Source organism: Zoogloea dura, from assembly GCF_012927165.1.
In the GTDB taxonomy this organism is placed as follows: Bacteria; Pseudomonadota; Gammaproteobacteria; order Burkholderiales; family Rhodocyclaceae; genus Zoogloea; species Zoogloea dura.
This window is the reverse complement of record NZ_JABBGA010000013.1, coordinates 57672-112659: the sequence shown is the minus strand read 5'-3', so window position 1 is coordinate 112659 and position 54988 is coordinate 57672. Positions and strand designations below refer to the sequence as shown.

Genomic DNA, 54988 nt, shown 5'->3' with positions numbered 1-54988 from the left:
GTCCATACGCGGCCGGCCTTGATGTTGCGGCCCATGCGGAAGGCACGGCTGCCGTCGCGGCTCCACACGCCGGCGCCGAGGCCATAGACGGTGTCGTTGGCGATGGCCAGGGCTTCGGCTTCGTCCTTGAAGGTGGTCACGGCCAGCACCGGTCCGAAGATCTCTTCCTGGAAGATGCGCATCTTGTTGTGGCCCTTGAACAGGGTCGGCTGGACGTAGTAGCCGCCGGCCAGGTCGCCGTCGAGGTGGGCTTGTTCGCCACCGACGAGCACCTGGGCGCCTTCGCCCTTGCCGATTTCCAGGTAAGCCTTGATCTTGCTGAGCTGGTCGGCGGAAGCCTGGGCACCGATCATGGTGTCGGTGTCGAGCGGGCTGCCTTGCTTGATCAGCTTGACGCGGGCCACGGCACGTTCGATGAACTTGTCGTAGATGGATTCCTGGATCAGGGCGCGGGACGGGCAGGTGCACACTTCGCCCTGGTTGAAGGCGAACAGCACCAGGCCTTCCACGGCCTTGTCGAAGAACTCGTCGTCAGCGGCGGCGATGTCTTCGAAGAACACGTTGGGGGACTTGCCGCCCAGTTCCAGGGTGGCGGGGATCAGGCTGGTGGCGGCGGCCTGGGCGATCACGCGGCCGGTGGCGGTGGAGCCGGTGAAGGCGATCTTGGCGATGCGCTTGCTGGTGGCCAGCGGCATGCCGGCTTCACGGCCAAAGCCGTTGATGATGTTCAGCACGCCCGGGGGCAGCAGGTCGGCGATCAGTTCGGCCAGCACCAGGATGGAGATCGGGGTGGACTCGGCGGGCTTCAGGACCACGCAGTTGCCGGCACCGATGGCGGGGGCCAGCTTCCAGGCGGCCATCAGGATCGGGAAGTTCCAGGGGATGATCTGGCCGACCACGCCGAGGGGCTCGTGGAAGTGGTAGGCGACGGTGTTCTCGTCGATCTCGGACAGGGAGCCTTCCTGGGAGCGCAGGCAGCCGGCGAAGTAGCGGAAGTGGTCAACAGCCAGGGGGATGTCGGCGTTCAGGGTTTCGCGGATCGGCTTGCCGTTATCCACGGTCTCGGCGTAGGCCAGCAGCTCGAGGTTGGCTTCCAGGCGGTCGGCGATCTTCAGCAGCAGGCCGGAGCGTTCGCCGGCGGAGGTACGGCCCCACTTGTCAGCGATGGCGTGAGCGGCGTCCAGCGCCAGCTCGACGTCTTCAGCGGTGGAGCGGGCAGCCTTGGTGTAGGGCTTGCCGGTGATCGGAGTGATGACGTCGAAGTACTCGCCCTTGACCGGAGCGACCCACTTGCCGCCGATGAAGTTGTCGTACTTGGACTTGTATTGGACCTTGGCGTCGGCAGAGCCGGGCAATGCGTAGAGCATGGTATCTCCTCCTGAATTTGGTTTCGGAACGCTCGGTACAGCGTTGCCGTGTATTCAGCAGGGGACGTGCCAAGATTCGATCAGGATTGCTGATGAGTTGAAAGGCCTTATTTATCAGCGTATTGGGGGTGGTGCGCCAGAATGTTGCAGTGCATGGTGTATCGCTTGTTCGTGTTCAATTGTGGAGCAGGTGCTCCATGGCGCCTGTGCCATGGCGCACCAGGCCCGCCCGGGTCAGGCGATGCGGAAGCGGGAGGACAGGGTTTCCAGGGTGCGGGCCAGTTCTTCGAGTTGCTCGGCCGACTGGGTGATACGGGCCGCGCTGGCCGCGTTGGATTCCGAGGCACCGGCGATCTGTTCGACCCGCTGGGCGATGTCCCGGGCGGCGGCCGATTGCTCGGTCAGCCCCAGCGTGATGCCTTCCACCGATCCGAGCACCTGGCTGCTGCTTTCCTGGATGCTGCCGATGGTGCCGCCGGCCTCGTCGGCCAGGGTCACGCCCCGCGCCGCGCCCTTGACGCCTTCGTCCATGTCGTCGGCGGCGTGGCGGGTGGCGCTCTGGATGCGCTCGATCATGGTGGTGATCTCGGCGGTGGAGTTGGCGGTACGCTCGGCCAGCTTGCGCACTTCGTCCGCCACCACCGCGAAGCCGCGGCCCGATTCGCCGGCCCGCGCCGCTTCGATGGCGGCGTTGAGCGCCAGCAGGTTGGTCTGGTCGGCAATCTCGCGGATGACCCCGACGATCATCGAGATCTCGCCGGAAAGGGATTCCAGGTTGCGCACCGATCCGGCGGTGAGGTTGACCGAGTCGGCAATCGCCCGCATCTCGCTCACCGCATGGCTGATCACCCGGGAGCCGGTGGCAGCCCGCTCGCCGGAGGTTTCCGACAGCTCCCGGGATTCCCGGGCGTGTTCACTGATGTGGTCGATGGACACCGACAACTGCTCGATGGCGGCAGCCATGCCCGAGGCGGATTCGGCCTGCGCGTCGGCCAGCACCCGGGTGTCGGAGGCGGTGCTGCTCAGCTCGCGGGCGTTGCCGAGCAGGGCGTTGACCTGGTTGCGGATGGAGGCGACCAGTTCATGCAGGTTGTTGCGCATGACCGCCAGGTGGATGATCAGCGCCCCGAGTTCATCATTGGAGGCGGGCGGCAGGGGCTCCAGCATGTTGCCCTTGGCGATGGCTTCCGCCACGCGCTTGCCGGCATCGACGGAATGGCCGAGGCGCCGGATCAGCTGGACGGTGGCGATGGCCGCCAGCAACAGCCCGGACAGGCCGAGGCCGATGAGCCATTGGCGGGTGCTGGCATCTTCCGCCTCGATGCGTTGCAGTGCTCCCTGGCTGGCCTCCGCATGGCGCTGCAGGCTGGCACGGACGGGGTCGTCGGGGGGGAGGGCAAGCTGCTGGATGAGGCGGCTTTCGTCCCTGACCGCGTTGCTGTAGGCGTTGCGGGAATGGTCTGTGGCGTTGAGGCCGACCGCGGCGACGATCACGTTGAGGGCGGTCAGCCCGCCGCTGATCAGGTAGATGCGGGCTTTCAGGCTCGGGTGGGGGAGGAATCTGCCGAGGGCTGCCAGTACGCCTGTCGGGGCAAGCTGGCCCTGCTCGAGCCGGATGCCCGGGTCGGTCCGCATGCGACCGTACAGTGCGTCGGCGGCGGCGATCTCGCTGCGTCCGGCCTTGACGCGGACCGACATGTAGCCGGACTGGTCGGCCAGCGGGGTGGCGGTGGCCTTGACCCAGTAGAAGTCCCCGTTCTTGCGCCGGTTCTTGACGATGCCACTCCACGGCAGGCCCCGTTCGAGGGTGGACCACATGTCCCGATAGGCCTCCGGCGGCATGTCGGGGTGGCGCAGGATGTTGTGGGGCTGGCCGATGACTTCGGATCGGGAGAAGCCGCTGGCGGCGATGAACTCGTCGTTGCAGTAGGTGATGTGCCCCTTCAGATCCGTGTGGCTGATGATGGCCGAGCCATCCGGGATGGGGTACTCATTTTGGGTGATGGGCAGATTCTGGCGCATGACGGGTTCCTGGGCATGACTTCCAGACGTATTACGGCGTTTTCTCCATACGCTTTAGCATCTTGAGGGAGTAGAAAGTCACTTCCGGCGCGGCATTCAGCCCCTTGGCTGGACCGTGCGGCTGGTGCTGCCGACACGCCCGTCATCACTGAAGTGGATGTTGAAGAAGACGTCTGCGCTGAATTCCGGAGGCATCCGCCAATCCCACACCTCTTCCTTCTTGAGGGTGAATTGCTGGACCGAACGCGGCTTGCCGAGCAGGCGGCGGACCTGGTCCTTGGTCCACCCTGGCTGGACCCGGGCGAAGTTGGCCGGTGTGAGCACGTTTTCGAGGCTGCGCAGGATGTTGTCCGGCCCGATGGTGGCCATGAAGCACTCGGTGCCTTCCGGCTGCCGGGTGTATTCCCAGGTCACGCTGCCGTCGTCGTTGCGCCATTCGATGCCCGGTTTGCCGAGGCGGTCGCGCACGTCGAAGCCGGTGGATACCCCGGGTTTCAAATCCTTCATGGTGACCGCGTCGCAGCCCGCCAGGCCGAGGGCGGCCAGAAGGCCCAGAAACAGGTAAAACAGCCTGCGCATGGTGATTCCTTGTTGTGGATGCCGGTGCCGCCAAAGCAGGCCGGCGTGGGTACAATCCGCCCTGTTGTGGGCATGAGGCTGTGCCCATTCTGGCATGAACCCGAAACGCAGGAGGACAGACCCGTGAAACACAGTGTGAGACGACTGGCCGTGGCGGCCTGCCTGCTGGCGGGAAGCCAGGCCCTGTACGCCGACGTGGTGGTGAAGATCGGGTTTGCCGGCCCGTTGACCGGGCCGATCGCCCATGTCGGAAAGGATGAGCAGTTCGGCACCCAGCTGGCCCTGGACGACGCTAACGCCAGGGGTGTGACGCTGGGGGGCCAGAAGGTCCGGTTCGAGCTGCTGGCCGAGGATGACCAGGCCGATCCGCGCACCGCCACCACCGTGGCCCAGCGCCTTGCCGACGCCGGCGTGAAGGGGGTGGTGGGGCATGTGACCTCCGGCGCCTCCATTCCCGCCTCGCGCATCTACGAACAGTCGGGGATTCCGGCTATCACACCGTCCTCCACCAGCCCCAAGCTGACCCAGCAGAAGTTCAAGACCACCTACCGGGTCATCGCCAACGACCTGCAGCAGGGCGCTGCGATGGCCCGCTTCGCCACCGAGGTGCTCAAGGCGAAGCGCATTGCCGTGATCGATGACCGCACCGCCTACGGCCAGGGGCTGGCCGATGCTCTGGTGGACAGCCTCAAGAAGCTCGGCACGCCGCCGGTCGGGCGCGAGTTCACCAACGACAAGGCGACCGATTTCGCCGCCATCCTCACCAAGCTCAAGGCCGCCCAGCCGGACGCCATCTTCTACGGCGGCATGGACGCTCAGGGCGCGCCGCTGCTCAAGCAGATGAAGCAGCTCGGCATCACTGCCAGATACCTGGGCGGCGACGGGGCGTGCACCGCCGAGATGATCAAGATCGCCGGTGCCGCCATGAGCAGCGACGTGTACTGCACCCAGGCCGGCATCCCGATGGACAAGATGCCCGGCGGCAAGGACTTCAACGAGCGCTTCAAGAAGCGCTTCGGCGTTCCCGTGCAGCTCTATGCCCCCTACAGCTACGACGCTGCCACGGCCCTGATCGAGGCCATGAAGGCCGCCAATTCGGCCGAACCGGCCAAATACCTGCCGCAGCTGCAGAAGGTGTCCTTCAAGGGCGTCACCGGCAATGTCGCCTTCGATGCCAGCGGCGACAGCCGCGAGGGGGGCGTCACGCTCTACCAGTTTGCCAATGGCAAGTGGGAAGCCCGGCCCTGAAGTTGCTTGATTGTGTAATACCGTACAAACCAGAGGAGAAACCCGCATGAAACGCAGCCTTGTCGCCCTTGCCGTGCTCGGTCTTGGTGCATCCCTTGCCCAGGCCCAGGAAGTCATCAAGCTGGGCGTTGCCGCCCCCCTCACCGGCACCCAGGCCCATCTGGGCAAGGACATCGAGAACGGGGTCCGCCTGGCCCTCGACGAGTACAACGCCAAGGGTGTCACCCTGGGTGGCAAGAAGGTGAAGTTCGAGCTGCAGGCCGAGGATGACCAGGCCGACCCGAAGACTGCAACCACCGTGGCCCAGCGCCTCGCCGACAGCGGCGTGAAGGGGGTTGTCGGCCATCTCAATTCGGGGGCCTCCATTCCGGCCTCGCGAATTTACAACGAGGCCGGCCTGCCCCAGGTCTCGCCCGCCTCGACCAACCCCAAGCTGACCCAGCAGGGCTTCAAGGCCACCTTCCGCACCATTGCCAACGACGTGCAGCAGGGCCTGGCCATCGGCAAGTACGCAGCCACCAAGCTGGGCAAGAAGGTCGCCCTGATCGACGACCGCACGGCCTACGGCCAGGGCCTCGCCGACGAGGTGGAGAAGGCCGTCAAGGCCAATGGTGGCAGCCTCACCGGGCGCGAGTTCACCAGCGACAAGGCCACCGACTTCCTGGCCATCCTGACCCGCATCAAGGCCCAGAACCCGGACGTGATCGTCTATAGCGGCATGGACACCCAGGCCGGTCCGATGCTCAAGCAGATCAAGCAGCTCGGCATCAACGCCAAGTTCATCACCGGCGACGGCGGCTGCACCGGCGAGGTGATCAAGCTGGCCGGCGATGCCATCGGCGGCAGCGCCTACTGCACCCAGCCGGGCCTGCCCCTCGACAAGATGCCGGGCGGCAAGAACTTCAACGAGCGCTTCAAGAAGCGCTTCAATGCCGATGTGCAGATCTACGCGCCGTACTCCTACGACGCGGCCTCGGCCATCATCGAGGCGATGAAGGCGGCCAACTCCGCCGATCCGGCCAAGTACGCGCCGGCCATCGGCAAGGTGAACTTCCCCGGCGTGATCGGCACCGTGGCCTTCGACGCCAAGGGCGACATCAAGGATGGCGCGGTGACCGTGTATCAGTTCAAGTCCGGCAAGTGGGAAGCCGTGCAGTAATTGTTTCCTGATGGTGCTGTAGGCGCGGCTTCAGCCGCCCCTACAGCACCCTGCAGGGGCCGCCGCAGTTCATTCACCTCTTCCGGTCGTTTCCATGGAAACCCTTCTTCAGCAAACCGTGAACGGCCTCGTGGTGGGCAGCGTCTATGCGCTGGTTGCCCTCGGCTATACCATGGTTTACGGCATTCTCGGGCTGATCAACTTCGCCCACGGCGACATCCTGATGGTGGGCGCCCTGGTGGCCCTCGAGGCGATCCGCCTGATCCAGCTGCATGCCCCCGACCTCGGCCTGATCCCCACCCTGCTGGCCGGCCTCTCGGTGTCGGTGCTGGTGTGCATGCTGCTTGGCTACACCATCGAACGCACCGCCTACCGCCGCCTGCGCAATGCGCCGCGGCTGGCGCCGCTGATCACCGCCATCGGCGTGTCCTTCCTGCTCCAGACCATCGCCATGATCATCTGGGGCCGCAACTACCACACCTTCCCGCAACTCGTCTCCACCACGCCGCTGGAGCCGGTGGCCGGTGTCTTCATCACGCCGGTGCAGGTCGCCATCCTGGTGGTGTCGGCGCTGCTGATGGTGGCCCTGGTGCTGCTGGTCAACAAGACCCGCCTCGGCCGCGCGATGCGCGCCACGGCGGAGAACCACAAGGTGGCCAGCCTGATGGGGGTGGATACCAACAAGATCATCGCCGCCACCTTCGTGATCGGCTCAGGCCTGGCGGCGGTGGCGGGGGTGATGTTCTCGTCGAATTACGGCATCGCCCACTACGCCATGGGCTTCATGCCCGGCCTCAAGGCCTTCACGGCGGCGGTGCTGGGCGGTATCGGCAACCTGGGCGGGGCCATGCTGGGGGGGCTGGTGCTGGGGTTGGTGGAGTCCATCGGCGCCGGCTACATCGAGGACCTGAGCTTCGGCTTCCTCAACTCCAGCTACCAGGACATCTTCGCCTTCCTGATCCTCGGCATCGTGCTCATCTTCCGGCCCACCGGCCTGCTGGGCGAACGTGTCGCCGACCGTGCCTGAGGACATCGCCCCATGAATGAACTCGCCCTCGCCATCCCCTGGCTCGGCAAGCGCCACCCGGCGGCGGCCCGCTGGGTCGTCGTCGCCATCGCCCTTGGCGCGCCGCTCATCGCCATCCTGTTCGGCAAGACCTGGGTGCGCATCCTCGACTTCGCCATGCTCTACGTGATGCTGGCGATCGGGCTCAACCTGGTGGTGGGCTTTGCCGGCCTGCTCGACCTGGGCTACATCGCCTTCTACGCGGTGGGGGCTTACACCTTCGCCTTCCTGGCCTCGCCGCATTTTGACATTCACCTGCCGTTCTGGATCGTGCTGCCGATGGGGGCGGGCTTCGCGGCGCTGGCCGGCATCATCCTCGGCCTGCCCACCCTGCGTCTGCGGGGCGACTACCTGGCCATCGTGACCCTGGGCTTCGGTGAGATCGTGCGGATCTTCCTGAACAACCTGAACCACCCGATCAACATCACCAACGGGCCCCAGGGGATCAACATGATCGACCCCCTGGTGCTCTTCGGCTGGGACATTTCCAGGCCGGTGAAGATCGGCGAGGACATCACCATCAACTCGCTGTTCCTCTACTACTACGTGTTCCTGGCCTTCGTGGTGCTGTCCATCATCCTTGTCCAGCGCCTGCAGATCTCCCGGGTCGGCCGGGCCTGGGCGGCGATCCGCGACGACGAACTGGCGGCCAAGGCGATCGGCATCAATACCCGCAACATGAAGCTGCTGGCCTTCTCCCTCGGGGCCACCTTCGGCGGCGTGGCTGGCGGGCTTTTTGCGGCTTTCCAGGGCTTCGTGTCGCCGGAGAGCTTCTCGCTGATGGAGTCCATCGCGGTGCTCACCATGATCGTCTTCGGCGGCATGGGCAACCTGGCTGGGGTGATCGTCGGGGCGCTGGCCCTCACGGCGCTGCCCGAGGTGCTGCGCCATGTGGCCGTGCCAGTGCAGCAGGCGGTGTTCGACCGGGTGATCCTGGATCCGGAAGTGCTGCGCATGCTGCTGCTGTCCCTGGCCATGATCCTGATGATGCTGCTCCGGCCGTCCGGCATGATCCCGGCCTACAGCCGCTACTCCCGCCCCGAACTGGTGGTGGGCAAGGCGGCCGGGGAGGCGCGCAAGTGATCACGCTGCTTGACGCGAGAAACGTCACCAAGCGCTTCGGCGGCCTCACCGCCTTGTCCGATGTGTCGCTGACCATCCGCAAGGGCGAGGTGTACGGCCTGATCGGCCCCAACGGCGCCGGCAAGACCACCTTCTTCAACGTGTTGACCGGCGCCTATGTGCCCGACGGCGGCGAGCTGGTCTTCAACGGCACCGAACTGCCCAGCGGCAAGCCCGAGCAGGTGGTGGCCGCCGGCATCGCCCGCACCTTCCAGAACATCCGCCTGTTCCGCGACATGACCGCCCTCGAGAACGTGATGGCGGGCCACCACATCCGCTCGCGGGCCAACCCGCTCTCCATCCTGCTGCAGACGCGGAAGGCCAAGGAGGAGGAACGCCTGATCACCGAGCGGGCCTTCGAGCTGTTGCGCTACGTGGGCATCGAGCGTTTTGCCGACACGGTGTCGAAGAACCTCTCCTACGGCGACCAGCGGCGCCTGGAGATTGCCCGGGCGCTGGCCACCGAGCCACAGCTGCTGGCCCTCGACGAACCGGCCGCCGGCATGAACGCCACCGAGACCGCCCGCCTGCGCGAGCTGGTGCAGACCATCCGCCACGACGGCGTCACCGTGCTCCTCATCGAACACGACGTGAAGCTGGTGATGGGCCTGTGCGACCGTCTCGCGGTGCTCGATTTCGGCCGCAAGATCGCCGAGGACGTGCCTGCCGTGGTGCAGAAGAACGACGCCGTGATCTCCGCCTACCTGGGTGGCCACGGTACTGCGGGAGCTGCCGCATGAGCGCCACCCCCATCCTGCAACTGCGTGACACCCGGGTGGCCTACGGCGCCATCGAGGCGGTGAAGGGCATCAGCCTGGCGCTGGCGCCCGGCGAGCTGGTGTCCCTGATCGGCGCCAACGGCGCCGGCAAGACCACCACCCTCAATGCCATTGCCGGCACCCTCAACACCAGCGGCGGCGAGATCCTCTACGACGGCAAGTCCATCGACAAGCTGCCGGCCCACAAGCGCCTGCGCCAGGGCCTGGCCCTGGTGCCGGAGGGGCGCGGCATCTTCACCCGCCTGACCGTCGAGGAAAACCTGCGCATGGGGGCCTACTGCCGGCGCGACCAGGATGCGGTGGATGCCGACATGGAGCGCATTTTCAGCATGTTGCCGCGGGTCAAGGAGCGCCTGCAGCAGGTGGCGGGCACCCTCTCCGGCGGCGAGCAACAGATGGTGGCGATCGGCCGGGCGCTGCTGTCGCGGCCGCGCCTGCTGCTGCTGGACGAGCCCTCGATGGGGTTGGCGCCCCTGGTGGTGGAGAAGATCTTCGAGGTGATCCGTTCGGTGGCTGCTGACGGGGTGACCATCCTGCTGGTGGAGCAGAACGCCAACCTGGCCCTGGAGTTTTCCAGCCGCGCCTACGTGATGGAGTCGGGCTGCATCACCCTGAGCGGCTCCGGTGCCGATTTGTTGGCCGACCCCAAGGTGCGGGCCGCTTATCTGGGTGAGTGAGCCCGGCGGATGAGGGGTATCGGCCCCTCCTCGCGGGGTGGCGAACCGGCGGCCGCTGGCTAAGCTGAAAGTGCTGCGCAGCAGGTACTTCCCAACATCATGGCCATTTCATCCGTCAGCTCCGCCTCATCCGCCAGCGCCTGGTCGGCTGCCAGCCGAGCCAGTGGCAGCGGCTTGAGTGCTGAAGAGCAGCGCATCGTCGACAAGCTGGCACAGCGCGACAAGGAAGTCCGGGCCCACGAGCAGGCCCATCTGTCGGCAGCCGGCGGCTTGGCCACCAGCGGCGCCAGCTACACCTACGAGACCGGCCCGGACGGGCGCCGCTATGCGGTGGGTGGCGAGGTCGGCATCGACGTATCCCCTGGCCGGACACCGGAGGACACCCTGGCCCGGGCCCAGCAGATCCAGGCCGCTGCGCTGGCGCCGGCCGACCCTTCCGGGGCCGACCGGCAGATCGCCGCCCAGGCGGCGCGCATGGCGGCCACAGCACGCATCGAGCTGGCCCGCCAGGACTCCGGCAGCGCGACCGTTGCGGCACCTGCTGCTGCAGATGCTGACAGCGCCGAGTCGGCGGCATCGACCTCCGCCGCGGCGTCCTCCCGGGCCGATGCCTACCAGCGCATTGGCAGCATGCAGAGCCCGGCCGGCGGTGGCATCGACACCTACGCCTGAATTTCCGGCTGCGGCTGTCAGGCCCTGCACGTCCATTCCACCAGTTGCCAGCGTCCCGGGACGATCTGCCACGGCACGTAGCTGAACGGGCCCTGTCCGCCCAACTGGAAGGTCTCGTGGTCACTCACCGTCAAGCTGCCGCCGTGCCAGAAGCGGGCCAGGGTCGCGTCCAGATCGTCCCTGCCGTCCAGCGCCATGGCCTCCATGCATTGCGGTTCGCGCTCCGTGGACACCACGTCGTGGTAGCTTGCCCAGGGCTGCATCTCCAGATGGCGGCGCAGCAGCTCGGACCAGTTGCCTGCGGGGGCGGGGATCTGTCCGAGCACGTTGGAAAAGAGGATGGCCGAATCCGGGAAGGCTGCCGCAAGCCGGGCGAGGCCCTCGGGGCCGGCCAGGCAGTCCAGCGCCATGAAGCGCAGCCGGCCGGCATCCGGCCGCCTGCCCAGCCACCAGCGGGCGAGCGGGTCGGGCTCCAGCGCCACCACCTCGTCGAAGCGCGCCAGGAAGCCGGCCGGCAGTGCGTGGCCGGCATTCGGCCCGACCAGCACCAGCTGGCGGCGGCCGGGCTGCCAGTTGTTCAACCAGCCCGCCACCACGCGATGGAAGCCGGCCCACAGCCCGTGCCGATGGCGGAGGGCACGCAAGTGGTAGACCAGCCCGCCGCTCGGGTGCAGCAGCTGATCGCGCAGGGGTGGCAGGGAAGGTGTCACGACGCATCCGCGAAGGTGTGAGGCCGGGATTATGCGGGATGGGGCTGGTCAGGCGCCTCCAGGCAATGCGATCCTCCGGCCCTGGCATTGATATTGGCGAACGGGAGATCGGAATGAAGGACCCTCTGCACGAGGAACAGTTGTCGACGCAAGCGGTATTCGAGGGACGCCTGTTGAAGGTCTATCGGGATGAGGTCCGGCTGCCGGACGGCAGCATCGGTGGCCGCGAGTACGTGAAGCATCCCGGGGCGGTGGTGGTCATCCCGGTGCTGGCCGATGGCCGCCTGGTCTTCGAGCGGCAGTTCCGCTACCCGGTGGGGCGGGCCTTCCTGGAACTGCCCGCGGGCAAGATCGATCCGGACGAGGACATCCTGGCCTGCGCCCGGAGGGAACTGCAGGAAGAGACCGGTTACGTCACCGAAGACTGGCGTTACCTGGGAGTGATGCACCCCTGCATCGGCTACTCCGATGAGAGCATCGAGATCTTCCTGGCCCGTGGCCTGGAGCATGTCGGCCACGCCTGGGATGAAGGGGAGTTCCTGGAGATCCTGACCCTCAGCGTGGAGGAGGCCCGCGCTGCAGTGTTTGACGGGCGGATCACCGACGCCAAGACAATCACCGCCTTGTACTGGGCGGAGCGGGAGCTCTCGTGATCTGATCGCCGGCCGGGGCAGGGGCTTCAAGCAAGCGGGGCGCGCAGGCGCCCCGCTTGCTTTTGAGCGTTCATAAGAAAATGATTAAATTCACTTGAAATGTGCAAAATGCACATTTAGAATGCGAGCAATCATGTTGCACAGAGTTTCGCCATGAGTACCGGGCCGACCGATCTGCCTGGAGATTCCGCGATGTCGGGCGATCAGGCGCTGGCGGACGCCTTGCGCGCCGTGCTTGGACCCGTGGCACGTCTGGCGCTGGCAAAGGGGGTGCCGTTCGCGGCACTGGAAGAAATGTTGAAGGAGGCCGTCGTGGATGAAGCGTTGAATGCCCAGTCGGCGCAGGCAAATGCACGTCTGGTCAGCCGCATCAGCGTGGCCACCGGCCTCAACCGGCGTGAAGTGACCCGCCTGACCCGCCGCCAGCGCACCGCGCGTGCGGTACGCCAGTCACCGGTGGCGGAAGTCTTTGCCCGATGGCAGACAGACCCGCGTTACCTGGATGCGGGAGGCCTGCCGCGATCGCTGCCCCGCGTGGCAGGTGACGCCGCGACGCCGAGCTTCGAGGGCCTGGCCCAGTCCGTGACCCGTGATGTGCATCCGCGCAGCCTCCTGGACGAGTTGTGCCGCCTGGGCGTGGCGCGGATGGCCGAGGGTTCGGATGAGGTCATGCTGGTACGCAACGCCTTTGTGCCGAGCGATGCGCAGGCTGCCATGCTGGGCTTTCTCGGCGACAACGTGGGAGACCACCTGGCGGCGGCGGTCGCCAACGTGCTCGCGACAGAGCCCCCCCATTTCGAGCAGGCGGTATTTGCCGATGACTTGTCGGCCGAGTCCATCGAGGTCGTCCGGGATTTCGTCCTGACCCAGTGGAACGCCCTGATGAAGTCTGCCGTGCCTCTGCTCGAAGGTCTCATCGAGCAGGACCAACAGGCCGGCCGCAAGCAGGACCAGCGCCTGCGCATCGGCCTCTACAGCTACGCCGACGTGGCGGCCCCCCTTCCTCCCCCTGATTCCGTGGAGTCTGAACGTGACTGAAAGCCGCCAGCCTGCTGCCTTCAACATCCTTTTCCGCTGGGCTGCCCGCCTCGCCGCTGCCGGTGTGCTGGCGGCCTGTGGTGGGGGCGGAGGCGGAAGTGACCTCGCCGGCGTCGGCACGGGAGGCACCGGAACAGTGTCCAGTGCCGTGACGGTGGGCTCCATCGCCGGCTTCGGCTCGGTCATCGTTGCTGGCGTCCGCTTTGACGACAGCACGGCCCGCGTGGCGGACGAAGACGGCAACACCCGCAGCCGCAGCGACCTGCGCCTGGGCATGGTGACAACCATCACCGGCACGGCGGATTACGTCGCCGGCACCGGCAAGGCCAGCCAGATCGTGTATGGCAGCGAGATCCTCGGCCCCATCGACAGCGTCGATCTGGCCGGCGGCCACTTCAAGGTGCTCGGGGCCACGGTCAGCATCAAGCCCGCCACGGTCTTCGATGAAGGGCTGGCCGGCTTGCCGGCGCTGCATCCCGGCGCTGTCGTCGAGGTGTACGGCGCCTACAACGCCGCCACCGGGTCTTACACGGCGACCCGCATCGAGTCCCGCCTCAGCGCGAGCCGTTACCGCCTGCGCGGGCCGGTGAGCGGGCTGGACATCAGTCAGCGCCGCTTTGTACTGGCCGGCGTGGCAATCGACTACCGCTCCGTACCCGATGCCCAGATTGCGGGCCTGGCCGACGGGCAGATCCTGCGGGTTTCGGCCGCCACCGGGCCTGCCGCTGGCGTCTGGCGCATCGACGCCATCGAAGGCGCCCGCCGCGCGCCGCTGGCGGATGGCGAGGCCAAGATCGAGGGCAGCATTGCCACTCTCCTGTCAGCCGGGCGGTTCGTGGTGGATGGCGTGACGGTGGATGCCTCCGGCGCCCGTATCGAGGGTGTCCTCGCGGTCGGACTGCGGGTCGAGGCCGAAGGCGTGGTGCGCAGCGGGGTGCTGATGGCCAAGGAAGTGGAAGTGGGGGATGAAGGTGAGTCGAACGACGAGGCCTTCGAACTGACCGCCCTGATCGAGGCCTTCGAGCCGGCGACCCAGCGTTTCGTGCTGCGCGGACAGGCTGTCGATGCAAGCGGGGCGGTGCGCTTCGAGGGCGGCAGCCGGGCCGCTCTGGCCAACGGCCGCAAGGTCGAACTGAAAGGCTGGTTCGACGCAAGCCGTGGCGTGATCGTCGCCACCCTCATCCACTTCGAAGACTAGTTTGGGTGCGTTCGCCACCGCGGGCGCCGCAATGGAGGAAGCGACATGAAGACTTATCGCAAGACCCTGACCGGCGCACTCGCGCTGGCCCTGCTGGGGGCGGCCAGTGCGTACGCGGCCCCGCCGGCCGGACGGCTGCTGGCCGCCCAGTGCGCCCAGTGCCATGGCACCAACGGCCAGGCGGTCTCCGGCATGGAGAAGCTGGCCGGTGAGAGCGAGCGGGAAATCTACAACGAGTTGATCGAGATGAAGGCCAAGCTCAAGCCCGACGAGATCATGCACCGCCAGGCCGCAGGCTACACCGACGCGCAGATCCGCCTGATCGCCCGCTATTACGCATCCCTCGGCAAGACCGGCAGCACCGGCTCGAGAGGGAGCTCCTCCACCAGCCGCAAGTCGCGGGACGACTGAGCCCACCGCACAGAAAGGGAGAAATGATGTTCTCGCATAATCGTCGCAAGCTTCTGCAGGCTTCCGGAGCCCTGGTGGCCACAGGCGCCCTGTCCGCCACCACCCCTGCCCAGGCTGCCGCCCCGCGGGTCGTCGTGATCGGTGGCGGCTTTGCCGGTGCCACCGTGGCCAAGTACGTCCGGATGTGGAATCCGGCCATCCAGGTGAGCCTGGTGGAGCCCAACCCCGGCCATGTCTCGTGCATCCTCAGCAACCTGGTGATGACCGGCGCGGTGGGCATGAGCACCATCACCCTGCGCTATGACAACCTGCGCAGCAAGTACGGTGTCAACATCGTGGCCGATCGGGCCGTCAGCATCGATCCGGTCAGCCGGGTGGTCCTCACCGCCAACGGATCCAGGCTGCCCTACGACAAGCTGGTGTTGGCGCCGGGCATCGATTTCGACAGCATCCCCGGGCTCGACAGCGCCGTGCTTCCCCACGCCTGGCAGGCCGGCCCGCAGACTCTGGCGCTCAAGGCCCAGCTGGATTCCGTGCCGGCGGGTGGCACCTTCGTGATGTCCATCCCCAAGGCGCCTTACCGCTGCCCGCCGGGGCCCTACGAGCGCGCCTGCCTGCTCGCCGACAGCCTGCTGCGTCGCCGCCGTGCCGGCAGGGTCATCGTGCTGGACGCCAACTCCGACGTGGTGGCCGAGCCCCACACCTTCCACACGGCCTTCCAGACCACCTACGCAGGGGTGATCGACTATCGGCCGAACTCCGAGGTCCTGTCGGTGGATTGGGCGGGCAAGAAGGTCGTCACCAACTGGGAGTCCGTGCCCTTCGATGCGGCCAACATCATCCCGCCCCAGCGTGCGGGCAAGCTGGTGGCCGCCGCCGGACTTCTCGGCAGCGACCCGGCCACCCGCTGGGCGCCGGTCAACCCCCTCAGCTACGAATCCAGGGTGGTTCCCAATGTGCACGTGATCGGCGATTCCCAGGGGACCGGCCAGCCCAAGTCCGGCCACATGGCCAACGCTCAGGCCAAGGTCTGCGCCGATGCGCTGGTGCGTTACTTCGCCGGCGAGCAGCCCGACCCCGCGCCGATGACGAGCTCGGCCTGTTACAGCCCGATCACCGCCACCACCGCCTCGTGGCTGACCGTGGTGTTTGGCTACGATGCCGCCAGTGGCCTGATGAAGCCGGTGGCCAACACCCTGGCGGAGGCGCCGGCGCCCACTGCCGGCCACTACAAGGACATGTTCGGCTGGGCGAAGAACTTGTTTGCCGACAGCTTCAGCTGAAGCGTCGGGGGCGCTGCCGGCGGCGGAGCGACCTGGCTGGCGCGGGGGGCCTCCGTGGCGGCTCAGGCCCGCGGCGTCCGGCCCGCCGCCTGTGCCCGCGGCGCCGGCAGGCCTGCCAGCAGGGCCTGCATGCAGCAATACAGCACCGCGGCATTGAGCAGGTGCCAGCCCACATGGGTGCCGGCGGGCCACAGGCCGCACAGCAGCGTGTCGCTGGCCCGGCAGGCCAGGCTGAGGACGAACAGCCCGGCCGCCTTGGCCAGCCAGCGGGCCGCGGCCGGCTGGGCCTGGCGGGTTGCCACCGCACACCACAGCAGCAGCACGAACGGCGGCAGGTAGATCTCCGAGCCGTTCAGAGGGAGCGGCGGCAGGGCCCGTGTCGCCCCGACGAAGACGGCCGCCAGCGCCACGAAGACAGCCGTTCCCGCGCCGGCCCTGGCGTTGCCCGCGCCCTGCAGGCGAACCTGCAAGCGCTGATGGAAGACCAGCACGAACAGCGCGATGAAGGCGATGTCCAGCAGTGCCGCCCAGCGCGTGGCCAGCGTATGGAAGACCAGGCTGCCCGCGCCGATGGCGAAGATCAGCCCGCTGAGCCCTTGCAGATCCCGTCCCCGGCCACGGCTGCGCTGCCACAGCAAGGCCGCGACCAGCAGGAAGCCCAGGTTGCTGACCGCGTTGAGGGGCTCCGACCACAGGCTGGCGTCGGTGCGCTCGCAGTACAGATCAATGGGCTCCGCCCAGTTCATGCCGCTTCGGCACCGCTGCGGCGGCAATGGAACTGCCGCCACCAGGTTGCGAAGCAGCACAGCCCCAGCACCAGATAGGTGGCCATGCTGCCGGCCAGGCCGCCGGGGGTGTCCCACAGGGCCGGCGCCACCACGCCGGCGGTGAGCGCGCCCACCAGCATCTGCAGGAAGCTCTGGCAGCTGGCGGCAAGGCCGCGGTGGGTGGGGAAGTGATCGAGGGCCAGCAAGGTCAGGCTGGGCATTGCGACGGCCATGCCGAAGTTGTACAGCACGATGGGCAGCACCGACTGGGGCAGGCCCGGCTGCATCAGGAAGCTGACCGCCAGGTTGGCGACGGCGGCCAGCAGCATCAGGGCAAAGCCCAGGGCGATGGTGCGCGGCGGCGGCAGGCGGCCGGCCAGGCGGGCCGACAGGGCCGAGCCGCACATCATGCCCATCACCCCGGGGATGAACATCCAGCCGAACTCAGTCTCGCCCAGCCCCAGGTGGCGCATCAGGAACACCGGGGCCGACAGCACATAGATGAAGAAGCCGTTGAAGTTGAGCCCCACCGCGAAGGTCAGCAGCAGGAAGCCCGGCGTCGTGAACACCTGGCCGTAGCGCCGCGCCAGGGGCCCCGGGTGCAGCGGCTGGCGTGCTGCCGGCGAATGGGTCTCGGGCAGCTTCCAGGCGGTGAGGGCGGCCAGGGCGAGGCCGAGCAGGGCCAGGAAGACAAAGATGGCGCGCCAGCCGAAGGCGGTGTGGATCCACCCGCCCAGCACCGGAGCAATCGCCGGCCCGATGGCGAAGGCCATGCTCACGTGGCTCATCAGGCGCTGGGCGCGGGGGCCCTCCATCAGGTCGCGGACGATGGCCCGTCCCACCACCATGCCGGCGCCCGCGCTGATGCCTTGCAGGGCGCGGCCGACCAGCAGGGCCTCGATGCTGGTGGCCAGCACGCAGACCACCGAGGCCAGCATGAACAGCAGCATCGACACCAGGATCACCGGTTTGCGGCCCCAGGCGTCGGAAAAGGCGCCGTGCCACAACACCATGATGCCCATTGGCAGCATGTACGCGGTGAGGGTCTGCTGGACCTGTACCGGGTCGGCCTGCAAGTCGCTGCCGATGGCGTGCAGCGCCGGCAGGTAGGTGTCGATCGAAAAGGGACCGACGGTGGCGAGCGCCGCGAGGAGCATCGCCAGTTGGGCGTAAGGCATCGGGGAATTCCGGAAAGGGGGCGGGGCACCCGGGGCAGGCTGGATCACCTTCAGCCCGGCGGGTCGTGCGGCAAGTGCCGTCGGGCGGCCGGGAGGCGCTTACTCGACGGAGTGGATACTGTCGACGTAGTAGCCGGTTTCACCAAAGCAGGTGGACGGTACGCCCACGTGCTGGTCGTAGGACAAGGCCACACGCTTGCCCATCAAGGTGTTGATGCTGGCCGCCACCTTGTCGTCGCGCACCGTGAACTTGAATATCTCCGGCAGGCTGCCGGGGATCGCGACGATCGCCAGCTCGCCCTCCCAGGTCTTGCACAGCCAGCCCTTCTGGGAAAACTTCTGCACGTAGCCGGCCCGCTCGCCGGATGAGTAGCTCCAGCTGAGGACCAGCCAGGTGTAGCCGGCGAACAGGCCGGCCAGCACGATCACGCAGCCGATGAGCCAGAGCAGCCACTTCGACGAGCGCGGTGCGGTGGCGGGGAAGGACGATGGCACTGAAGTACTCCTGAGGGATTTAGGGGGTGGTGCCCGGGCCGCGCCGGCTCTGCACCGCCTCGGCCACATGGGGGGCGCAGACAGTATCGACGCCGTTCATGTCTGCAATTGTACGCGCGACCTTCAGGATCCGATGGTAGCCGCGGGCCGACAGGCCGAGCCGGTCGATGGCGCTGGCCAGCAGCCGCGCGCCGCCGGCGTCGGGCATGCACCAGCGGTCGATCTCGGCACCGGCCAGCAGCGCGTTGGGTTTGCCCTGGCGGGCCTGCTGCAGAGCCCGGGCCGCGGCGATCCGCTCGCGGACGGTGGCCGAGGCCTCGCCCGGGGCTGCCGACTGCAGTTCGCTGGCCGGCAGGGCTGGCACCTCCAGCATCAGGTCGATGCGGTCGAGCAGCGGGCCGGAGAGTTTGTGGTGGTAGCGGGCGATCTGCTCCGGCGTGCACCGGCAGCGTCCGTCCGGGTGCCCGTGGTAGCCACAGGGGCAGGGGTTCATCGCCGCCACGAGCTGGAAGCGGGCCGGAAACTCGGCCCGCCGGGCCGCCCGCGAGATGGTGATGTGGCCACTCTCGAGGGGCTCGCGCAGGGCCTCCAGCACGCGCTTCTCGAACTCGGGCAGTTCATCCAGGAACAGCACCCCGTTGTGGGCCAGGCTGATCTCGCCGGGGCGCGGCGTGCTGCCGCCGCCCACCAGGGCCGCGGTGGACGCGGAGTGGTGCGGCGCGCGCAGCGGCCGGAGGCTCCACAGCCCGGGATGGAAGCTGCCCTCCACCGACAGGATGGCGGCGCTCTCCAGCGCTTCGTCGTCGCTCATCGGCGGCAGGAGGCCGGCCAGGCGCTGGGCCAGCATCGACTTGCCGGTGCCGGGCGGGCCGAAGAGCAAGAGTGAATGCTGGCCGCTGGCGGCCACCTCGAGGGCCCGGCGGGCCTGCAGCTGGCCCTTCACGTCGGCCAGGTCGGGGTAGGCCGGCGGAGCCGCCAGCGGCTCGCCGGCATAGGCGGGCAGCGGGGTGTGGCCGCACAGGTGGGCGGCAACGGCGAGCAGGCTGGCGGCGGGCAGCAGGCGCACGCCGTGCACCAGGGCCGCCTCGGGGGCGTTGGCGGCGGGCAGGATCAGGGTGCGCCCGCTGCTGCAGGCCTGGCGCGCCAGGGCCAGGGCGCCGCGCACCGGGCGGAGCTCGCCGGTGAGGGACAGCTCGCCGGCAAATTCATAGCGGGCCAGCCCGTCGGCAGGGATCTGCCCGGAGGCGGCGAGGATGCCGAGGGCGATCGGAAGGTCGAAGCAGCCGCCCTCCTTGGGCAGGTCGGCGGGCGCCAGGTTCACGGTGATGCGCCGCTGCGGGAATTCAAAGCAGGCGGTCTGCAGCGCGGCGCGGACCCGGTCGCGGGCTTCGCGCACCTCCACGTCGGGCAGGCCGACCAGGGTGAAGGCCGGCAGGCCGTTGGCCAGGTGCACTTCGACGGTGACCTCCGGGGCGAGGAGGCCGACCAGGGCACGGCTTGTCAGGAGAGCCAGGCTCACGGCATGTCCCAGAATGGGTAAAGCCGGGAGTGTAGCCGGGACCGGCGCCCGGCGGTATCAGCCTGTCATGCCTCAGGGGGCATCGCGGAAGGCTTCGACGGCGATCAGCAGGCGGACTTCGTCGCTCACCGACGGAATGTTCTTGCTCATGCCGAACTCCGAACGCTTGATCCGGGCGGTGATGTCGGCGCCGCAGGTCTCGCGCTTGTTGAGGGGGTGCGGGGCACAGTGGAAGCGCGCCAGGGTGAGGGTGACCGGGCGGCTCACGCCGAGCAGGGTCAGCGTGCCTTCGGCGGCCACCGGCTTGTCGCCCTCGAAGCGCAGCTGCTCGGACTTGAAGCTGATCACCGGGAACTCGGCGGTGTTGAAGAATCCCTCGCCACGCATGTTTTCGTTCCATTTGGCGAAGCCCATGTCAATGGACGCCGCGTCGATGCTGACCTCCACCGATCCCTTGCGGGCGGCGCTGTCGAGGATGATCTTGCCGCTGGTCTTGTTGAAGCGGCCGCGCTGGGTGGAGAAACCCAGGTGGTCCGTCTCGAAGAGCGGGAAGGTGTGGTTGCTGTCGATGGTGTAGTTGACGGGTGCTGCCAGGGCCGGGGCGGCGCAGAGGGCCAGCAGGGCGAGGATGGGTTTCAAGCGGGGCTCCTTGGGGCGAGGGGAAGGCCGGGGTGAAGGACAGGCGGGCTCGGCGAGGCCGCAGCTGCAAAGACAAGGGGCGCCGGAGCGCCCCTGGGTCGACCGCCGGGCGGCGGGGTGGTTCAGACCCCCGCTGCAGGCGGGCGCGAAGCCAGCTCGGCTTCCAGGCGGGCAACCCGGTGCTCAAGCTCGGTGAGCTTCTCGCGGGTGCGGATGAGGACTTCCTTCTGCACTTCGAATTCTTCGCGGGTGACCAGGTCGAGCTTGGAGAAGCCGCTGGCGAGCAGGGCCTTGGCGTTCTTCTCGATGTCTTTCGCGGGGCTGCTGGCGAGCAGTTCGGACACCTTTGCGCCGAGTTCGTCGAGGATCCTGGGATTGGCCATGGCTGCGTACCTCCTGAAAATGGGGAATCCGGGGTGGGCCGCAGGGGGCGGCCCGGTTTGAATGAAAGTTTAGCACCGGCCTGGAGGATGGGCGGCCGGCGTGCGCGCACCAAATCGGCGCCCGTTATTGGTGCATGATGCCAACTTGGTGCGCGCATCAATTTTCCTGCAACGCAGCAGATGCCCGGATTCTCGCGCATCTGCTTGAAAGCATATGTTTTTTACAAACTGGCACATCGATTGCTAAATGTGATTCGCCAACTTTGATTACCAGGAGAATCTCCATCATGCGCAAGACCGTCATCGCCTCCGCCCTGATCGCTGCTGCCAGCATCGTTCTCCCGACCCTGGCTCATGCCCAAGCGGCTGCGCCGGCTCCCGAGCACACCTTCACCAGCAACATCGGCTTCGCCTCCGAGTATGTCTACCGTGGCATCGGTCAGACCAACCGCAAGCCGGCTGTGCAGGGTGGTTTTGATTACGCGCATTCCAGCGGCCTGTATGTGGGCACCTGGGCGTCCAACGTGTCCTGGCTGACCGACGGCAACTCCACCGTCAGCAACAGCCTCGAGATGGACTTCTACGGTGGCTTCAAGAACACCGTCGGCGACTTCGGCTACGACGTGGGTCTGCTGCAGTACTTCTACCCGGGCACCGGCTACGGCAACAACCCGAACACCCTGGAAGGCTACGTGGCCGGGACTTACAGCATCCTGACCCTGAAGTACTCCCACTCCTTCAGCGACCTGTTCGGCTGGGTTGGTTCGCGCAACTCCGGCTACCTGGACCTGACCGCCAACTACGAGCTGGTCCCCAGCGTGAACCTGGTCGCCCACGTGGGCCGCCAGAAGGTGAACGGCAATTCGTCCGACGGCGCCTCCTACACCGACTACAAGCTCGGCGTGACCAAGGACTTCAGCGGCACCGTGGTCGGCCTCAGCTACGTCACCACCAATGCCTCCAGTGTCTGGTACACCAACCTGCTGGGCAAGGATCTGGGCAAGGACCGCGTGGTTCTGTCCATCACCCGTACTTTCTAATTCCCGCAACCGCACGGCGGCCGCCCGTCGGCCGTCGGTCTGAGGATCCAAGCCATGAAACTCGTTACTGCCATCATCAAGCCCTTCAAACTCGACGAAGTGCGTGAAGCCCTCTCCGCCATTGGCGTGCAGGGCATCACCGTGACCGAAGTCAAGGGCTTCGGCCGCCAGAAGGGTCATACGGAGCTGTATCGCGGCGCCGAATACGTGGTCGATTTTCTGCCCAAGGTGAAGATCGAGGCCGCCGTGAAGACCGAAATCCTCGATCAGGTCATTGAAGCCATCGAAAAATCCGCCAGCACCGGCAAGATCGGCGACGGCAAGATCTTCGTGTTCGACCTGGAGCAAGCCATTCGTATCCGTACCGGCGAATCCGGTGCCGAAGCGCTATAAAAGGGAGCCTTCAATCATGAGAAAAATCGTCACAGCCCTGCTGACCACCCTGGCGGTCAGCTTCGCGGGCAGTGCGTTGGCCGACGACAAGGAAGCCCCTGTCGCGCCGGCCGCCGCGCCTGCCGTCGCCGCCCCGGCTGCCGCCGCGGCGGAAGCCAAGCCGGCTGAAGCGCCGGTTGCCGCTCCGGCAGCCGAAGCCAAGGTAGAGGCCGCTGCTGCGCCCGCCGAGGCTGCCGCTCCGGCCCCCGTTCCCAACAAGGGTGACAACGCCTGGATCATCGTCGCCTCGGCGATCGTGATCATGATGTCCATCCCCGGCCTGGCCCTGTTCTACGGTGGCCTGGTGCGTGCCAAGAACATGCTGTCGGTGCTCCTGCAGGTGTTCACGGTGTTCTCGCTGATCACCTTCCTGTGGGTCCTGTACGGCTACTCCGTGGCCTTCACCGAGGGCAATGCCTTCTTTGGTGGCCTGGACAAGGTCCTGCTCAAGGGCATCACGCCGGACTCCGTCGCCGCCACCTGGACCAAGGGCGTGGTGATCTCCGAGTTCATCTACGTGATCTTCCAGGGTGCCTTTGCCGCCATCACCGTGGCCCTGATCCTCGGCGCCTTCGCCGAGCGCATCAAGTTCTCCGCCGTGCTGCTGTTCTCGGTGCTGTGGTTCACCTTCAGCTACCTGCCGATGGCGCACATGGTGTGGTACTGGGCGGGCCCGGATGCCTACACCTCTGCCGAAGCTGCCGAGGCCGCCAACGCGACCGCAGGCTTCCTGTTCCAGAAGGGCGCCCTCGACTTCGCCGGCGGCACCGTGGTGCACATCAACGCCGCCGTTGCCGGCCTGGTGGGTGCCTTCATGGTGGGCAAGCGCATCGGTTACGGCCGTGAGTCCTTCGCCCCGCACAGCCTGACCCTGACCATCGTCGGCGCCTCGCTGCTGTGGGTGGGCTGGTTCGGCTTCAACGCCGGTTCTGCCCTGGAAGCCAACGGCGTTGCCGCCCTGGCCATGGTCAACACCTGGGTGGCCACCGCTGCTGCGGCCCTCTCCTGGCTGTTTGCCGAATGGATCATCAAGGGCAAGCCGTCCGGCCTGGGCGCTGCATCCGGTGCCGTTGCCGGCCTGGTGGCGATCACCCCGGCGGCTGGCGTGGTCGGCGTGGTCGGTGCGATCGTGATCGGCCTGCTGGCTGGCGTGGTCTGCCTGTGGGGTGTGAATGGCCTGAAGCGTCTGCTCGGCGCCGACGACTCCCTCGACGTGTTCGGCGTGCATGGCGTCGGCGGCATCATGGGTGCCATCCTGACCGGCGTGTTCGCCTCCCCGTCCCTGGGTGGTGCCGGCGTGTGGGACTACGTGGCCAACAAGGTTGCCGACGGCTACTCCATCAGCGACCAGGTCATCATCCAGGCCACCGCGGTCGGCGTGACCATCGTCTGGTCTGCCGTGGTTGCCTTCATCGCCTACAAGCTGGTGGACATGTTCATCGGTCTGCGGGTGCCGGAAGACGAAGAGCGGGAAGGTCTCGACATCACCTCCCACGGCGAAACCGCCTACCACCAGTAAGATCGGTAGTCCTTCGCAGTATGGCAACGGGCGCTTCGGCGCCCGTTGTCGTTTCAGGCGGCGTCGGGCTTGCTGCCGCGATGGGGCGCCTTGCGATCGGATTTCTTCTTCAGGCCAAGGGCGGCCAGCTCGTCGGAGTCTTCACCGTAGAGCGCCTTGATCTGGTTCTTGGCACCGAGGATGGCCTCGTGGAATTCCCACTGGGTGGCCACCGCCGCGTCGCGGGCGGCAGCCAGGGTGTTCTGGGCCACGATCTCGGCGTCCTGGGCGGCGCGGTAGCGGGTATGGACGGCGCTGATGACCTCGAGGGCGAAGGCCGGGTTGGCGGGCTGGTAGACCGGGATGTTGCGCAGGCCGACCAGGGCTTCTTCGTCGGCCTGCAGGATGTCGGCGGAGAGGCGCTTGCGTGCGGGGCTGGACATGGTGGTTTTCCGGGAGTGGTGGTGGGAGGGCTTATGCTATTTGATTCTTGTGTGGTTGCGTTGGTGCTTGCTTGATAAATTGTATGTCATGGTGTGGGGCGGGTTGCCTGTGTCATGGGAATGGGTGCCCGTCCTGAGGGTTCTCCTTTTTTTCGCGTTGGATTGGCCGGGATTTCGCCCCGGCGGGCGACTCACTTCTTTGCTTCGCCAAAGAAGTAAGCAAGAAAGGCGACCCGCCTCCCCGGTCATTCGCTGCGCGAATGACTCCCCTGCGCTGCTCACGGCAGGCGGCCGGCGCGGAACTCGCCCTGCGGGCTCAGACAGCCGCGCCGGACTACCCCGCCTGCCGTTCCGCTGCTCGGCGGGTCGGAACGGGCCTTTTTCCAAGCACCGAGCCTCTACGGAAAATCCGGCGGATGCGAGGCGCTGGGTTTTGCTTTTCTCGTTGGAAGCCAGCCTCGGCTTCAGCAAACGCGCGGTGTTTGCGAAAAGCCCGTTCTGACCCGCCGAGCAGCGGAGTATCGGGCGGGGCCTTCCGGCGCGGCTGTCTGAGGAGGCGCAGCCGACGAGTTCCGCGCCGGCCGCCCGATGCGAGCAGCGCAGGGGAGTCGTCCGCAACGCGGACGACCGGGGAAGCCGGGTCGCCTTTCTTTGCCCCTTTCTTTGGCGACGCAAAGAAAGGGGTCGCCCGCCGGGGCGAAATCCCGGCCAATTCAACGTAAAACAACGGAACGCCGCCCAGCAAAGAAGCCTGACCACAAGAGCACCGACAGCCTCTCCCACGCCATCGGCACGCGCTCCCATGGCATCAGCACGCCCTCCCGTGGCATCAGCACGCCCTCCCATTGCATCGGCACACGCTCCCATGGCATCAGCACGCGCTCCCATGGCATCAGCACGCGCTCCCATGGCATCGGCACGCCCTCCCATGGCATCAGCACGCGCTCCCATGGCATCGGCACGCCCTCCCATGGCATCAGCACGCGCTCCCATGGCATCAGCACGCGCTCCCATGGCATCGGCACGCCTTCCCGTGGCATCAGCGCGCCATCCCGTGGCATCGGCACGCCATCCCGTGGCATCGGCGCGCCATCCCACGCCATCGGCAGCCCCTCCCACGCCATCCGCGCAATAAAAAGCCGGCCTCGCGGGCCGGCTGATAGTGCGGGGAGGGCCTGCCCTCAGCGGAACACCACCGTCTTGTTGCCATGCACCAGCACCCGGTCTTCCAGGTGGTAGCGCAGGCCGCGGGCGAGCACCGCCTTCTCGATGTCCTTGCCGTAGCGGACCATGTCCTCGACCGAGTCGGAGTGGTCGATGCGGATCACGTCCTGTTCGACGATGGGGCCCTGGTCCAGCTCTTCGGTGACGTAGTGGCAGGTGGCGCCGATCAGCTTGACGCCGCGCTCGTAGGCCTGGTGGTAGGGCCGGGCGCCGACGAAGCTGGGCAGGAAGCTGTGGTGGATGTTGATGATCTTGCCCGGGTGGGCGGCGCACAAGTCCGGCGACAGGATCTGCATGTAGCGGGCCAGCACCATGGTGTCGCCGTGGGACTCCTCGAACAGACGCTGCACCTCGGCGTAGGCCTGGGGCTTGTTGTCGGCGGTCACCGGGACGTGGTGGAAGGGGATGCCGTGCCACTCGACGAAGCCGCGGAAGGTCTCGTGGTTGGAGATCACGCAGGGGATCTCGATGTCGAGCTCCTTCGACTGCCAGCGGGCGAGCAGGTCGTAGAGGCAGTGCTCCTGCTTGGAGACCAGGATGACCACGCGCTTCTTGACCGCCGAGTCGGTGATCTTCCAGTCCATGTTGAGTTCTTCGGCGATGGGCCGGAAGCGCTCGCGGAACTCGGTGAGCATGAAGGGCAGCGAGTCCGCCCGGATCTCGATGCGCATGAAATAGCGCCCGCGGCTGTCGGCATCCACGGCCGGTTCGGCGTGCAGGGCGGTTTCGAGGATCCAGCCTTTGTGCTCGGCGATGAAGCCGGAGACCTTGGCGACGATGCCGGTGCGGTCGGGGCAGGAGGCGGAGAGGGTGTAGAAGCGTTCGCGGTGCATGGCGGCGGGGGGCTGCCGGCCGCGCGGGCGGCCGGCGCGGGAAGGGTCAGATGCGGGCGGAGGCGGCGCGGATCTGGGCCATCAGGCCGCTGTACTCGCGCTCGACGGGGAACTGCGGGAACTCGGCGATGACGTTGTCCGGGGCGCGGAACAGGATGCCGGCGTGGGCTTCCTGGAGCATCGCGGTGTCGTTGTAGGAGTCGCCGGCGGCGATGACCTTGAAGTTGATTTCCTTGAAGCGCTGGACGGCTTCCTTCTTCTGGTTGGCCATGCGCAGGTGGTAGTTCACCAGGAAGCCTTCGGCATTGGCCTCGAGCTTGTGACAGAAGAGGGTGGGCATGCCCAGCTGCTGCATCAGCGGCATGGCGAATTCGTAGAAGGTGTCGGACAGGATGATGACCTGGAAGTCCTGGCGCAGGGCGTCGAGGAAGTCCTTGGCGCCGGGCTCGGGGCCCATCTCGGAGATCACCTTCTGGATGTCGGGCAAGCCCAGCTTGTGCTGCTTGAGCAGGTCCAGGCGGTACTTCATGAGCGTGTCGTAGTTCGGCTCCTCGCGGGTGGTGCGGCGGAGTTCGGGGATGCCGGTGCGCTCCGCGAATTCGATCCAGATTTCGGGGACGAGAACACCTTCGAGGTCGAGACAGACGAGTTGCACGGCGGGAAGCTCCAGGTTACGACGGTTGATTTGGGGGAATCCGCGATTCTAGCAAAGAGACCGTGACGGCTTGAGGGAATTGCGTTCAGGAAGGCACGGACCTGCAGGGGCGGATTCATCCGTCCATGAACTTCGATTCCGCACTTGCGGGCGGCTGGAGAGGGGGGTGTAAAACGCTGGGGTCCTGCCGAGGCTCGTGTTGTCCAGGGCGTGTTGGTTATTCTGGTTCTGTGCCTTTGTCTGGGCGGCTTTCCGTTGTTTTGCGTTGGATTGGCCGGGATTTCGCCCCGGCGGGCGACCTTCTTTCTTGCTTCGCCAAGAAAGAAGGCAAAGAAGGCGACCCGCCTCGCCGGTCATTCGCTACGCGAATGACTCCCCTGCGCTGCTCACGGCAGGCGGCCGGCGCGGAACTCGCCCTTCGGGCTCAGACAGCCGCGCCGGACTACCCCGCCTGCCGTTCCGCTGCTCGGCGGGTCGGAACGGGCTTTGGCCAAGCACCGAGCCTTTACGGAAAAGCCGGTGGGTGCGAGACGCTGGGTTTTGCTTTTCTCGTTGGAAGCCAGCCTCGGCTTCAGCAAACGCGCGGTGTTTGCGAAAAGCCCGTTCTGACCCGCCGAGCAGCACAGCATCGGGCGGGGCTTTCCGGCGTGGCTGTCTGAGGAGGCGCAGCCGACGAGTTCCGCGCCGGCCGCCCGATGCGAGCAGCGCAGGGGAGTCGTTCGCAACGCGAACGACCGGGGAAGCCGGGTCGCCTTTCTTTCCCCCTTTCTTTGGCGACGCAAAGAAAGGGGTCGCCCGCCGGGGCGAAATCCCGGCCAACTCAACGCGGAAAACAGGAAAACCGTCCAGTAAAGGCGCTGACGCAGAATAACCAACACTCCCCGCAGCCTCAGTCGGCCGGGATGGCCTCCAGGGCTTCGTGCAGTTCGAGCCAGCGCAGCTCGGCTTCGTCGATCTTCTCGGTCAGCTCGGCCTGGCGCTTGAGGAGCTTGGGCACCTCGCCGGCGTCGGGGCCGGTGTAGAGGTCCGGGTCGGCCAGGCGCTCGTCGAGCTTGGCCTTTTCGGTGTTCCAGGGGCCGAGTTTCTTGTCGAGCTGCTCAAGCTCCTTGACCAGGGGCCGGCGGGCGGCGAGGCGGGCCTGGCGGTCGGCGGCGGCGGCTTCCCGGTCGGCCTTGCGGCTGGCCTTGTCGGCGGCTTTGTCGGGGCACTGGCCGGCGGCGGCGTCGGCGGCGCGCTGCTGGGCCAGCCAGCTCTTGTAGTCGTCGAGGTCGCCGTCGAAGGGGGTCAGGCGGCCGCTGTCGACCAGCAGGAAGCGGTCGCAGGTGGCGCGCAGCAGGGCCCGGTCGTGGGACACGATGACCATGCCGCCCTCGTAGTCCTGCAGCGCCAGGGTGAGGGCGTGGCGCATTTCGAGGTCGAGGTGGTTGGTGGGCTCGTCGAGCAGCAGCAGGTTGGGCTGGTTCCAGATCAGGATGGCCAGCGCCAGGCGGGACTTTTCGCCGCCGGAGAAGGGGCCGCAGGGGGTGGTGGCCATATCTCCATTGAAGTCGAAGCCGCCCAGGTAGTTGCGCAGATCCTGCTCGCGGGTCTGCGGCGCGATGCGCAGCATGTGCTGCAGGGCCGATTCGTCGGGGCGCAGGCTCTCCAGGGCGTGCTGCGCGAAGTAGCCGAGCTGCAGGCCCTTGCCCTCGCGGCGCTCCCCGGCGCTGGGCTGGAGGCCACCGGAGAGCAGCTTGATGAGCGTGGACTTGCCGGCCCCGTTGCGGCCGAGCAGGCCGATGCGCTCGCCGGGGCGGATGGTCAGCTTCATGCCCGACAGGATGGGCTTGTCCACGTAGCCGGCGGCGGCGTCCTCGATCTGCAGCAGCGGGTCGGGGGCGGCGGTGCATTCCCGGAAGCTGAAGCTGAAGGGGTTGTCGATGTGGGCGGCGGCGATCAGTTCCATCCGCTCCAGGGCCTTGATGCGGCTCTGCGCCTGGCGGGCCTTGGTGGCCTGGGCGCGGAAGCGGTCGACGTATTTCTGCAGGTGGGCGCGCTCGCGCTGCTGCTTCTCGAACAAGGCCTGCTGTTGCGACAGGCGCTCGGCACGCTGGCGCTCGAAGTTGGAGTAGCCGCCGGTGTACAGGGTGAGCTGCTGCTGTTCGATGTGGGCGATCTGGTTGACCACCGCGTCGAGGAAGTCCCGGTCGTGGGAGATCAGCACCAGGGTGCCGCGGTAGTCGGTGAGCCACTGCTCCAGCCAGATGACGGCGTCCAGGTCGAGGTGGTTGGTGGGCTCGTCGAGCAGCAGCAGGTCGGAGCGGCACATCAGCGCCTGGGCGAGATTGAGGCGCATGCGCCAGCCGCCCGAGAAGTCGGACACCGGGCGCTCCAGGTCGGCGGCGCTGAAGCCCAGGCCGCTCAGCAGGGCGGCGGCGCGGGCACGCGCGGCGTAGCCATCGATCTCCTGCAGGCGTCCGTGGAGATGGCCGATCTCCTCGCCCTTGTGGGCGGCTTCGGCGGCTTCGAGGGCAGCCTCGATGCGGCGCAGCTCGGCGTCGCCGTCGAGGGCGTATTCGATGGCCGGGCGGGACAGGGCCGGCGTTTCCTGGGCGACGTGGGCGATCACCCAGGCGGCGGGGATCTCCAGGTCACCGGAGTCCTGGTGCAGCTCACCGCGCAGCAGGCCGAACAGGCTGGACTTGCCGCAGCCGTTGGCACCGGTGAGGCCGACCTTCCAGCCGGGGTGGATCTGCAGGCTGGCGCCTTCGATGAGAGTCTTGACGCCCCGGGCGAGGCGGAGATTGCGAAACTGGATCACGGCAGAGGAAGCGCGGGTAAGCGGGCTGGAAATCCGGTATTGTAAGCGGTCCCGAAGTCCATCGCCCTGCCGTCCATGCGTCTGCGCCAACTGACCCTCGCCGCCTGCCTGTCTTCCCTGTGTCTTGCCGCCCTGCCGGTTGTTGCCGAGGAGGCCCCGGTGCTTGATCCGGCCGCCGAAATGGCCCGCGCCAAGGGGCTGAAGGATGAGGCGTCCACCCTGCGCAAGGCCGCCGAGGCCCGCTTCTCCGAGGAGGAGATCGCCTGCTATCAGCGTTTCCTGGTCAACCGCTGCATCGATCAGGCGCGGGCCAGGCGGGTGGCCGATGTGCGCAAGGCCCGCGAGATGGATGTCGAGGCCGGCCGCATCGAGCTGGCCGAGAAGAACCGCCGTTATGCCGAGCGCCAGGCCGAGTCCGTCGAGCTGGCCCCACAGAAGGCCGTGGAGCGCTCGGAGCAGGAGGCGCGGGCGCGGGCCGGCAACGAATCCCGTCTGCGCCAGCTGTCCGACAAGGAAACCAGCCGCGTGCAGCGCGAGCAGGAAGGCAAGGCCCGCGCGGCGCAGGAGGTGGCTGAGCGCAAGCGCAAGGACGCTTCCGACGCGAGCCGTCGTGCCGCCGAGGCGAGGGCGGCCGGTGTGCGCGCCGAACAGACCCGTGAGGGCAAGGCCGATTACGAGGAGCGGGCCCGCAAGGCCGCCGAGAAGAAGGCCGAGAAAGCCGAGAAGGCGCGTCAGGCCGAGCAGGACAAGAGCAGCGGCAAGGCTGCCGGCAAGCCCGCCGGCGAGGCGGGCCTGCTGCCCGGCAAGTAAGTCTCCGCCGGCCGGCGCTCAGGCCGGCCGCGCCACGACCCAGGCGAGGGCGTCCTCGAGGCGGTCGTTGCCCCAGAACAGTTCGCCATCCGGGGTGATGAAGCTGGGCGCGCCGAACAGGCCGATCTCGCCGGCCCTCTCGGTCTGCCGGCGCAGGGTCTCCTTGATTTCCGGGCTGTGGGCGCGCTCGAGGATGGCATCGGCGTCGAGCCGCAGGCCTTCCAGGATGCTGCGGATCACCGCCGGGTCGGAGATCTCCCGGTCTTCGGCAAAGTTGGCCGTCATCACGGCCCGCGAGAATTCACCGATCCAGCCTTCCTCCACCCCCGTCAGAGCCACCCGGGCGGCCAGCAGGCCGTTGCGCGGGAAGCGCGACGGCACCTGCAGCGGCAGGCCGTAGCGCGCCGCCAGCCGCGCCAGATCCCGCCACATGTAGCGCCCCTTGGGCGGATAGATGTTGAAGGGCGAATCGTTCCACCCCAGAGACAGGAACACCGGCCCGAGCAGGAATGGGCGCCACTGCAGCGTCACCCCGGCCTCGCGGGCCAGGGCTTCGATACGCATCACGCTGAGGTAGGAGTACGAACTGGCGAACTCGAACCAGAACTCCAGGGTCTGTACATGCATGGGACATCTCCGGGGTGGTCAGATCCAGTCTAGCACTCATGCATGGAACCGCCCGCCAGGCGTCGCGCCGCACTCTGCCAGCGCGGCCGGAAGGGCTTGCGCAGCAGGCCGCGGAGGAAGCCGGCCAGGCCGCCCGACGTGCCGGGGCGGGGCTGCCCGCAGGGATGGATGTGCAGGCGGGCGCCGTGGTGGGCGGTCATCACGACGGTGCCCGGGCCATCCACCTCGAAGCTGCTTCCTGCGTGGAGGATCACATCCCGCGGGTCGCCGTAGCGGGTCACCCAGACACAGCCGGAGATGCAGGTGATCAGGGTGCCGGCGGCCTCGCCGAGGATGGTGGAGGCATGGCCCTCGAGGCTCACGCAACGGGTCGGGGTCAGGCTGCTCATCGATGTTCTCCCGGGCCTGCTTCGCGATGCGTGGATTGCATTTACGCGGTGGCCGTGAGTGCAGTATTGAGCCTTGTCAGGCCGGTCACAAACGGATAATTGGAATCTTTATGATGAGTAAAACGCATGGATGATCCGCTCCTCAGGCTGCCCCCGCTGGACCCTTTGCGGGGCTTCGTCGCCACCGCCCGGCTGCTCAGCTTCACTCAGGCGGCGAAGGCCTTGTGCCTGACCCAGTCGGCGATCAGCCGGCAGATCCAGTCGCTGGAGGAAGCGCTGGGGGTCAGCCTGTTCGTGCGCGGTACGCGGACCTTGAGCCTGACGCCCGAAGGTGAGCGCCTGTATCGGCTGGCCTCGCCGTGGTTGCGTGATTACGGCGAGCTGGCGGCGGGCTTCAAGGCGAGCAGCCAGCGCCCGCCGGTGACGGTGACGGCCAGTCTGGGCATCACCGCCCTGTGGCTGCTGCCCAGACTGCGCGACTTCCAGGCCCTGCATCCGGACATCGATGTGCGCCTGGCCAGCTTCAACCGGGTGGTCGAGCTGCGCCGGGAGGGAATAGACCTGGCCCTGCGCTTCAGCCCGGAGGCGGATGTGCCGCCCGGCAGCGAGCGCCTCTTCGGCGAGACGGTGTTTCCGGTGGCCAGCCCGGCACTGGGAATCGACGCGCTGAGCGCGGACAACCTGCCCACCGTCACCCTGATGAACTACGACGACCCGGGCTTTCCGTGGCTGGGCTGGGAGTCATGGCTGGCCGGGTATGGCCTGGCCGAGCGCCGGCCGCGGGCGGTGCTGCATTTCAATCACTACGACCAGCTGATCCAGGCGGCGGTGGCGGGGCAGGGGGTGGCCATCGGCCGCGCCGAGCTGGTGTCGGACCTGATCGCCGACGGTCGCCTGCGCCCGTTGGGCGAGACCCGCCGCTTCATCCGCGAGCGGGGCTACTGGCTGGTCTCCGCCACCTCCCAGCCGCGGGAGGATGTGGCCTGCTTTGCCGACTGGGTACGGGAGGCTGCCCGGCAGACCCGCGAGGCGGCGGCGGGCCTGACCGAAGGTGGCTGAACCCGTCGGGCTTACTTGCTGCCCAGCCGGGCGGCGACGAAGAGCAGGATCACCGCCCCCACCACTGAGCCGATGAAGCCGGCGCCCTGGCCCGCACGATAGAGGCCGAGGGCCTGGCCTCCATAAGTGGCCAGCAGCGAACCGCCGATGCCGAACAAGATGGTCTTGATCCAGCCCATGCTGTCGTCGCCGGGTTTGACGAAGCGGGCGATCAGCCCGACCAGCAGGCCGATGACGACGGTGGAGATGATGTCCATGATGAACTCCGTATTTGGGGAGGCCCGACTGTACGCTGCCCGACCCGGGCTCCTGGTTAAATCATGAAAACCTCAATGGCATTGCTGTGTCGCATTAATTTACACATATGTCTTATCATGCTTTTTGGCGGTAAGGCTTTGCAAGCGTAATCAGTGGTTTGCCGGAGCGGGTTCGGGACTTGCTAAGCAAGTAGTCCGAAAAAATCATGCTGGCAAAGGAAGCCATTGAAATGCACAACAAAATGAAGATCCTGGTCGCCTCCCTCCTGGCCTTCGGCGCATTTGCCGCCACCTCGGCCCAGGCCGACGTCCTCATCTCGAGCGGTTCGGCCACCGCGGGCTCGACCAGCGCGTTCGGGCCGACCACCGGAACCAGCTACGTCAGTGACGGCCGCTATGTGAACGATGCCGCCGGCAACAGCGCGTCGGCCTACGCCTGGGGCAACGACCACGGCACCTACCGGGCCGACTCTTCGGGGCAGGGGACCTTCGACAGTACCGCCGTCTTCCATCGCACCCTCCAGGTGATCAACGGCAACGCGGCGGCCACCCAGTATTCCCTCAACTTCTTCATCTACTACGGCTACCTCTCCATCGAGAACTGGGCCGGCGTGAGCGGCAGCGGCGCCACGGGCTACGACCTGAGCATCAAGCGCAACGGCAGCACCTCGCTCTTCGGCAGTTCGGCCCACCTGGACTCCAGCGGCAACCTGACGGTCAACAACGCGCTCAACGGCGCCCAGCTCTATTCCTCGGGCAGCGGCTATTCCTACAACTGGAACGGCACCTACGTGACCCTCGACCTGGGCGTGCTCGGCGCCGGCGAGAGCATGAACATCGATTTCGACCTGGTCACCACGGCCAGCGGCAGCTACGCGGTGCAGGGCTACTCCTGTGGCTATTATGGTGAGTACGGTGGTGAAGTGCCGAGCGTGATGAGCGACGCCTATGGCGACTACGGCGGTACCTGCTACCAGACCGGGCAGGTGACCGGCGCCCTGGGCGATCCCGCTGATCTGAGCTCCACGCTGCCGCCGGGGGGTGTGAACTTCGTGGTGAGCAGCACCCCGCTCAATCAGGTGCCGGCGCCCGGAAGCCTCTCCCTGCTGGGGGTCGGCCTGGGGGCCATGGCGCTGGCGCGCCGTCGCCGACGCTGAACCGTCTGCTGATATCCTCCACCGCGACGCAGGCGGCCGCCGTTCCCGGCGGCCGCCTGCGTCGCGCCCATTTCCTCTCTGCCGCACGACATGGCCACCATCGCCCTGATCTGGGAACTCGGTTCCGACTACGGCCACATCGGCCGCTATCTGCCCATCGCCCAGGCCCTCAAGGCCCGCGGGCACCGCCCGGTGATGATCCTGCGGGACATCTCGCGGGCCGACGAGATGCTCGGCCCCTACGGCCTCGAATACCTGCAGGCGCCCCTGTGGCTGCCGCCGGTGTCGGGGTTGCCCCAGGCTCTCAACCTCACCGAGTCCCTCTTCCTGTTCGGCTTCCTGCAGCCGGCCGGGCTGCTGTCCATCCTGCGTGCCTGGCGCAAGCTCTTCGAACTGCTGCGGCCGGATCTGCTGGTCTTCGACCATGCGCCGACGGCCCTGCTGGCCAGCCGCGGCCTCGGTCTGCCCCGGCTGATCACCGGCAACAGCTTCGCGGTGCCGCGCCGGGCCACGCCGATGCCTCTCTATCAGTGGTGGGACCCGAAGGCCGGGGCGCCGGCCCGGGAGCAGGACTGCGAGGACAAGCTGGTGCGCAACGCCAACCACGCCCTTGATGCGCTGCAGGCGCCACGCCTGGCGTGCGTCGCCGATCTGTACGAGGCCGAGGCCACCCTGATCACCGGCGTGGCGGAGCTCGACGTGTATGGGCCGCGGGCCCCCGAGCTGTATGCGGGAGCAATCAACAGCATTGATCATGGCGCCGAGCCGCGCTGGCCGACGGGGCGGGAGCGCCGGGTGTTCGCCTATCTCAAACCCCACTATGCCCAACTCGAGCCGGTGGTGAGCGCCTTGTCACGGCTCGATGCCAGCGTGCTGGTGTTTGCACCGGGGCTGGCCAGGGCCACCGTGCAGCGCCTCCAGACCGCCAACCTGGCCTTCAGCTCTGAGCCCCTGCGCATGCGCAGCGTGCGCGAGCAGGTCGACATGGCGGTGTGCCACGCCGGCGGCACCGTGGATGTCATGCTGGCGGCGGGCAAGCCGCTCTTCGTGTTGCCCCTGCAGATGGAGCAGATGATGACCAGCCGGCGCCTCGAGCAGACCGGCTGCGGGCTGTATTACTGGCACCAGCAACCCCCGCGGGAGATCGAAAAGGGCTTGCGCAAGGTGTTCGGGACACCGGAGTTCAGCGCCAGCGCCCGGGCCTGGCAGGCCCGTAACGCGGCGCTCACCCAGGAAGCCTCGCTGGCCCGTCTGCTGTCCAGCTGCGAGGCGCTGTTGGCTATGCGGCCCTGAGGCGGTTTAGCGCCGCGCCTCCAAGGTGGCTCAGCGTCCCGCCAGCCAGGCCGCGATGCCCTCGCCGGCCCGCCGTCCGGCAGCCAGGCAGGCGGTGAGCAGGTAGCCGCCGGTCGGGGCGTCCCAGTCCAGCATCTCGCCGCTGCAGAACACGCCGGGCAGGGATTTGAGCATCAGGGCCTCGTCCAGATCTTCAAAGCACACTCCGCCGGCGCTGCTGATGGCTTCGTCAAGGGGGCGGGCGGCCACCAGCTCCAGCGGCAGGGCCTTGATGCGCTCGGCCAGGCAGGCCGGATCGGCCAGCTCCGCGGCCGACAGGCATTCCCGCAGCAGGGCCATGCGCACCCCCGTGATGCCCACCCGGCTCTGCAGATGGCTGGCCAGGGAGCGGGCTCCGCGTGGATGGGCCACTTCGGCGCGGACGCGCTCGAGGCTGCGGCCGGGCGCCAGGTCGAGGCGCAGGATGGCCCGGCCGTTCGTTTTGAGGCGCTCGCGGATGCTGGCTGACAGCGCATACACCAGGCTACCCTCGATGCCGTCGTCGCTGATCATGGCCTCGCCCGGACGCATCGGGGCCTCCACCCCGTCTACCGCCAGGGCGATCGACTTGAGCGGTTCGCCGGCGAAGCGCTCGCGGAAATGGGCACTCCAGCCGGCGTCGGGCCGGGTACGCGGCGAGGCGACCACGAAGCCGCAGTTGGCGGGCTCCAGGGGGGCGATATTCACGCCGCGCCCGGCCAGCACCGGCACCCAGGCGCCGTCCGAGCCCAGGCGGGCCCAGCTGCCGCCGCCCAGGGCCAGCAGGGTGGCGTCGGCGCGGACGTGGCGCTCGCCCTCCGGGCTGACGAAGCGCAGCGCGCCATCGGCCGTCCAGCCGGTCCAGCGGTGGCGAACGTGGATGCGCAGGCCGGCCTCGCGCAGGCGCGTCAGCCAGGCGCGTAGCAGCGGCGCTGCCTTCATCCCGGCGGGGAAGACCCGCCCGGAGCTGCCGACGAAGGTGGACACCCCCAGTGCCTCCACCCACGCCCGCAGGGCCTGGGGCGGAAAGGCCCGGAGCAGGGGCTCGATCCGCTCGCGGCGGGCGCCGTAACGGCTGGCGAAGGCCTCGAAATCCTCCGCGTGGGTGATGTTGAGGCCACCCCGTCCGGCCAGCAGGAACTTGCGCCCGAGCGAGGGCATGGCGTCGAAGAGGTCGGCCTGGATACCTTGCCGTGCAAGGGTTTCGGCGGCCATCAGGCCGGCCGGGCCGCCACCGATGATGGCGACGCGGCAGGAGGCAGGGAAATGCATGGGGGAGGACGTTGTTCACGGGGACAGGTGCGGGATTGTAGTGGCCCCGTCCGCGCTGACCTAGAATCCTGTGCAGGCCGTAGTCCGCGACCCGACTGGAATCACCCAGGAAGCGCACATCATGCCCCGATCTTTCATGCTCTCCCTCGCCGCGCCGCTGTCACTGGCGGCGGCTGTGTCCCTCTTCGCGGCGCCTGCCGCAGCCGAGCCGGCCCGTGATCATCTGGCACGGATCACCCAGTCCGGCCCCGCCGGCCTCAAGCTCGCTCAGGACGCGGGGCGCAAGGCAGCATTCTTCTGCGCCAACTGCCATGGCGAGACCGGGGTAAGCAAATATCCCGAAGTGCCCAACCTGGCCGGCCAGCACCCTGTGTATGTGCTGGGGCAGATCGAGGCCTTCCTGTCCGGGCGGCGCAAGGACGCCTTCATGCAGGGCCTGATGAAGGTGCTCAGTGAGGAAGAGAAGGCGCAGATCGCCCTCTTCTTTGCCGCTCAGCCGGTGCCGCCTGCAAAGGCCGTGGCCGTCGTGGGAGAGGGCAAGGAGCTGTTCAGCCGCAACTGTGCCCGCTGCCACGGGGCCGAGGCCAAGGGGGGAGAGACCTTTCCCCGCCTGGCCGGGCAGCAGGATGAATACCTGCGCCGCAGCCTGCAGCGCTACCTGAAGGCGAGCGGTGAGCGGATCTACCCGCCGATGACGGCCGCGGTGAACGGCCTCGGCGAGAAGAACATCGAGGCCGTGGTCAATTACCTGTCCAGTCAGCCCTGAGCGGCGCGGGCCGCCAGGGCCCGCCAGCAGGGCGACCGGCCGGCCCTAGCGGGTGATGGGCACGCCCCCCTCGCTGCCGCCAAACACCGTCACGCCTTCCTTCACCGTGCCGATCACGCGGATCTCGCCCAGCTTGTCGGCCGGGGTCTTCAGCGGATTGGCCGACAGCACCACCAGGTCGGCCAGCTTGCCGACGGCGATGCTGCCCTTCAGCTTTTCCTCGCCGAGCTGGCGGGCCGGCAGCAGGGTGATGGCCTTGAGGGCGTCCAGTGTACCGATCTGCTGGTCCTCGCCGACTGCTCGCTTGATGGCCGCCGCCAGGGCTCCGAAGGGCGTGGGCTCCGGCTCCGCCGCGTCGTGGGTGAGGAACACAGGCACGCCTTGTTTCAGCGCGGCACCGGCGGGGATGAAGCGCGCCGTGCGCTCGGCGCCGAGGGCATCGTCCTTCAGTACGTCGAGGGACAGGCCGAGGCGGCGGGGCGTCAGGGCCAGGCTCACGCCCAGGGCCTTGAGGCGCTCGATCTGATCGTCGCGGAGGGTCTGGGCGCCCACCAGCAGGGGCCGGCGGTCCTTACCCGGATGCTTGTCGGCGGCGGTCCCCAGACCCTTGATGAACTGGTCGATGGCGGCGTCGCCGTTGGCCTGCACGGCCACCTGCCAGCCGCTGGCGTAGGCCTGGGCGAAGAGTTCTCCGGCCTGCTCGTCGCTGGCGCCGGGGTAGCCGGCGTAGCTGGTGCGCTTGCCCGGCGGCGGCAGCTTGTAGGGCTGGGTCAACCAGGCGCTGCGGGTCTCGGCGCTGCCGTCCAGGGTGAAGGACACGCCGGCCAGCTTGAGGCGTTCCTTGTAGTAGCGCGGCGTGATGGTCTTGCTGCCCTTCAGGGCCTGGGCGCTGCTGCCCAGGTCGGCGTAGATCAGCACGTCAAGCTTGAGGGTGCCCAGCTCGGCCGCCTGGGTGTACAAGGCCAGGTCATCGGCCGTGGCGCGGCCTTCGACGGCGGTGGTGTAGCCGTTGCGCAGGTAGAGGCCCTGGCCCTCCTGGATCATCGCCTGGCGCTCCTCTTTGGGGAGTTGCGGCAGGCTGCCCAGCAGGGCGAAGGCGGCGCTGCCCTCGAGCACGCCGTCCGGGTCCTTGGAGCCGGGCCAGCGGCCGATGCTGCCGCCCGCAGGGGCCACGCTGTCGCGGCCGATGCCGGCGAGCTCCAGGGCCCTGGAGTTGGCCACGAGCTGGCGGCCCGACTGGTGGACGATGATCACCGGCTTGTCCCGCGACACGCTGTCCAGATCATGGCGCGAGGGCTGGCGCTGTTCGCGCAGCCGGGTCTCGTCGTAGCCGAAGCCGATGATCCAGCCGAAGCGCTGGGCCAGGTCGCCCTTGCTCCATTCGCGGAGTTCGCGCAGCAGGGCGCCGGTGTCGCCGACCCGGCCTTCCGGCGGCGACTGCAGGCGCGCCGCCACCGAGAACAGGCCGCTGCGCGAGAGCTGGCCCCAGGCATCGACGAAGCCGGGGGCGAGGGTCTTGCCGGCCAGGTCCACCACCTCGGTGCCCTCGCTCTTCCAGCGGGCCAGGATGTCCTTGCTCTTGCCCACCGCGATGATCTTGCTGCCTTTGATGGCCACCGCCTGGGCGGCGGGGCGCTTGTCGTCGAGGGTGATGATGTCGCCGTTGGTGAAGATCACGTCCGACAGGGGCGGCGGAGGAGGGGCTGGCGGCGGCGCGTTGGGATCGGCAGGGGCCCCGCTGGTGGGTGCCGCGGCTGTCGTCGCAGGGGCGGCAACGGGGGCCGCCGGCGCAGGCGTGACCGCCGGTGCCGGGGTGCTGCGGGGGGCGGCGGCGCTCGCTGGGGCGGCCGGCTTGGCGGCAGGCGTCTGGGCGAAGACGGGGGAGGCGGCCACGGCCAGCAGGATGGCCAGGGCTGCGGGGCGCAGGGTGAAGGCGGCGGATGGCATGTCGGGATTCCCCAAAATGGTGGGGCCAGCCCGCCCGCAGGCGGCCGGCGAACCCGCCGAGCATAGCATTCCCGCAGCGCATCACCTGTGACGGGCTTGGGGGGCAGGGCCGTGCAGGGGCGGCTTCAGCCGCCCGCGGACTCTGCTAAACGGCCTGCCTCCGGATCAACGCGCGGCGGGCGGCTGAAGCCGCCCCTACAGCCCCCGCGCCCATCCCGGGCGCAGGGGCGCTCCGCCCGGATCGGCGATCGCCGTCCGCACCTGCGCCAGCAGCCTGTCCTTGTCCGCCCCCAGGGTGCCCTTGAGGACCAGCCAGTTGCTGGCGTGGTCCGAGCGGAACACGGTGCGGCGCAGCTCCAGCTGCGACAGGAAGCGCTCCATCTCGTGGAACAGGCCGGGCGGGTCCAGGGGTTCCCATTCCGGAAAGCCGGCACGGAAGCGCGCTTCGCCGCCGGGGAAGCTCACCACCAGGGTGGACAGGTATTCCGGCTGGGTGGCGTTGGCCAGGCGGGCCGAGTTGTCGGCGTGCTGCTCGCTGAACACCCGGCCGCCGAGGCCGTTGAGGATCATCACCGAGCGGGTGATGCCGGCCTCGCCGAGCTTGTCGAGGGCGCTGAGGGTGGATTCGAAGCTCTCGCCCTTGCTCACCCGGGCCAGCACCGTGTCGTCGCCGGACTCGGCACCGAGGTACACCATGCTCAGGCCAGCCTCGCGCAGGGCGTCGAGTTCGGCCACGCTCTTCTTCTTGAGGTTGCGGGCCAGGCAGTAGCTGGACACCCGGTGCACCGCGGGAAGGTGTTGGCGGATCGCTTCCAGGATGTTGAGCAGGCGGCGCGTCGGCAGCACCAGGGCATCCCCGTCGGCCAGGAAGATCCGCCGGATCTGTCCGCCATAGGTGGCTCCCACCCGTCGGATGCTCTCCAGCACCTCGTCTTCGCTGCGGGCGCGGAAGGCTTTCTGGGGGGCAGTGTACATTTCACAAAAGGTGCATTGGTTCCATGAGCAGCCGTCGGTGACCGGCAGGATCAGGGATTGCGCCTCGGAGGGGGGCCGGAAGACCGGCTCGACGTAGCGGATCAGGGGGGCGTTCATGCGGGGCGGGCTGCGAAAGACGAGGATGAGAGGCTACCATCCGGACCTGCGCGCCTGCGCATGGACGGGCGCGCGGGTTCTGGGGATGGGCGTATGAGTGAATCGACGACGGGTAGTTGCAGCGGCGCCTGTGCTTGCGCTGCGGCGAGCGCGCCGGCGGGGGCCGGGAGTATGGCCGGTGGGGCGCCTGGAGCAGGGGCAGGCGTGGCATCCTGCCGCTCTACCTTCCGGGTGGGCGACATGGACTGCCCGGCGGAGGAGTCTCTGGTGCGCATGGCCCTGGATGGCCATGCCCAGGCTCTGGAGTTCGACCTGCTGGCGCGTACCGTCAGCGTCTGGCACAGCCTGCCGGTGGACGACATCGAGGCCTGCATCGCCCGCCTGGGCATGGGGGCGGAGCGCTTGCACAGCGGGCCGGCGGACGGGCTGCCAGCTGCGGCGGCCACCGATCCGGTGGCCGAGCGCCGGGCGCTGCGCTGGCTGCTGGCCATCAACGCCGTGATGTTCGTGATCGAAGGTCTGGCCGGCTGGTGGGCCGAATCCTCCGGCCTGCTGGCTGACGGCCTCGACATGTTTGCCGACGCCGCGGTGTATGGGGTGGCCCTTTACGCGGTGGGGCGCAGTGCCGCCCTGCAACTGCGCGCCGCTCATTTTGCCGGCTGGCTGCAGCTGGTCCTCGGCGTCGGGCTGTTCGGCCAGGTCATCGACCATGTCATCCACGGCTCGGCCACCGTGGCTTCAGCCATGATGGGTGTTTCCCTGCTGGCCCTGGCCGCCAACCTGAGCTGCATGTTCCTCATCGCCGGCCACCGCAATGGCGGCGCCCACATGAAGGCCAGTTACATCTTCACGGCCAACGATGCCCTCGCCAATGTCGGCGTGATCGTTGCCGGCGCCCTCGTCGCCTGGCTCGGCCAGCCCTGGCCGGACTGGCTCATCGGCAGCCTGATCGGCGCGGTGGTGGTGGGCGGGGCGGTGAGGATCCTGCGGCTGAGGCGGGACTGAGGCGCGTTGCTCCCGACCTTATCGGCACGTGTCCGGGCGGGGAGAATGCGCCAGAATGCGGCATTGCGGAAAAGAAGGCAGGCAGTGCTCCGGGGGGCTCTTGTCCGTTTCACGTCCGCACTCAAGGAGGCATGGAGTGGTATTGCTATTGGAGCTTGCAAGAGGGCTGGCGGCCCTGTGGGTGTTTTTCTTCCATGTGAAGTCGACCTTCGAGGTGGCCTCGCCGGGGATTTACCAGTTGTCGGGATATGGCAGCCTGGGGGTACCCATGTTCTTCGTCATATCCGGCTATGTGATCGCCTGCTCGGCGGAGTCCTGCCTGGCGCACGGCAAGTCGCCGCTGGTCTTCCTGAAGGCCCGGGCCTTGCGGATCTACCCGACCTTCTGGGCCTCGGTGGCGGTGGTCCTGGCGACGCCCTACCTGGTTGCCTTGATCAGCGCGGCCAAGTCCGGCGGCTACGAGGCTCCGGAGAACATGCTGTTCAGGTTCGACCATGTGGAGTGGTTCAACTTTCTGTTGCTGAGCAAGGTCTTCTGGGCCACGACGGACGATCTGCAGGCGGAGTTCAACACGATCAACTCGGTGTACTGGACCCTGGCCATCGAATTCCAGTTCTACCTCGTGGTGTTCCTGGCCTTGAATTTCCGGCAGTACTACCGGCATGCCATCGCCATCGTGTCGGGCGTGGCGCTCCTGCTCATGGTGGTTCCGGCGGAGATCAACAAGGGTTTGTTCATTCACTACTGGCCGTCCTTTTCGGTCGGTGTCGGCCTGGCCTACCTGCACCGGAGCGGCTTCTGGGCGGGGCGTGTCCTGAGGAGCAAGGCGACCCAGTTTGTGGCCATGGTGCTGGTGACGGCCTTGCTCATCGGCTCGGTGGCCGTGCTGGAAGGCAATCATCTGGCCTTTGCGCTGTGCTTCGGGGTGTTCCTGTGGGCGGTTTCCGGCTTTGAGAAGTTTCTCGGCAGGATCAAGAACGGGGACAACAAGCTCTACTTCTGGTTGCTGGAGCCCTGGCTGATGCTGGGCGCCATGTCGTATTCGGTGTATTTGCTGCATGGCAAGCTCAACCAGCTGCCGCACATGTTCGTGCGCCAGATCCTGGGCCCTGAAAGCATCCTGTACGGCGTGCTGCTCGTCGTCGGCACCCTGTTGCTGTGCTACCCCTTCTATCTATTGGTAGAGAGACGTTTTCTGAGTAAGGGGTACAAGCGCATCCACCAGGAGGTGCTGACAGGTGCCCCGGGGGGCGGGGTGTGACGGTCCCGGTATTCCCCTGGCACATCACGGCGCCAGGGCTGCCCCTGCAGGGTCTGCCCTGGCGGGGCATTACCCCTGCCGCGAGCCCTTCCGCCACAGCGGCGCGAGGGCCAGCAGCCCGAGCAGCGGCCCCGGCAGCAGCAGCCAGGCCACCTGCTCGTGGGCCTGGGGCCACAGGCGGGTGGTGAGGGCGATGGAGACCATGGTGATGGCGAAGCCGATGGCGTTCTGGAAGGCCAGGGCGCTGCCGACGATCTCCGGTGGGCAGGCGCGGGCCGACAGGGCCGAGAAGTGGGGCGAGTCGGCCACCACGCTGGCGCCCCACAGCAGCATCACCGCCGCCAGCAGCCACTGCGGCGCGCCGGCCAGCAGGGGATAGACGGCGCAGCAGGCGGCCGACAGGGCCAGGGCGATGGCGGCGACGCGGGCGCTGCCGATGCGCCGGCTGGCGAAGCCGCCCAGCACGCAGCCGGCGGCGCCGATGCCGATCACAGCAAAGGCCGGGCCAGCCGCCTTGCCGGTACTGACGGCGCCCACCAGCAGGGGCACCAGGGTCCAGAAGGCATACAGCTCCCACATGTGGCCGAAGTAGCCCAGGGCGGAGGCCCTGAAGCGGGGTTCGCCGAAGGCATGCAGCACCCGCCCGAGGCGCAGGGACGGGGTGCCGGGCTTGCGTTTGAGATGAGGGCCGTCGCCGAGGCGGGCGATCAGCACGGCGGCGAGCAGGGCAAGGCCGGAGGACACCAGCACCGTGCCCTGCCAGCTCCAGCCGGTGTCCAGGAAGCGCACGCCGTGGGGCAGGGCGGTGCCCAGGGTGAGCATGCCCACCAGCCAGGCCAGGGCTGGCCCGGCCTGCTCCGGCACCCAGCTGACCACCAGCTTCATGCCCAGCGGGTAGACCCCGGCCAGGGCGAAACCCACCGCGAAGCGGAAGACCATGGCCTCACCCAGCCCCCCGGCGAGCAGCGCAAAACCCGCGTTGGCCGCGGCCCCCAGCACGGCGCAGACAGCAAAGATGCGGCTGGCCGGGAAGCGGTCGGCCAGCCCGGTGAGGGAGAAGCTCAGGGTGCCCAGGATGAAGCCCAGCTGCACGGCATTGGTGAGCTTGCCCAGGTCGGCCGGCAACAGCTGCCAGGCCCGCATCAGGTCATCCCCGGCCGCGTTGGCGGAGAACCACAGGGAGGTACCGAACAGCTGGGCGAGGACGATGAGGGGCAGTGCGGGCAGGCGCATGGATGTCTCCTCCGGCGGCAGGCTTGGGCCCGCTCTGTGGAATGGTTGTGCGGCGTCGGCGGGGCGGCCCCGCGGTTCAGCCGGGGCGTCGCCCCATCGCCTCGCCCATGCGGATGGCGCGGGCGGGGGCCCAGTCGGGATTGAAGGTGAGGCGCTTCTTGGGGAAGAGCATCACCACCGTGGAGCCGAGCAGGAAGCGGCCCATCTCGTCGCCCTTCTTGAGGGACACCTGGCCGGGGGCGTAGTCCCACTCGCGGATCTTGCCGGGCCGCGGCGGGTTGACCACGCCGTGCCACACGGTGGCCATGCTGCCGACGATGGTGGCGCCCACCAGCACCAGCACGAAAGGGCCGATCTCGTCGTTCTCGAACACGCACACCACCCGCTCGTTGCGCGCAAACAGACCGGGTACGCCGCGGGCCGTGGTGGGATTCACCGAGAACAGGGCGCCGGGCACGTAGATCATGCGGGTCAGGCGGCCGTCGCAGGGCATGTGGATGCGGTGGTAGTCACGCGGGCTGAGGTAGAGGGTGGCGAACTCGCCGTCCTGGAACTGGATCGCCAGGTCCCGGTCACCGCCCACCAGGGCGTGGGTGGAGTAGTCGTGGCCCTTGGCCTGGAAGATGCGGTCCCGGTCGATGCGCCCGAACTGGCTGATGGCGCCATCGACCGGGCACAGGAAGTCGGCATCCGCCAGGGGCCGGGCGCCCGGGCGCAGGGCGCGGGTGAAGAATTCGTTGAAGCTCGGGTAGGCGGCGATCTCCGGCTCGGCCGCTTCCGCCATGTTGACCCCGTAGCGCCCCACGAACCAGCGGATCACCCCGGTGGTGAGCCCGCCGGCCCGGGCGCTGGCCAGCTTGCCGGCCAGCACGGTGAGGGCCTGCTTGGGGATCAGGTATTGGGGAAGGACTTTGAGGCGCTCGGACACGGTGAGATCCAGGAATGGGAAGCGCCGGATTATAGCCGGCTCCTCCTAGCGCGTCGGAAAGCCGGCCTCCTCGATGGCTGCGCGGATGTCGCCTTCCGACACCATGGGGGTGTGTTCGATCTCGGCCTGGCCGGTTTCGAGGGAGATGTCCACGTAGCCGATGCAGGGCAGGTCCTGGATGGCATTCATGACGGTGCGCAGGCAGTCGTCGGACTGCATGCCGGTGATGACGAGGTGGGTGGTGGGCATGGCGGGGGCTCAGCGGGAAGTTGAAGGGGCGATCGGGAAGAACCGATCGTAGGTCAGGTTGAAGCCGAAGGCATAGACCATGTAGGCGAGGGCCAGGCCCACGTCGGCGATCAGCGCGTCGAGCCAGGGCATGCCGGTCCACAGGGCGATCACGGGCAGGGTCATGAGCAGCAGGCCGCCCTCGAAGCCGACGGCGTGGAGGGCGCGCAGGCGCCACGGGCGGTGGTCGGCGGTGCGCCCGGTGAGGCGCCCCTCGATCCAGTCGAAGCCGGTGTTGTAGGCGGCGTTCCAGAGGGCGGCGATGAGCGCCAGTACCAGCAGCAGCGCGGCGGATTCGGCCACCGGAACGCCCGACAGCCAGACGAAGGGTGGGCAGATCAGCAGCAGGCCACCGATCTCGAAGAGGGCAACCTGGCGCAGCCGGTCGACGAGGCTGCGCTGGGGGGGGAGGGGCGAGGCGGACATGAGTGCGGGACGTGATGCGGAAGCGGATGGACCGTGGATCTGGGACGGAGTTTAACGCGGGGGAGGAAGCCGTTAAACTGCGTGGCCTGAGGGCTTTGCCCACTTTTGTCTTATCTGGTCCACCCGGCCCACCACCACCGTGCCCCCGACGCCCCTGCCCAGCCCGTCCTTCCTGCTGCAATGCCACCCCGATGGCGCCGACCCCTGCGTGGCCGCCATCTGCGTCAGTCTTGATCGGCGCCCGGACGGGGGGCTGGCTCTGGCCTGGCGCCTGGAGGGCAGCATGGACGGCCTGCGGGTGCCGGAGCCCGGCAGCGCGCTGCCTCGCGAGCGCCTGTGGGCCCACACCTGCTGCGAGCTGTTCGTGGCGCCGGAGGGCGGCGAGGCCTACCGGGAGTTCAACTTCTCGCCCGGCGGCCAGTGGATGGCCTTCGATTTCTCCGCCTACCGCCAGCGTGCCGCAGATCCGCAGCTGCCCGCGCCGCGGCTCAGCCTGGGCCGCGAGAAGGCCGCCCTGACCCTGACGGTGGCGCTGCCTGCCGCCTGCCTGCCGGCTGGAGAATGCCGCCTGGCACTGAGCGCGGTGGTGGAACTGGCCGACGGCAGCCACCGCTACTGGGCCCTGCGGCATCCGCCGGGCCGCCCCGATTTCCACCACCGCGATGGCTTTGCCCTCGTTTTGAAAGGTCCGACTCCATGATCCAGTTCGGTCTCGACCGCCTCCTTGCCGATCCCGCCCTGCGCCGTCCGCTGGCCGGCAAGCGGGTGGCCCTGCTGGCCCACCCGGCCTCCGTCACCCGTGACCTGACCCATTCCCTGGATGCCCTGGCGGCGCTGCCGGACATCCACCTGTCGGCGGCCTTCGGCCCCCAGCACGGCCTGCGCGGCGACAAGCAGGACAACATGGTCGAGTCGCCGGACTTCTTCGATCCGGTGCATGGAATCCCGGTGTTCAGCCTGTATGGCGAGGTGCGCCGCCCGACCGCGCCGATGATGGACCGCTTCGACGTGCTGCTGGTGGACCTGCAGGACCTGGGGTGCCGCATCTACACCTTCATCACCACCCTGCGCTACGTGCTGGAGGCCGCCGCCCACCACAAGAAAGCGGTGTGGGTGCTGGACCGCCCCAACCCGGCCGGCCGGCCGGTGGAGGGCACCCTGCTGCAGCCGGGCTGGGAGAGCTTCGTCGGGGCCGGGCCGCTGCCGATGCGCCACGGCCTCACCATGGGCGAGCTGGCGCGCTGGTTCATCGCCACCCTCAAGCTCGACGTGGCGTGCGAGGTGATCACCATGCAGGGCTGGGATCCCCATGTCGGGCCGGGCTACGGCTGGCCGGCGGGTGAGCGGAGCTGGGTCAATCCCAGCCCCAACGCCCCCAACCTGTCGATGGCGCGGGCCTACGCGGGCACCGTGATGCTGGAGGGCACGACTCTGTCGGAAGGGCGCGGCACCACCCGGCCGCTGGAGCTGTTCGGCGCGCCGGACATCGACGCCCGCCAGGTGATCGCCCACATGCAGGCCTTTGCTCCCAGATGGGTGGCGGGTTGCCGCCTGCGTGACTGCTGGTTCGAGCCGACTTTCCACAAGCACGCCGGCAAGCTGTGCAACGGGGTGCAGATCCACGTGGAGGATCCGGCCCACTACGACCACGCGGCCTTCCGGCCGTGGCGCCTGCAGGCCCTGGCCTTCAAGGCGATCCGCCACCTGAATCGGGATTACCCGTTGTGGCGCGACTTTCCCTACGAGTACGAGCACGACCGCCTGGCCATCGACCTGATCAACGGCTCGGAGATTCTGCGGGAGTGGGTTGATGACGCTACCGCCCGTCCGGGTGACCTGGACGCGCTGGCACTGGCGGATGAACGGGCCTGGGGCGAGGCCCGCCAGCCCTTCCTGCTGTATCCCTGACTTTCCTTGTGGTCAGGCTGTGCCTGACTGGCCGGACAGGATGATTACCGCCCGGCGTCGCCCGCCGGGCCGAGCCACTGCAGCAGCTTGGTGAAGAACTGCTGGATGTCGATGGGCTTGGCGATGAAGTCGTTCATGCCGGCTTCCAGGCAGCGTCTGCGGTCTTCGATGAAGGCGTTGGCCGTCATGGCTATGATGCGCGGGCCGTCAGGGCCCTTCAGCTGGCGGATCCTGCGGGTTGCCTCCAGGCCGCCCAGGCGCGGCATCTGGATGTCCATCAGGACGAGGTCGTAGTTGTTGCTGCGGACGTGCTCGATGGCTTCTTCCCCGTCGTTGGCCACATCCACCGACAGGCCGGCGTCATTGAGGAAGTAGCGGGCGATTTCCCGGTTGGTGGCCTCGTCTTCGACGATCAGCACGTGCTTGCCCGCATGGCGTGCGCGCAGCTCGGCAAGCAGGCGTTCTTCGTCTTCATTCCCGGCGCTCTGGCGCGCGAGTCCTTCCTTCCCCCGGCTCAGGCGGGCGGTGAACCAGAAGGTGCTGCCGGCGCCGGGCGTGCTCTCCACGCCAGCGTCGCCGCCCATCAGGCGGGCGAGCTTGCGGGTGATGGCGAGACCGAGCCCCGTGCCGCCGTACTGGCGGGTGGTCGAGTTGTCGGCCTGTTCGAAGGCCGAGAACAGGCGGGCCAGGACGGCCGGCGCGATGCCGATCCCGGTGTCCTGCACCTCGAAGTGGATCAGCGCGTCGTGGGGGGTCTCCTCCAGCAGGCGGGTCCGGATGAGCACCCGGCCGCGCTCGGTGAACTTGATGGCGTTGGTCACGTAGTTGAGCAGACACTGCTGCAGGCGGGTGGTGTCGCCCTCGAGCCCCTCGGGCAGCAGCTCGGCCTCGGTGACCAGGGCGAGCTGCTTCTCGGTGGCGCGCTGGCGCACCATGGTGCCCACGTTGGCGAGGATCCGCGGGATGTCCACCGGCTGGAATTCCAGCTCGAACTTGCCGGCCTCGATCTTGGACAGGTCGAGGATGGCGTTGATGATCTCCAGCAGGTGGTCGCCGGCGTTCTGCAGCTTGCCCAGCTGCTCGGCCTGCTGGCGGGTCAGGCCGCCCCGCTGGATGAGATAGGCCATGCCGGTGATGGCGTTGAGCGGGGTGCGGATCTCGTGTGACATGTTGGCCAGGAACGCGCTCTTGGCGAGGTTGGCCGCTTCGGCGGCCTCCTTGGCGCTTTCCAGCTCGCGGGTGCGGATCACGACGAGTTCTTCTAGGGTGTCCCGCTGGCCGGCGAGCTGCATCTGGGCCAGGCGGCCCTCGGTGATGTCGGCGAAGCTGCCGAGGATGCGGGCGGGCTGGCCGGTGTCGTCCCAGGCCACGATACGGCCCCGATCGCGGACCCAGATGACATCCCCGGTTTTCTTGACCAGCCGGTGTTCGGAGAAGTAGTCACGGATGTCGCCGCGGCGGATCTTGTCGACTCTTTCCATCACGGTCGGGCGGTCTTCGGGGAGGACGAAGTCGAAGAAGCCTTCGTAGGTCGTCGGCACCTCGTCCGGAGGGTAGCCGAGGGTCAGGTACCACTGCTGGTTATGACTGACCCGGTTGGCGGGGAGGTCCCAGTCCCAGACCCCTTCCTGGATTACGGTGAGCACGTCCTGCAGGCTCTTTTCGCTGTCGCGGGCCTGTTGCTCGGCCTTCAGTCTCTCGGCCAGTTCGTGTTCGAGGCTCTGGTTGGCGTGGCGCAGCTCTTCGGTGCGCTCAAGCACGGTCTGCTCGAAGCGCGTGGTGTGGCGGTCGAGGGCACGCATCAGGTGGATCACCCGGAAGTCGCCTTCGATGAGGGTTCTGAACTGGGCCAGCAGGGCCTGGTGGGGTTCATCGACGGACAGGGGAGCCGCGCTGATGAGGCTCAGCACCCCGAACAGGCTGCGGTCGGGCCACAGCAGGGGCAGGCCGAGGTAGCCGCGTATCGGTGGGGCGTCGCCGGCCTGCACCTTCCAGTAGGGGTCGAGCTGCGCGTCGGGTACGTGGAGGGCGCGCTTGCTGGCGACGACCCCCGCCGTGAAGACGTCTCCCTTGATAAAGGGCTGGCTGGAGCCAGGTGTCCGTTCGGCGAGTGGCCCGCTGGCCAGCAGGCAGCTGCAATCCCCGGACGCGGGCGTGCTCATCAGGGTTGCGGACGTGTCGTTCAGGCGGGCGGCGAGGTCGACCACCTCCTGCCATTTGTTCAGGTAATGCGCTGGAACGGCGGCAGGGCGGGGCGGGTCTTGGCTCACGTCGTGCGTTTTCTGCTGGGGTCAGTGCGGCCTGCTGAGTTGGGCCAGGATGGTCTCCACCTCCGCGCTGATCGAACGGGTGCGCTCGTCGATCAGGGTGGGGTCGAGGGCGCCGTGCCAGATCATCGAGAAATCGGCCTCGATGAGGGCCTTGATCTTCCAGAGGGCTTCCTGTGCTTCCGCCGAATACTGCCGTGCCCGGGCGTCGAGTACGCAGACGGTGCCGAAGATGGAGTCGTCGGGCCAGACGAGCGGCACGCCCAGGTAGTTGATCATGTTCAGCTTGATGTCGGGGTTGTCGCTCCAGGCCGGGTCGCTGAGGGCGTCGGGGATCTCGAGCAGGGCCCTGCTGGCCATGACGGTCTCGCAATACAGGCCGGTGCCGAGGTCGGCCTTTTCGTGTTCTTCGTAGGGGTTGCCGGTGCTCAGGCTGGAGAGGAGTACTTCGATCTGTTCGGGCCATACCCGCATGACAAGGGCTGCCGGCACGTCGAGGGCTTTGGCCACCTCATCGAGGGTGTGCTGCCACTTCTTGAGGAAGCCGGGGGGGACTTCATGCATGGAGTAGTCGATCATCGCTGATAAGCCCGTTGAACCCTTTTTTAACACTATACCCATTTTGGCCAGTCTTCAAACCGGGGGCCGGTAATAAGGCACGTGCGCGTGCAGATGATGTTTTCCTGGCGTCGATGGCGGGGGGAGATGAAAAAGGGCGCCACGGGGCGCCCTTGAGATGCGTGGCCGGGGTGGTTCAGGCCACGGCCTTGAGGGTGACGCTGGCGTCCACCTTGCCGATGATCTTTTGCAGGCCATGCCGGGTCGCCGTGTTGATGACCAGCGGAGCCATGACGTTGGCGCGCACCGGCTGCTCGCCGGGCTCTCCGGGGCTGACGATGAGGAGCAGGCTGGCGTCGTCGGAGTTGCTCAACTGCAGGGCTGCCACTTCGTCATCACTCAGGGAAAACTCGTAATTGAGGCCGAGCACATCGGGAGTGGTTACGTTGAAGGCCACTTCCGGGTCGTCCAGGCACTGCAGCACGAACAGGGTGGGCGACTCCACTTCCTCCGAGTGAAGCAGGGTGAACTGGCGGCAGGCTTCGAAGCCGGGCAGGCCGCTCGGGAAATTCAGGATGCGATCGGCGGAGACGTCCACCTCGCCGACGATGGGACTGGTGATTTTCATGGTTTTTTCCCCTTTGAAATGGTGCTATCAGCCGGAACGGGTGCCGGCTCCCGAAGCAAGTTTCCTCCCATCATAGACGGGGCAGGGGGGATTGGCCCTGTGAACTGAGGGGGCTTTTGGGTCCATTCCTGGAATGAAGGGGGGCGTAAACGCCGATGGGGCGCCCGCAGGCGCCCCATCGGCGTGGAGCCGGTGCTACTTACCGGTCGCGGTTGAAGGTGCGACCGGCGCGCGGCTTGCCGGCGAATTCACCGCTACGGCCGCCACCGAAGCCGCCACCGCTGTTCTGGTGGTTGGAGCTGCGCTTGGCGACGTGGGGGAACTCGGTGCGGTGCTCGGGGTGACGCGGGGCAGCGTCGGCACGGCGGGGGGCTGCGTCGCGGAAGTCGCGGCGCCCTTCGCCCTGGCCGGCCCAGGGGCTGGCCGGACGGCTGTCGTCACGGCGCGGTTCCCGGTCGAAACGGCCGGCACCGCCGCCGAAACCGCTGGCGGGACGCTTGTCACCAAAGCCGCCGGAGGAGGGGCGCTTGTCGCCGAAGCGGCCGCCACCGTTGCCGCCGAAGCCGCGGCCGTCACGACGCGGGCCGCCAGGGCGGCGATCGTCGGCCGGCATGGTGCTGCGCGGCTCAAGGCCGGGCATGGTGTGCACGGCCAGGGGCTGGCGGGTGTAGCGTTCGATGGCGCGCAGCAGGCGCACATCGCGGCGTTCGGCCAGGCTGATGGCGATGCCGTTGGAGCCGCCACGGCCGGTGCGGCCGATGCGGTGCACATAGTCGGCCGCAACCTTGGGCAGGTCGTAGTTGATCACGTGGCTGATCGTGCGCACGTCGATGCCGCGGGCGGCCACGTCGGTGGCGATCAGCACACGCAGATGGCCGCGACGCAGCTGGTCGAGGGTGCGGGTGCGCATGCGCTGATTCATGTCACCGTGCAGGGCTGCCACGGAGTGACCCTGGGATTCCAGGTTCAGGGTCAGGGCATCGGCGTCACGCTTGGTGGCGGTGAATACGATGGCCTGATCGACGCCGACGTCACGCAGGATGCCGTCGAGCAGGCGGTTCTTGTGGCTGATGTCGTCGGCCACAAGCAGGCGCTGTTCGATGTTCTCGTGACGGGTCTGGGCCGAGTCGATCTCGATGCGCTCAGGGTCCTTCAGCAGGCGCTGCATCATGCGGGCGACCTGGCCATCGAGGGTGGCGGAGAAGAACAGGGTCTGACGGTTGGCCGGCAGCTTGGCGACGATGGCCTCGATGTCTTCCACGAAACCCATGTCGAGCATGCGGTCGGCTTCGTCGAGGATCAGGATTTCCAGGCGGCCGAAGTCGATGCGGCCACTGTTCATCTGGTCCATCAGGCGGCCGGGAGTGGCCACCAGGATTTCGTAGGGGCTGGACAGCAGCTTGTTCTGCACCGGGTAGGGCATGCCGCCGACCACGCTGACGGCCTTGGCGTAGCGCAGGTTCTTGCCGTAGCGCTTGGTGGCGTCGGTGACCTGCACGGCCAGTTCGCGGGTGGGAGTGAGCACCAGCACGCGGGGACCGCGGGCCTTGAGCGGGGACTCGATGGTCAGACGCTGCAGGGAGGGCAGCATGAAGGCTGCGGTCTTGCCCGAGCCGGTCTGGCTGGAGACCACGAGATCCTTGCCGGCAAGTGCGGCGGGGATGGCGGCCAGCTGGACGGAGGTGGGTTCGGTATAGCCGGCTTCGTTAACGGCTTTGACAATGTGCTCGGACAGGCCGAGGCTGGCGAAATCCATGTTCGCTTCCTTATATCTTGTGGCAGGTGCGGTTCCCGCGAGAAAAAACGGCAACGTTCCGCTGCGCAGAGATGCGCGCGGAACAGGGGCGACCCTGAAGCTGCCAGGCTGGCATATCGGCACTAACCGATCAGGGGCACCTCTCGTCTGGTACGGGAGATATGAAGAGGGTCAGGGACGATGTGACTTGGTGTAACCGCTTTACACCAGATTGACCACTATAAATGGAAACACGAGGACACACAAGGAAAATGTTGCGCCGCAAAATGGCGATGTGACGCTGTGCCGCGTTTTGCAGGACGGGGTATAGACACAGTAATTGACATGATCGACCGAGGCGGTAACTTGAAAGCCCGGCTCACCCCGGTCACTCTTCATCCCTCACACACAAAGGAACTGACGATGCGTTTCGACAACAGCAGGGAAAGCGACAACATCGAGGATCGCCGGGGCGGCGGGGGTGGTCTGCCGATCGGCGGCAAGAGCATCGGCCTCGGGACCATCGTGCTGGCCTTGGTGGCGATGTACTTCGGTGTCGATCCGAGTGTGGTGCTGAACCAGGCGGCGCTGTCACCGTCGCCGCAGGCCGAGACCCGCTCCGCGGCGCCGCCGGCGAACGACCCGGAAACCCGCTTCGTGCGCCAGGTGCTGGGCGAGACGGAGGATACCTGGCAGCAGATCTTCAAGCTCAATGGCCGCGACTACGTGGCGCCGACCCTGGTGCTCTTTTCCGGCTCGACGCCGACCGCCTGCGGTACAGGGCAGGCCGCGATGGGGCCCTTCTACTGTCCGTCGGACCAGAAGGTGTATATCGACCTGTCCTTCTACCAGGAGCTGAAAAGCCGCTTCAAGGCGCCCGGCGATTTTGCCCAGGCCTACGTGATTGCCCACGAGGTCGGCCACCATGTGCAGAACCTGCTGGGAATCTCCTCCAAGGTGATGGCGGCCCGCAGCAGGGCAAGCGAGAAGGAGTCGAATGCCCTGTCGGTCCGGCTGGAGCTGCAGGCGGACTGCCTGGCGGGCGTGTGGGCGCAGAACGCGGACAAGGCCCGCGCCATCCTCGAGGTGGGCGACGTGGAAGAGGCTCTGCGCGCCGCCACAGCCATCGGTGACGACGCCCTGCAGAAACAAGCCAAGGGCTTCGCGGTGCCGGACAGCTTCACCCACGGCAGCTCGGAACAGCGGGTGCGCTGGTTCAAGCGCGGCATGGAGAGCGGTCAGCTGGGGGCCTGCAACACCTTCCAGGCCAAGATGCTGTAAACGGCGGCGGGCTGGCCCTTCCGCACGAAGGCCGGCCCGCCGGGGTGCCACAGCGAAAGGATCAGCCGGCCAGCCTGGCGAAGGCTTCGATCACTTCGGGCGGTGCCTGGACCAGCTCGACCAGCACGCCTTCACCGCCGATGGGGAATTCTTCGTTGCCCTTGGGGTGGAGGAAGGTGATGTCGTAGCCGGCGGCGCCCTTGCGGATGCCGCCCGGCGCAAAGCGCACGCCGTTGGCGCCGAGCCATTCGACGGCCTTGGGCAGGTCGTCGATCCACAGGCCGACGTGGTTCAGTGGTGTGGTGTGGACGGCGGGTTTCTTCTCGGGGTCGAGGGGTTGCATCAGGTCCACTTCGACCTTGAACGGGCCCTTGCCCATGGCGGTGATGTCCTCGTCCACGTTCTCGCGTTCCGACTTGAAGGTGCCGGTGACTTCGAGGCCGAACATGTCCACCCACAGGGTGCGCAGGCGATCCTTGGACGGGCCGCCGATGGCGATCTGCTGGACGCCGAGAACTTTGAATGGTCTTGTCATGATTTGGGTTTCCCTCCTAAAGGAGGCGCCATTTTACGGGACGATGCGGTGGCGTAGGGTCTGTGTCGGCCGCATTGGGCGGTGCGCACTCCCTCATTCCCATTCCACGCTGGCGCACAGCAGGTAGCCGGCGCCGTATACGGTCTTGATGATCTTCGGATCCTGCGGGTCGTCCTCCAGCTTGCGGCGTAGCCGGGAGATGCGCACGTCGATGCTGCGGTCGAAGGGGTCGAGGTCGCGTTCGCCGATCAGTTGCTCGCGGGTCAGGATCTTGTTGGGCTTGCGCAGCAGGGTCTGCAGCAGGGCGGCTTCAGCTGCCGAGAGGGATATCTCCCGCCCATCGTCGGCGCTGAGGTTG

56 protein-coding genes (2 of these 56 only partly in view) are annotated in these 54988 nt (G+C 67.6%); 25 read left to right on the top strand and 31 right to left on the bottom strand.

Annotated features, from left to right (window positions below):
• The 3 genes from adh to bamE form a co-directional block, all read right to left on the bottom strand.
• A protein-coding gene (gene adh, locus HHL15_RS15955; RefSeq protein ID WP_169146778.1) for an aldehyde dehydrogenase crosses the window boundary here: on the bottom strand, positions 1-1367 show its 5' portion. It extends 154 nt beyond the left edge of the window; only the first 1367 of its 1521 coding nucleotides appear in the window; the start codon lies at positions 1365-1367; its stop codon lies off the left edge, out of view.
• Positions 1368-1601: 234 nt separating this feature from the next.
• Entirely contained in the window at positions 1602-3389 is a 1788-nt protein-coding gene (locus HHL15_RS15950) for a methyl-accepting chemotaxis protein (protein WP_169146777.1), read from the bottom strand.
• 96 nt (positions 3390-3485) lie between these two features.
• Positions 3486-3968 carry an outer membrane protein assembly factor BamE domain-containing protein gene (gene bamE, locus HHL15_RS15945; RefSeq protein WP_169146776.1) on the bottom strand — a complete coding sequence of 161 codons (483 nt, stop codon included), beginning with the start codon at positions 3966-3968 and terminating at the stop codon, positions 3486-3488.
• Positions 3969-4103: 135 nt separating this feature from the next.
• On the opposite strand from bamE, the gene HHL15_RS15940 reads away from it, so the two are divergent.
• From HHL15_RS15940 to HHL15_RS15910, 7 genes are all read left to right on the top strand, one after another.
• A complete protein-coding gene (locus HHL15_RS15940) occupies positions 4104-5216 on the top strand; it encodes a branched-chain amino acid ABC transporter substrate-binding protein (RefSeq protein ID WP_408065730.1) in 1113 nt (370 codons plus the stop codon).
• A gap of 46 nt (positions 5217-5262) precedes the next feature.
• The gene (locus tag HHL15_RS15935; protein WP_169146774.1) at positions 5263-6375 is read left to right on the top strand and encodes a branched-chain amino acid ABC transporter substrate-binding protein; all 1113 of its coding nucleotides are present in this window, start codon (positions 5263-5265) and stop codon (positions 6373-6375) included.
• Between the two features lie 94 nt (positions 6376-6469).
• Complete coding sequence (locus HHL15_RS15930; protein ID WP_169146773.1) at positions 6470-7402, top strand: branched-chain amino acid ABC transporter permease; 933 nt, start codon at positions 6470-6472, stop codon at positions 7400-7402.
• 12 nt (positions 7403-7414) lie between these two features.
• The gene (locus HHL15_RS15925) at positions 7415-8524 is read left to right on the top strand and encodes an ABC transporter permease subunit (protein WP_169146772.1); all 1110 of its coding nucleotides are present in this window, start codon (positions 7415-7417) and stop codon (positions 8522-8524) included.
• Complete coding sequence (locus HHL15_RS15920) at positions 8521-9303, top strand: ABC transporter ATP-binding protein (protein WP_169146771.1); 783 nt, start codon at positions 8521-8523, stop codon at positions 9301-9303. Before HHL15_RS15925 ends, HHL15_RS15920 begins: the two co-directional genes overlap by 4 nt.
• Complete coding sequence (locus tag HHL15_RS15915) at positions 9300-10019, top strand: ABC transporter ATP-binding protein (protein WP_169146770.1); 720 nt, start codon at positions 9300-9302, stop codon at positions 10017-10019. Before HHL15_RS15920 ends, HHL15_RS15915 begins: the two co-directional genes overlap by 4 nt.
• Before the next feature lie 99 nt (positions 10020-10118).
• Positions 10119-10691 (top strand): putative metalloprotease CJM1_0395 family protein, encoded by a 573-nt coding sequence (locus HHL15_RS15910; protein WP_169146769.1) that lies wholly within the window; start codon positions 10119-10121, stop codon positions 10689-10691.
• A 17-nt stretch (positions 10692-10708) separates the two neighbouring features.
• Here the strand turns inward: HHL15_RS15910 and HHL15_RS15905 are convergent, their stop codons facing one another.
• Positions 10709-11401, bottom strand: coding sequence for a hypothetical protein (locus HHL15_RS15905; RefSeq protein WP_169146768.1), 693 nt, complete (start codon positions 11399-11401; stop codon positions 10709-10711).
• A 113-nt stretch (positions 11402-11514) separates the two neighbouring features.
• Here HHL15_RS15905 and HHL15_RS15900 point away from each other — a divergent pair, with 113 nt between their 5' ends.
• The 5 genes from HHL15_RS15900 to HHL15_RS15880 all read left to right on the top strand — a co-directional run bounded on the left by HHL15_RS15900 (position 11515) and on the right by HHL15_RS15880 (position 15984).
• Positions 11515-12054 carry an NUDIX domain-containing protein gene (locus tag HHL15_RS15900; protein ID WP_169146767.1) on the top strand — a complete coding sequence of 180 codons (540 nt, stop codon included), beginning with the start codon at positions 11515-11517 and terminating at the stop codon, positions 12052-12054.
• A 192-nt stretch (positions 12055-12246) separates the two neighbouring features.
• Complete coding sequence (locus HHL15_RS15895) at positions 12247-13092, top strand: DUF6502 family protein (RefSeq protein WP_169146766.1); 846 nt, start codon at positions 12247-12249, stop codon at positions 13090-13092.
• Positions 13085-14290 carry a DUF5666 domain-containing protein gene (locus HHL15_RS15890; protein WP_169146765.1) on the top strand — a complete coding sequence of 402 codons (1206 nt, stop codon included), beginning with the start codon at positions 13085-13087 and terminating at the stop codon, positions 14288-14290. The genes HHL15_RS15895 and HHL15_RS15890 overlap by 8 nt, the downstream gene beginning before the upstream one ends.
• A gap of 45 nt (positions 14291-14335) precedes the next feature.
• Positions 14336-14701 (top strand): c-type cytochrome, encoded by a 366-nt coding sequence (locus HHL15_RS15885; protein WP_169146764.1) that lies wholly within the window; start codon positions 14336-14338, stop codon positions 14699-14701.
• Between the two features lie 23 nt (positions 14702-14724).
• Complete coding sequence (locus HHL15_RS15880) at positions 14725-15984, top strand: FAD-dependent oxidoreductase (protein ID WP_206198804.1); 1260 nt, start codon at positions 14725-14727, stop codon at positions 15982-15984.
• 62 nt (positions 15985-16046) lie between these two features.
• On the opposite strand, the gene HHL15_RS15875 is transcribed toward HHL15_RS15880, so the two are convergent.
• The 6 genes from HHL15_RS15875 to HHL15_RS15850 all read right to left on the bottom strand — a co-directional run bounded on the left by HHL15_RS15875 (position 16047) and on the right by HHL15_RS15850 (position 20965).
• A complete protein-coding gene (locus HHL15_RS15875; RefSeq protein WP_169146763.1) occupies positions 16047-16730 on the bottom strand; it encodes a ceramidase domain-containing protein in 684 nt (227 codons plus the stop codon).
• Positions 16727-17929, bottom strand: a complete 1203-nt coding sequence (locus tag HHL15_RS15870; protein ID WP_169146762.1) for a multidrug effflux MFS transporter — start codon at positions 17927-17929, stop codon at positions 16727-16729. Before HHL15_RS15870 ends, HHL15_RS15875 begins: the two co-directional genes overlap by 4 nt.
• Before the next feature lie 99 nt (positions 17930-18028).
• Positions 18029-18424 carry a hypothetical protein gene (locus tag HHL15_RS15865; protein ID WP_328825054.1) on the bottom strand — a complete coding sequence of 132 codons (396 nt, stop codon included), beginning with the start codon at positions 18422-18424 and terminating at the stop codon, positions 18029-18031.
• A 19-nt stretch (positions 18425-18443) separates the two neighbouring features.
• On the bottom strand, positions 18444-19943 hold the full coding sequence (locus tag HHL15_RS15860) for a YifB family Mg chelatase-like AAA ATPase (protein ID WP_169146761.1): 1500 nt from the start codon (positions 19941-19943) through the stop codon (positions 18444-18446).
• 72 nt (positions 19944-20015) lie between these two features.
• Positions 20016-20582 carry a YceI family protein gene (locus HHL15_RS15855; RefSeq protein ID WP_169146760.1) on the bottom strand — a complete coding sequence of 189 codons (567 nt, stop codon included), beginning with the start codon at positions 20580-20582 and terminating at the stop codon, positions 20016-20018.
• Positions 20583-20704: 122 nt separating this feature from the next.
• A complete protein-coding gene (locus HHL15_RS15850; RefSeq protein ID WP_169146759.1) occupies positions 20705-20965 on the bottom strand; it encodes an accessory factor UbiK family protein in 261 nt (86 codons plus the stop codon).
• A 287-nt stretch (positions 20966-21252) separates the two neighbouring features.
• Between HHL15_RS15850 and HHL15_RS15845 the strand changes: the two genes are divergently transcribed.
• The 3 genes from HHL15_RS15845 to amt are packed head-to-tail and all read left to right on the top strand — an operon-like array spanning position 21253 to position 23956.
• Positions 21253-22005, top strand: coding sequence for a TorF family putative porin (locus HHL15_RS15845; RefSeq protein WP_206198803.1), 753 nt, complete (start codon positions 21253-21255; stop codon positions 22003-22005).
• Positions 22006-22059: 54 nt separating this feature from the next.
• Positions 22060-22398, top strand: coding sequence for a P-II family nitrogen regulator (gene glnK, locus HHL15_RS15840; RefSeq protein ID WP_079434291.1), 339 nt, complete (start codon positions 22060-22062; stop codon positions 22396-22398).
• A 16-nt stretch (positions 22399-22414) separates the two neighbouring features.
• Positions 22415-23956 (top strand): ammonium transporter, encoded by a 1542-nt coding sequence (gene amt / locus HHL15_RS15835; RefSeq protein WP_169146758.1) that lies wholly within the window; start codon positions 22415-22417, stop codon positions 23954-23956.
• A 53-nt stretch (positions 23957-24009) separates the two neighbouring features.
• Here amt and HHL15_RS15830 read toward each other — a convergent pair whose 3' ends face one another.
• The 5 genes from HHL15_RS15830 to HHL15_RS15810 form a co-directional block, all read right to left on the bottom strand.
• Complete coding sequence (locus HHL15_RS15830; protein ID WP_169146757.1) at positions 24010-24378, bottom strand: hypothetical protein; 369 nt, start codon at positions 24376-24378, stop codon at positions 24010-24012.
• A 713-nt stretch (positions 24379-25091) separates the two neighbouring features.
• Positions 25092-25481 carry a hypothetical protein gene (locus HHL15_RS15825; RefSeq protein ID WP_169146756.1) on the bottom strand — a complete coding sequence of 130 codons (390 nt, stop codon included), beginning with the start codon at positions 25479-25481 and terminating at the stop codon, positions 25092-25094.
• 78 nt (positions 25482-25559) lie between these two features.
• Complete coding sequence (gene purU / locus HHL15_RS15820) at positions 25560-26435, bottom strand: formyltetrahydrofolate deformylase (RefSeq protein WP_169146755.1); 876 nt, start codon at positions 26433-26435, stop codon at positions 25560-25562.
• 46 nt (positions 26436-26481) lie between these two features.
• Complete coding sequence (gene thrH, locus HHL15_RS15815; protein WP_169146754.1) at positions 26482-27090, bottom strand: bifunctional phosphoserine phosphatase/homoserine phosphotransferase ThrH; 609 nt, start codon at positions 27088-27090, stop codon at positions 26482-26484.
• 889 nt (positions 27091-27979) lie between these two features.
• Positions 27980-29890, bottom strand: a complete 1911-nt coding sequence (locus HHL15_RS15810) for an ATP-binding cassette domain-containing protein (protein ID WP_169146753.1) — start codon at positions 29888-29890, stop codon at positions 27980-27982.
• Between the two features lie 75 nt (positions 29891-29965).
• On the opposite strand from HHL15_RS15810, the gene HHL15_RS15805 reads away from it, so the two are divergent.
• Positions 29966-30700, top strand: coding sequence for a hypothetical protein (locus tag HHL15_RS15805; RefSeq protein ID WP_169146752.1), 735 nt, complete (start codon positions 29966-29968; stop codon positions 30698-30700).
• Between the two features lie 18 nt (positions 30701-30718).
• On the opposite strand, the gene HHL15_RS15800 is transcribed toward HHL15_RS15805, so the two are convergent.
• Positions 30719-31327, bottom strand: a complete 609-nt coding sequence (locus HHL15_RS15800; protein ID WP_169146751.1) for a 2-hydroxychromene-2-carboxylate isomerase — start codon at positions 31325-31327, stop codon at positions 30719-30721.
• Positions 31328-31356: 29 nt separating this feature from the next.
• The gene (locus tag HHL15_RS15795; RefSeq protein WP_169146750.1) at positions 31357-31716 is read right to left on the bottom strand and encodes a DUF2917 domain-containing protein; all 360 of its coding nucleotides are present in this window, start codon (positions 31714-31716) and stop codon (positions 31357-31359) included.
• Between the two features lie 126 nt (positions 31717-31842).
• Between HHL15_RS15795 and HHL15_RS15790 the strand changes: the two genes are divergently transcribed.
• On the top strand, positions 31843-32775 hold the full coding sequence (locus HHL15_RS15790) for a LysR substrate-binding domain-containing protein (RefSeq protein WP_169146749.1): 933 nt from the start codon (positions 31843-31845) through the stop codon (positions 32773-32775).
• A gap of 11 nt (positions 32776-32786) precedes the next feature.
• Here HHL15_RS15790 and HHL15_RS15785 read toward each other — a convergent pair whose 3' ends face one another.
• Positions 32787-33032 (bottom strand): GlsB/YeaQ/YmgE family stress response membrane protein, encoded by a 246-nt coding sequence (locus HHL15_RS15785; protein WP_169146748.1) that lies wholly within the window; start codon positions 33030-33032, stop codon positions 32787-32789.
• Positions 33033-33262: 230 nt separating this feature from the next.
• Between HHL15_RS15785 and HHL15_RS15780 the strand changes: the two genes are divergently transcribed.
• Both HHL15_RS15780 and HHL15_RS15775 read left to right on the top strand, forming a co-directional pair.
• Positions 33263-34189: a PEP-CTERM sorting domain-containing protein gene (locus tag HHL15_RS15780; RefSeq protein ID WP_169146747.1), complete on the top strand. Its 927-nt coding sequence runs from the start codon at positions 33263-33265 to the stop codon at positions 34187-34189.
• Positions 34190-34279: 90 nt separating this feature from the next.
• Positions 34280-35482, top strand: a complete 1203-nt coding sequence (locus HHL15_RS15775; protein WP_169146746.1) for a glycosyltransferase — start codon at positions 34280-34282, stop codon at positions 35480-35482.
• Between the two features lie 30 nt (positions 35483-35512).
• Here the strand turns inward: HHL15_RS15775 and HHL15_RS15770 are convergent, their stop codons facing one another.
• Positions 35513-36772, bottom strand: coding sequence for a TIGR03862 family flavoprotein (locus HHL15_RS15770; protein WP_169146745.1), 1260 nt, complete (start codon positions 36770-36772; stop codon positions 35513-35515).
• A gap of 121 nt (positions 36773-36893) precedes the next feature.
• Here HHL15_RS15770 and HHL15_RS15765 point away from each other — a divergent pair, with 121 nt between their 5' ends.
• Positions 36894-37538 (top strand): c-type cytochrome, encoded by a 645-nt coding sequence (locus tag HHL15_RS15765; RefSeq protein WP_169146744.1) that lies wholly within the window; start codon positions 36894-36896, stop codon positions 37536-37538.
• Between the two features lie 45 nt (positions 37539-37583).
• Here the strand turns inward: HHL15_RS15765 and HHL15_RS15760 are convergent, their stop codons facing one another.
• Positions 37584-39485, bottom strand: coding sequence for an amidohydrolase (locus HHL15_RS15760; RefSeq protein ID WP_169146743.1), 1902 nt, complete (start codon positions 39483-39485; stop codon positions 37584-37586).
• Between the two features lie 195 nt (positions 39486-39680).
• On the bottom strand, positions 39681-40577 hold the full coding sequence (locus HHL15_RS15755; RefSeq protein ID WP_169146742.1) for a radical SAM protein: 897 nt from the start codon (positions 40575-40577) through the stop codon (positions 39681-39683).
• Between the two features lie 204 nt (positions 40578-40781).
• Between HHL15_RS15755 and HHL15_RS15750 the strand changes: the two genes are divergently transcribed.
• Complete coding sequence (locus tag HHL15_RS15750) at positions 40782-41582, top strand: cation transporter (RefSeq protein ID WP_328825053.1); 801 nt, start codon at positions 40782-40784, stop codon at positions 41580-41582.
• 136 nt (positions 41583-41718) lie between these two features.
• Positions 41719-42843, top strand: coding sequence for an acyltransferase family protein (locus HHL15_RS15745; RefSeq protein WP_169146741.1), 1125 nt, complete (start codon positions 41719-41721; stop codon positions 42841-42843).
• Between the two features lie 69 nt (positions 42844-42912).
• On the opposite strand, the gene HHL15_RS15740 is transcribed toward HHL15_RS15745, so the two are convergent.
• The 4 genes from HHL15_RS15740 to HHL15_RS15725 all read right to left on the bottom strand — a co-directional run bounded on the left by HHL15_RS15740 (position 42913) and on the right by HHL15_RS15725 (position 45718).
• On the bottom strand, positions 42913-44076 hold the full coding sequence (locus tag HHL15_RS15740; protein ID WP_206198801.1) for an MFS transporter: 1164 nt from the start codon (positions 44074-44076) through the stop codon (positions 42913-42915).
• A gap of 76 nt (positions 44077-44152) precedes the next feature.
• Complete coding sequence (gene asd / locus HHL15_RS15735; protein WP_169146740.1) at positions 44153-45004, bottom strand: archaetidylserine decarboxylase; 852 nt, start codon at positions 45002-45004, stop codon at positions 44153-44155.
• 45 nt (positions 45005-45049) lie between these two features.
• Entirely contained in the window at positions 45050-45253 is a 204-nt protein-coding gene (locus HHL15_RS15730; protein ID WP_169146739.1) for a heavy-metal-associated domain-containing protein, read from the bottom strand.
• Positions 45254-45262: 9 nt separating this feature from the next.
• Positions 45263-45718, bottom strand: a complete 456-nt coding sequence (locus HHL15_RS15725) for a PACE efflux transporter (protein WP_169146738.1) — start codon at positions 45716-45718, stop codon at positions 45263-45265.
• A 139-nt stretch (positions 45719-45857) separates the two neighbouring features.
• Between HHL15_RS15725 and HHL15_RS15720 the strand changes: the two genes are divergently transcribed.
• Positions 45858-46418 (top strand): DOMON-like domain-containing protein, encoded by a 561-nt coding sequence (locus tag HHL15_RS15720; protein ID WP_328825052.1) that lies wholly within the window; start codon positions 45858-45860, stop codon positions 46416-46418.
• The gene (locus HHL15_RS15715; protein WP_169146737.1) at positions 46415-47626 is read left to right on the top strand and encodes an exo-beta-N-acetylmuramidase NamZ family protein; all 1212 of its coding nucleotides are present in this window, start codon (positions 46415-46417) and stop codon (positions 47624-47626) included. The genes HHL15_RS15720 and HHL15_RS15715 overlap by 4 nt, the downstream gene beginning before the upstream one ends.
• 44 nt (positions 47627-47670) lie before the next feature.
• Here HHL15_RS15715 and HHL15_RS15710 read toward each other — a convergent pair whose 3' ends face one another.
• From HHL15_RS15710 to HHL15_RS15695, 4 genes are all read right to left on the bottom strand, one after another.
• Positions 47671-49896 carry a response regulator gene (locus tag HHL15_RS15710; protein ID WP_169146736.1) on the bottom strand — a complete coding sequence of 742 codons (2226 nt, stop codon included), beginning with the start codon at positions 49894-49896 and terminating at the stop codon, positions 47671-47673.
• Positions 49897-49917: 21 nt separating this feature from the next.
• The gene (locus HHL15_RS15705) at positions 49918-50457 is read right to left on the bottom strand and encodes a GAF domain-containing protein (protein WP_169146735.1); all 540 of its coding nucleotides are present in this window, start codon (positions 50455-50457) and stop codon (positions 49918-49920) included.
• A 190-nt stretch (positions 50458-50647) separates the two neighbouring features.
• Positions 50648-51079 (bottom strand): flagellar assembly protein FliW, encoded by a 432-nt coding sequence (gene fliW / locus HHL15_RS15700; RefSeq protein WP_169146734.1) that lies wholly within the window; start codon positions 51077-51079, stop codon positions 50648-50650.
• 199 nt (positions 51080-51278) lie between these two features.
• Positions 51279-52835 (bottom strand): DEAD/DEAH box helicase, encoded by a 1557-nt coding sequence (locus tag HHL15_RS15695; protein WP_206198800.1) that lies wholly within the window; start codon positions 52833-52835, stop codon positions 51279-51281.
• A gap of 402 nt (positions 52836-53237) precedes the next feature.
• On the opposite strand from HHL15_RS15695, the gene ypfJ reads away from it, so the two are divergent.
• Positions 53238-54095: a KPN_02809 family neutral zinc metallopeptidase gene (gene ypfJ / locus HHL15_RS15690; protein ID WP_169146733.1), complete on the top strand. Its 858-nt coding sequence runs from the start codon at positions 53238-53240 to the stop codon at positions 54093-54095.
• 61 nt (positions 54096-54156) lie between these two features.
• On the opposite strand, the gene HHL15_RS15685 is transcribed toward ypfJ, so the two are convergent.
• Together HHL15_RS15685 and HHL15_RS15680 are read right to left on the bottom strand one after the other, a co-directional pair.
• Entirely contained in the window at positions 54157-54633 is a 477-nt protein-coding gene (locus tag HHL15_RS15685) for a VOC family protein (protein WP_169146811.1), read from the bottom strand.
• 90 nt (positions 54634-54723) lie between these two features.
• Positions 54724-54988: the 3' end of a response regulator transcription factor gene (locus HHL15_RS15680; RefSeq protein WP_169146732.1), read on the bottom strand. 455 nt of this gene lie beyond the right edge of the window; the window shows 265 of its 720 coding nt (coding positions 456-720); its start codon lies beyond the right edge, outside the window; it ends in the stop codon at positions 54724-54726.

Coding starts and splice junctions, on each gene's coding strand:
- HHL15_RS15760 (WP_169146743.1), bottom strand. CDS start 39,485: ATGCCATCCGCCGCCTTCACCCTGCGCCCCGCAGCCCTGGCCATCCTG.
- purU (WP_169146755.1), bottom strand. CDS start 26,435: ATGCACCGCGAACGCTTCTACACCCTCTCCGCCTCCTGCCCCGACCGC.
- glnK (WP_079434291.1), top strand. CDS start 22,060: ATGAAACTCGTTACTGCCATCATCAAGCCCTTCAAACTCGACGAAGTG.
- HHL15_RS15705 (WP_169146735.1), bottom strand. CDS start 50,457: ATGCATGAAGTCCCCCCCGGCTTCCTCAAGAAGTGGCAGCACACCCTC.
- HHL15_RS15695 (WP_206198800.1), bottom strand. CDS start 52,835: ATGGATTTCGCCAGCCTCGGCCTGTCCGAGCACATTGTCAAAGCCGTT.
- HHL15_RS15870 (WP_169146762.1), bottom strand. CDS start 17,929: ATGCCTTACGCCCAACTGGCGATGCTCCTCGCGGCGCTCGCCACCGTC.
- amt (WP_169146758.1), top strand. CDS start 22,415: ATGAGAAAAATCGTCACAGCCCTGCTGACCACCCTGGCGGTCAGCTTC.
- HHL15_RS15725 (WP_169146738.1), bottom strand. CDS start 45,718: ATGTCCGCCTCGCCCCTCCCCCCCCAGCGCAGCCTCGTCGACCGGCTG.
- HHL15_RS15730 (WP_169146739.1), bottom strand. CDS start 45,253: ATGCCCACCACCCACCTCGTCATCACCGGCATGCAGTCCGACGACTGC.
- HHL15_RS15935 (WP_169146774.1), top strand. CDS start 5,263: ATGAAACGCAGCCTTGTCGCCCTTGCCGTGCTCGGTCTTGGTGCATCC.
- HHL15_RS15880 (WP_206198804.1), top strand. CDS start 14,725: ATGATGTTCTCGCATAATCGTCGCAAGCTTCTGCAGGCTTCCGGAGCC.
- HHL15_RS15805 (WP_169146752.1), top strand. CDS start 29,966: ATGCGTCTGCGCCAACTGACCCTCGCCGCCTGCCTGTCTTCCCTGTGT.
- HHL15_RS15715 (WP_169146737.1), top strand. CDS start 46,415: ATGATCCAGTTCGGTCTCGACCGCCTCCTTGCCGATCCCGCCCTGCGC.
- HHL15_RS15785 (WP_169146748.1), bottom strand. CDS start 33,032: ATGGACATCATCTCCACCGTCGTCATCGGCCTGCTGGTCGGGCTGATC.
- HHL15_RS15825 (WP_169146756.1), bottom strand. CDS start 25,481: ATGGCGTGGGATGGCGCGCCGATGCCACGGGATGGCGTGCCGATGCCA.
- HHL15_RS15830 (WP_169146757.1), bottom strand. CDS start 24,378: ATGTCCAGCCCCGCACGCAAGCGCCTCTCCGCCGACATCCTGCAGGCC.
- bamE (WP_169146776.1), bottom strand. CDS start 3,968: ATGCGCAGGCTGTTTTACCTGTTTCTGGGCCTTCTGGCCGCCCTCGGC.
- HHL15_RS15770 (WP_169146745.1), bottom strand. CDS start 36,772: ATGCATTTCCCTGCCTCCTGCCGCGTCGCCATCATCGGTGGCGGCCCG.
- HHL15_RS15845 (WP_206198803.1), top strand. CDS start 21,253: ATGCGCAAGACCGTCATCGCCTCCGCCCTGATCGCTGCTGCCAGCATC.
- HHL15_RS15910 (WP_169146769.1), top strand. CDS start 10,119: ATGGCCATTTCATCCGTCAGCTCCGCCTCATCCGCCAGCGCCTGGTCG.
- HHL15_RS15900 (WP_169146767.1), top strand. CDS start 11,515: ATGAAGGACCCTCTGCACGAGGAACAGTTGTCGACGCAAGCGGTATTC.
- HHL15_RS15740 (WP_206198801.1), bottom strand. CDS start 44,076: ATGCGCCTGCCCGCACTGCCCCTCATCGTCCTCGCCCAGCTGTTCGGT.
- ypfJ (WP_169146733.1), top strand. CDS start 53,238: ATGCGTTTCGACAACAGCAGGGAAAGCGACAACATCGAGGATCGCCGG.
- HHL15_RS15895 (WP_169146766.1), top strand. CDS start 12,247: ATGTCGGGCGATCAGGCGCTGGCGGACGCCTTGCGCGCCGTGCTTGGA.
- HHL15_RS15950 (WP_169146777.1), bottom strand. CDS start 3,389: ATGCGCCAGAATCTGCCCATCACCCAAAATGAGTACCCCATCCCGGAT.
- HHL15_RS15925 (WP_169146772.1), top strand. CDS start 7,415: ATGAATGAACTCGCCCTCGCCATCCCCTGGCTCGGCAAGCGCCACCCG.
- HHL15_RS15885 (WP_169146764.1), top strand. CDS start 14,336: ATGAAGACTTATCGCAAGACCCTGACCGGCGCACTCGCGCTGGCCCTG.
- HHL15_RS15775 (WP_169146746.1), top strand. CDS start 34,280: ATGGCCACCATCGCCCTGATCTGGGAACTCGGTTCCGACTACGGCCAC.
- HHL15_RS15765 (WP_169146744.1), top strand. CDS start 36,894: ATGCCCCGATCTTTCATGCTCTCCCTCGCCGCGCCGCTGTCACTGGCG.
- HHL15_RS15800 (WP_169146751.1), bottom strand. CDS start 31,327: ATGCATGTACAGACCCTGGAGTTCTGGTTCGAGTTCGCCAGTTCGTAC.
- HHL15_RS15780 (WP_169146747.1), top strand. CDS start 33,263: ATGCACAACAAAATGAAGATCCTGGTCGCCTCCCTCCTGGCCTTCGGC.
- HHL15_RS15755 (WP_169146742.1), bottom strand. CDS start 40,577: ATGAACGCCCCCCTGATCCGCTACGTCGAGCCGGTCTTCCGGCCCCCC.
- HHL15_RS15790 (WP_169146749.1), top strand. CDS start 31,843: ATGGATGATCCGCTCCTCAGGCTGCCCCCGCTGGACCCTTTGCGGGGC.
- HHL15_RS15875 (WP_169146763.1), bottom strand. CDS start 16,730: ATGAACTGGGCGGAGCCCATTGATCTGTACTGCGAGCGCACCGACGCC.
- HHL15_RS15850 (WP_169146759.1), bottom strand. CDS start 20,965: ATGGCCAATCCCAGGATCCTCGACGAACTCGGCGCAAAGGTGTCCGAA.
- HHL15_RS15915 (WP_169146770.1), top strand. CDS start 9,300: ATGAGCGCCACCCCCATCCTGCAACTGCGTGACACCCGGGTGGCCTAC.
- HHL15_RS15795 (WP_169146750.1), bottom strand. CDS start 31,716: ATGAGCAGCCTGACCCCGACCCGTTGCGTGAGCCTCGAGGGCCATGCC.
- HHL15_RS15930 (WP_169146773.1), top strand. CDS start 6,470: ATGGAAACCCTTCTTCAGCAAACCGTGAACGGCCTCGTGGTGGGCAGC.
- fliW (WP_169146734.1), bottom strand. CDS start 51,079: ATGAAAATCACCAGTCCCATCGTCGGCGAGGTGGACGTCTCCGCCGAT.